Here is a 56,689-nt window from a genome sequence, read left to right as displayed (position 1 = left end):
GGCAGATGGTCCGCCTCGATGGGCGTTTTATAGCGACAAGTACAGCGTGTTTCGTAACGTCAACCCGGGCAAGAGTGGCAATCGGGTGACGCATTTCGGCCGTGCGATGTACGAGCTGAACATCGACACGTTCTGCGCGAACAGCAGTTCGGCCAAGGGGTGCGTCGAGCGTGCGCACCTGACGCTTCAGGATCGGCTGTACAAGGCGCTGAAGCACGGTGGCCGACGCGAACACGTATGCGCCCTCCTTCATGGCCGCGTATGACGCCCGCTTTGCGAAGCTTGCATCAGAAGCGGAAACGGAACGGCGGTCTGCCAAGTCCCGCTGATCGAGCGTCAGCGCCCTGCTGCTTCAAGCTCAATCCTTCGACGCTGTAAATGATGGGGAAACCGATGAAACACGCGACATCTGTATTTAGCTGCCGCTACGACAGTTGAATCTCGGCATGACATGGCCGCAGAGAACGAGCGTTCCGGACGACGACGCGCCGCGAGCGCCCTCGAAAAATGACGAACCCCGTTTGTCGAAAATCAAAAGACGAATAAGTTATTTGTCTCCAATCCTAACTTTCAAAATCCACCGCCTACAATACAACAGTCGATCCGGAAAATGACGGACACACAGGATCGACACCCCGTTTTCAATTCTCGATATTGTTTTAAAAAACATCAAAGGAGAAGCGATCATGGCTCAGGTTACCCTGTGGGGCAGCGTCCTAGGCAACGGCACGGTGGTGGATGGCTCGGGCGGATTCACCGTGAGACGCGAAAGCACCGGCACGTATCAGCTGTCGTTCAACTCCGCATTCGTCAACAATCCGGCGATCGTCGGCTCGCAATGGGGATACGGCGGCGGGCAAAACACGCTGGACAACGTGATCTTCCCGGCGCTTTCCGGCGGCGGGGCCACGATTCAAACCGGTGACGCGAACGGGAAATATACCGACCGGAATTTCAGCTTCGTCGTAATCGGTTCGATCAGCTGAACATCGATCAGCGAGATGCCACCGTGGCCGAGGGGGCATCGCCTCCCTCGGCCACGCCGGCGCTTGACTCACTAACCGCGGCCGTTCAGCGCTTCGCCGGCATCGGCGGCTCGCCCGCCGTCGTCGCGTTGCGCGCCCAGTCGGCGAACTCGCTGTCGTAGCGATTGCCGATGTACGCGACATAGTTCGCGTAGCCGTCGTAATCGCCCGCACGGAAGCGCGACACGATCGTGTCGACGTCCGCGCGATGGCGCTCGAACATGAAGCGCGTCGCCATGTAGCCCCACCGGTAGGCGCGCGCGACATAGTCGCTCGACGAATAGCGCGTGCCGAGCGTATCCGAGAACCGGTACGTGCCCGTGCGCGCCGCGTCGATCGACTCCTGGTTGTCGTTCTTTCTCGACAGATATTCGGCGACGCCTTCGATCCACCAGACAGTCGGCTTCGCGGTGCTCACCGTGAAGTCGCCTGCCATGTCGTAGCGGCCGTCGAGGTAGTGCGTGAACTCGTGCTCGAGGTTCCACACCTTGAACTCGGGCCGCAGCCACGATGCCTCGTGCGCGATGAAGCGCGCCTGGTTGCCGGGCGCGGACGGGTCGCCCTCGAGATACATGCCGCCGTTGTCGGTGCTGATGCCGTAGATCACCGACGCATACTTCCGATAGTTCGCGTAGTCGTCGAAGATGACGAGCTCGATCGTGTCGTTGCGATCGCCCGCGACCGGCTTGCGCGCGGTCTTCATCATCCGGTGGAAGTAATCGTCCTGCTGCGCGACCGCCGTGCAGACCGATTGCAGCTGCGGCATCGTCATGTCCTGCGCGAGAATGCGCACGCTCGCGCTGCACGTGTAGCGATGGGTGAGCACCGCATCGGTCAGCCGCTTCTTGTAGTCGCACGTGCCATAGTCCGCGCAGTTGCCGGGGTCGCCGTAGTCGACCGCTTCCGCCGCCGCGAGCCAGAGATCGCTGTCCGCGCCCGTCATGCTCGTCGATGCGAGCATGTCCTGGATCATCTTCTTCACCCGCGGCTTCTGCTTCGGATAGCGGATGAAGCGAAACGTTTCGCGCGCCGCGTCGGCAAGCTGATACGCGGCGCTCGTGTTCGACAGGCTCGCGCGGTTCGCGGTGACGAAGCGGTTGAGCGTCTCCGGCAGCGTCGCGTCGCTGTCGAGCATCGGCTGCGCGCCGCTGCGCTGATGCGCGTAGAAGAACACCGTGAGCAAGCCGGTGAAGCCGCCCGCTGCACTGCGCTGCAGCAGCGGCGCCGCCGCCTGCGGGTTCGTCGCGCTCACGGTGTACGACGCGACGCGGTTCTTCAGCGTCGGCAGATAGTACGCCTCGTCCTTCATGTTCGTGATGAGCTTCATCAGCTCGCTCGCGGTGCTCGGCGCACGCGAATTGTCACGATAGAGCGCCTCGCCCTCGAGGCTTTGCTTGATATACGGACGCAGCGACACCGCGAGGTTCGGGATCGGATCGGCAATGCCCGATACATCATATTGGTAATACGCGGAACGCAGATAAATCAGCAAATTGACCAGAATCAAATTGCTCGCATCGTAACGATAGATTTCCTGCACGAAACGACTCGCGACAGCGTGCACGTTTTCGGCATTGAAGATCTGCGCGGCCAGCGTCTTGTCGACCGAGAACAGGCCGTAATGGCATTCGTAATCGGGAAGATTCGCGATGTAATCGGCCAGCGCCGCGCCGTGATACTGGGTCATCGCCGACATGTCGCGGCAATCCGCGCCCGAGGCGCTGCGTTTGCTGCGCTTGGCCGGCTGCTTGAGCTGCGAGGGCCGGGTCAGCGCCGCGCGATCCTGCTCGCTGAGCGGCAGGTTGTACTCGGCCTGCTCGGGCGAAACCGGCAGGTTCTGCGGCACGCGCGGCATGCGCGCCTGCTTTTGCGGCGTCGCCTGCGTATTGGCCGATGCCGTGCCGATCAGCCCCGCGAATACCGACAGCGCCACCGCGACCGACCAGCGACGGGTTGTTCGAGCCACCTCGTTGATTGACATGTTAGTTGCCCTCAATTATTTTTTGAGCGCAAACGATATAACATGGAATATTGAAATGTCAATTTAACGACGGCTCAAAATTTATAAATCCGAATTGATTTGACGAATCGCACATTGACGATCATTTTTTCAACAATTCGATCAATCGGCCGGACTCCATAAAATAGCCGGGAAATGCCGTTCGAAATCCGGGCGGCACGCGACCCGGCGATGGCTGTATCCTGCCCGTGACGGGTCACACGGCGCGCCTCCTTCTTATGCGCGCGCCTCCCGGAAGCATGTCGTCCCACACCGGCAGGAAGCGATCCAATGGAGTCTTCACCATGAAAATGTCAGACATTCCCTTCGGCACCACCGATTGGTCGCAGGTCGATCGGGTCGAATATCCGGGCGAACGCGGCGCTGCCTACTGGCGCACGCAGACCTTCGGGACGATTCGCGTCCGCATGGTCGAGTACACGCCGGGCTACCTGGCCGACCATTGGTGTTCGAAAGGGCACATCCTCTTGTGTCTCGAGGGCGAGTTGCACACCGAGCTCAAGGATGGCCGCGCGTTCACGCTGTTGCCGGGCATGAGCTACCAGGTCGCGGACGACGCGGAACCGCACCGTTCGTCCACCGACGTCGGCGCCAGGCTGTTCATCGTCGATTGACGCGCACCTTCGGTGCCGCCTGCCGATCAGGCACGCGCCGTCGGCAACGCCGCGGCGGGCTTCGCCACGATCCGCACGGGCGCAGCCATCGGCCTGGGGCGAGCCGTCAGGGTACGCTTGACGGCGGGGCTGAAGAACAGCGCAAGCGTCTCGTCCTCGAACAGCCGGCCGAGCCGGGTCAGCCGCAATCCCGCATTGCCTTCGCTGTCCGCATAAGGCTCGAGCACGCCGAGCCCGACCAGCCTGCCGGCCAGCTCCCGATAATGCGCGCAGAGCTGCGGTTTGCCGGCGGCGATCGCGTGCAGCACGGCATCCTCGACGCGGCCGCTGCGCAACCCGGTGGCGTAGGACATCGCCAGCAACTCCTCGTCGTCGATCGCGCGGCCGGTGGCGATCGGAATCTCGCCGGCCAGCGCGCGGTCGGCATACGCGCGAATCTGCGTGTCGTTGCGGAACTCGTAGCCTCGGCAGCCGTACCCCGCCGGGCCCGCACCGACGTGCGAATACGATGCCGCCCCGACGCCGAGCAGATCGCGCGACACCGACGTGCGGACCTTCTTGAACGGATCGGTATAGTGCTGCGCGCGCACGAAGCGGTTGCCGTCGCACGAGTGATAGCCGAGCGCCTCCATGCCCTGCCAGATCAGCATGCGCCCGAACAGCGTCTCGTGCTCGTCCTCGAATTCGCCATGCCGGTCTTCCGACCGATACCAGTCGCCCTGCGGCCGGTCGGCGAAGCGGCCGTGATACCAGGTCAGATGCGCCGGCCGCAGTTCCGCGATCGTCTGGAGGTTCTGCCAGGCCTCCGCCGGCGAACCCTTGTAGAGCCCCTGGATGAGATCGAGATTCCAGTTGTCGAAGATCTCGCTCGCGATCTGCGCGGCGCGAATCGGCACGTCGCGCTTGTAGCCGCGCCCCGCGTATTTCAGCACGGCGTCGTCGAACGACTGCACGCCGAAGCTCAGGCGCGTGAAACCCTGCGCCTTCAGGAAACGCAGCTTGTCCGCGCCGCCGGGGGCCGTGATGGTGAGCGGGCTGCCCTCGATGCATACCTCGGCGCCGGGCAAGATGTCGTAGTTGTCGCCGATCACGCGAATGAGGTCGCGCAGCGCCTCCTCGTCGAGCACCAGCGGCGTGCCGCCGCCAATGTAGATCGACGACAGCGCCGTGCCCGATCGCGCGAGCCTGGCACTCCAGAGCGCCAGTTCACGCCGGAGCGCGTCGAGATAGCGCGCCACGTCGTTCTCGCCGGTCTGCGATGCCCTGCCCTTGCCCGCATAGTGCTGCACCGTGTAATGGCAGAAGGTGCAGCGCGTCTCGCAAAACGGGATATGCACGTAAAGACTGGTATCGCCGCCGAAGCAAATCGCATTCAGCACCGTGCTCGATTCGACCGGCATCAACGAGTCGATCGGCGGATAGACGGCCACCGAATGGGTGCCGCCCAGCACACTGCGCCGGATGCTCAACCCCGCGGCGTGCAGCGCCGGCAGCATGTCGGGGATGCCGAGCCGCGCCAGCGCGGCGCGCGCGTCGTCGAAGGCGGCGGCCTGCGAGCGCATCCCCACGCGTTGGGCCGGTGCATCGGTCCTCATCGAATGCGCTCCGCGATGATCGTGAGGCACACGTCGGCGTGCGGCCCCGGATCCCTGTCCTCGGTGTAGGTCACGTCGAACGGATTCACGAGTCGCGGCACATAGTGCTTGCGCCACGCGCTTGCGCGTTCGCCGGCCAGCGTCGACACGGTTTGTCCCCACACGCGCTCGACGACGATCGTCAGGTCCGGGCGATCGAAGGCCGCGCGCATCAACGCGTAGATGTCGTCGAACTGAACCCACGGCTGCCCGAGCCGATGAAGCGGGAGCCGCACGAGGCGGTGCGTGACGGCGATTCGACCGCCGACGCGGACGACGCGCGTCATCTCGGCCACCATCGCCGGGCCGAGCCCCAGTTGCCAGATCGCGCCGGTCCATTCGTTGACGGCCGCATCGGCCGAGCCGTCGCGCAACGAAATGCGCTGCGCCAGCCCGGAGCGAAACTGCACGTTCACGTAGCCTTGCTCGCACGCAAAGCGGCGCGCACGATCGGTCACGCAGCGCAGCATCTCGATCGAGACGACGAGGCCGTCGGGACCGACCAGGGGCGACAGACGGCGCGCCACCCGGCCGTTTCCGCCGCACACGTCGACGACGACGCTGCCCGGCCCCAGATCGAGCAGCTCGGGATGATTGGGCAGCAGGTCTTCGCGAAGGCGAACGAGCTTTTCCTCGGCCTCCGGCGTCTGGCTGAACGTGTTGTCGCCTTCGAAGGACTTCAGCAGCGGCAGACGCCAGCGCAGATAGGCAAGGCGGAAGCGCGCGGCAATGTCCGACAGCCCCTCGGGACGCGGCAACGAAGCGTTACCGAGCACGACCTCGTCACTCGTCAGGTTGGCGATGCTGACGTCGCCGAAGGTCTCGTCCAGCGCATGCACGGCTTCGAAGACGCCGACGAAATCGGTCTCGCTCGCCTTTCCCGCGGGCCAGAGCGCGTCGGCATCGAGCTCGACGCACAAGCCGCAGAGCCCTGCCCCTTCGGCCCAGGCCACGGCGCGCGCGCGCGTCGCGGCATCGAGGAACGAGCGGTCGGGCGCCATCCGCGCATGCACGGGCACGCCTGCCCGCGTCAACGCGTCGAGGCCGGCGATGGGCCGCGCTGCCGGCCACGGCACATCGTCGACGATCACGCCGGCATCGAGGCGGCGCAGCGACTGGACGACGTCGGCATCGCAACCCGGATCGACGGCCTGCACCACCGTGTGATGCAGGCGTAAAAGGCCCGCCTGGCGCAAGCGCGCAAGCTCGGCGAGGGTCGATGCGTGATCGCCGATTCGCGCGCAGCGCAGATGCAGTTGCGGTGCGGTCGATTCCGCCTCGACACGGGCCCGAATGGCGTCGGCCGATGCAGTGTCGAGATGCACGTCGATGGTGTGGCACAGCCTCGTTCGGCGGCTCTCCGCGGCCAAAAGGCGCAATTGCGCCAGTTCGTCCGCCGACGGCACGCGCGCCGACGTCACGTGCAGAAAGCCATGCTGCCGCAGCGCGGCGAGCATCGTGTCGATCAGGTGCTGATCGTCGAAGCGTTTGCGCAGCGCGCCCACGTTGACGGGCTTGCCCGCAAGCTCGGCGACGAAGTCGGACAGCCCCTCGCCGGGCGGCACGGCCATCCCGACTTCGAAGTAACCGTGGCACAGAAACCGGTGTTCGGCGATTTCGACGTCCAGCATCTCGACCGCCGGATCGAGCATGACGAACGCATCGCTGCCCAGCGCATCGTTCTGAAACGGGTTCGCCACGGCGCGCCCGCCGCCTTTCTCGCTGACGACGACACCGAGTGCGGCGAGCCGGTCGATCACCTCGAGCGCTTCCGCTTCGGACAGGCTGCCAAGCGCCCGCGCCACGTCCGCAGCCGAATGCGGCGTTGCCAGCAGCTCGAAGACGCGGGCCGATCGCTCGGACAACTCCGCATAGGCGGGCGCGCTGTCGGCGTCAGGGAAATAGACGAGCCAATGCCGCGGCGACGCGTCCAGCGCGGCGGCGGGATCGAAGCCGTACGGGTTTTCGATCCACGGCGTGAGGTCGTGGCGCGACCGGGCCACGACGGCGGCGCGCGACGCGGCGAAGCGCACGAATGCGCGATCCGAACCGGCAGCGCCGCCGATTCCGGCCGCAACCGCGTTGGGCCACGCATCGACCGTGACCTCGCCGAGACGGCGGGCGAGCTCGACCAGCGCCTGATCGACCGCCAGCGCGTCCTGGTGCGCCGGCGCCGCGAATTCGGGACGCGTCGCGAGATAGGCGACGAAGGCGCCGGCAAGCCGCCAGAAGTTCGGGCCGTCGTCGGCATAGCCGTTGACGCGGGCGAACTCCGCGGCCACCGCATCGACGTCGAGCCCGCTCATGAACAGCAGATGCTGACTCAGCGGCACGCGGCCGAGCGCGACGCGGACGATGCGCACCAGGCTGCGGCGATACATGCCGATATTGGTCTGCGTCGCCTGCGGGGTGCGGGCATAGTCGGCCACCACGGCGCGCTCGGCGGCGCCGAGGCTCGCGAGCGCGGCTGCGTCGGCGTGCCCCGCCCGCGTGACCATCTCGACAAGTTCATCGTCGCTGAGAATCCGCCGCCACGTATCCCATACCAGCCTGGCATCCATCACCCCTCCCGTGTTCGAAGAGTCCGGTCGCGCGCGGCGACGGAGATCGCTTGCTCGCAGCGGCCTACTTGATGGCCAGGAACCCCTCGAAACACAGATACTTCATGACGGTCGTGATATCGACGAACCCCGCGCGCTTGAGCAGCCCGAGGTTGCCTTCCGTGGAAAACGGCTCCAGCACGCTCTTGAGGCTCGCCGTCTTGTTCAGGATCTCATCGGCCGTGAACCCTTCGCGCCGCTTGTAGTCGTTGTAGAGCGACACGACCATGTCCTGGAAGCGCGCATCCGGCGCGCGAACCTTCTCGAACAGGATGAAGGCGCCGCCCCAGTTCAGGTGCTCGTAGATGCGGTTGAATACGTCCTGCCGGTCTTTCGGCGGGATGAACTGAATGCAGTAGAAGGAGACGATCAGATCCGACTTCTCGAAGCCATACAAGCGCGCGTCGCCGACTTCGAGTTCGATGTTGGGCACCTCGATGCAATGCTGCCGCGCCTTGGCGATCATCGACTCGACCGGATCGATGCCGACCCACGTGATGCCCGGCTTCGACGCATGATGCTCCGCCAGCTTCCGCAGCAACTGGCCGGTGGACACGCCGATTTCGTAGCAGGTGCTGTCGCCGTGGCAGAAGAAGTCGCTGAGCTGGCACACCAGGTCGTGCCCCGCATCGTAGTAAGGCACCGACCGGCGAACGTGGTCGACGAACGTGTCGGCGACGTTGCCGGTGAAGGTCCAGTTCGCCGGCGCAACGTCGATATCGTGGCCAACTTTCACGCTGCCTCCTGTTGTGTGGTTCGGCGGCTGGCGGGGCCATAGGCGCGGTCCCACGCGGCGCGTGCGCGCTCCAGGTCGGCAAGAACGACGTCGATGGAGCGCGCGACGTCGAGCGTCTCTTCGCGGCTGCGCAGCGCCTCGGCTTCGTATTCGAGGATCACCGCGCCGGGGCGCGCGCGCGACAGCACGTCGTCGAGCAAGTCCCACACCGGCTCGACCACCTGGGTGTCGTGCAGGTCGTGGTACTGGTTGTCGAACCAGCGGCCGCCGGCCATGTGGATGCAGATGACGCGGTCCATCGGGATCGTGTCGAGGAAACGCGCGGTCGAATAGCCGCTGGCGCCGTGGTTCTGCGCGTTCGCATAGAGGTTGTGCAGGTCGAGGTGCAAATAGGTGCCTGACAACTCGACGACGCGGGCGAGGAACGCCCCCTCCTCCATGTCGCTGCCGGGGCACGCCCGGTAATAGGCCGCGTTCTCGTGCGCGAGCGGGACGCCGTACAGGTCTTGCAGCGCGCGCGCCCGGTTGGCAATCCGAACGACCTCGGCGCGCGAGAACTGCAACGGGCTGCTCCACACGTCGCACCACGACGCATCGCTGTAGAAGCAATGGTTCGAAACCCACGGGACGTTGAATTTCCGGGCGAGCGGCACGTGGCGCCGCACCGCCGGCGTGCTCGACAGCGCGTCGAACCCGAAATCGCCGCCGTAATTGGAGTGACCGACGAGCGGAAAGCGCGCGGACACCTCGCGCATCGTGTCCACCATCCCCGGCAACATCAACCCCGGCCCGTCGAGCGGCGCCATCACGCCGTCAAACAGGATTTCGAGGGCATCCAGGGATTGATCGAAAAAAGGAAACCAGCCAATCAGCGCCGGGTTGAACTGGAGCCCGACTCCAAGCCTTGGGACGTTCATCGCGAACACCTCCGTTTGTTGGCCATGGAGCCGGTGCCCATGTGATGCATGTCAGCCTGCCGCGCACTTGGTCACGTTTGCCGCGCAGTGGGCGGCATGTGCAGCGCAGTGGGCTGCGTTCGCCGCGCACTTGGCGGCGGCGGCCGCACATTTCGCGGAAGCCGCGCGCGCGACCGCGGCATGATAGGCCGCTGCGCACTTCGCCAATTGCGCCGCGCACTGGGCGGCAAGTTCGGCCGCCTCGGCCGATCTCACTGACAGCTTCTTCACGTCGTCGTTAGCCATTTGAATCCCCTTCGCCTGTAGTTGAACGCTTTGATTCCACCCACCTCCGCCTGACAACTGAAATTCTTTATAGCAGGAATTCTAAGCAAATCCAGGAATTAACATTTTCATTTTGCAGGATTGCGAAATATGTAATTGCTGTATAAAACTTTCGAGCGCCTCGCAATGCAATCCACACGATCACTTCTGGTTACCATTTCAAAATGGATCACCAGAAAGAAAACAATCTCGAAATGCTTGGCGCGCACCTGCCCTGCAGCTTCCCGCTCGGCTCATGCGGTGCTGCGGAGCCTACATCCGATCGAGCGACAGCGCGCATGCACGACCGGCGGGCGGACAGTATTCGGCGAGCCGTTTCCGTGCGCCGTCGTAGTCCTGTCGTTGTCCGGGCGTCAAATTCTCGATCCCTTTTCTTTCGTAAGCCTGCGTCAAGCCGAAATACGCCCAACCGTTGCCTTTGAAACTCGTATACAGGTCGCGATTCGGGTCGTCGTTGCCGAGCGACGCGTGGAGCACCTTGATCGCGTTGTCGTATCGGCCGAGATCGATCAGAAGTGCGGCGAGGGTTTGCCTGACCGGAACCATCCAGTAAGGCGGCTCGTCATAGTTCATCGCGTCCTGCTGCCCGGCCGAGCGTTCGAGAACGCGTACGCCGCTTTGCGCGTCGCCGTTCATCTGGTCGATCCTTGCATGCGCGACCGATTGCATGATCTGCGCGGCCTGGTGCCCCATCACTTCGTCGCGCCGCTCGTTCCTGAACGCGATCACGTCCTTGTCGAGTTGCACATACGCACGTCGTGCGCCGCCTGCATCGCGTTTGCGGACGTGGGCTAGCACTTGCGCGTAGTCCCACGAAATGCGTGCATAGCGCCAGTCCTTTGCCGTCCCGTCAGGCGGTGGCTGCTGGATGATCTCGCCCGGCGACATGAAATACGGCAGCGACTGGTAATAGACGCCGCGATAGCGGTCGGTCCGGAACGTCACGCCCTCGCCTTCTGAATGGCGGAGCCGATCGGCGGCCCAGTTCATGTCCTCGACGTTGCCCGTCAAGATCGCCGAGGCCAACGCGAAATGGATGTTGTGCCGGTAGTAGCCCCAGCGATAGCGGTCGCCGTCCGGATGCGCGATGCCGCCCCCCGGCCCGGCGTCGACCTTCTTGAAATAGGTTTCGTCGCTCAGCGTGGCTTTCCGATTCGCTTCGAACGATTTCAGGTGATCGCCGGTGCGGTAATAAATGTGCGACGGCATATGAACCAGATGGCCCGCGCCGGGCGCGAGGTCGGGCAGCTTGTCCGCAAAAGGCGTCACGACGTTCGGCTCCGTCGATCCCTCGCGAATATGAATGTACCAATGCACGAGCCCCATGTGCTCGGCGTGCGCCTTCAGCCCGCCTTCGACGGCATCGACTGCCGGCGGAATGTCATGGTAGGCCGGGTTCCCCTGACGGTCCCAGTATTCCCAGGGCCTGAGGTTCATCACGGCATCCGCATACAGGGTCTGGATATCGGGGTCATCGGGGTAGCGGCGGGCCAGCGCGGTCATCGCGCCGGCATAGTCCTTGTTGCGCCGGTTCTGGCGCTCGCTCTCGTCGGGAACCTGCCGATGCGCTTCGTAGCGCGGCAACAGCGCCTCGACGAGCGCGCGCTCCTTCGGGTCCGCATCGCGGATGCGCAGTGCGTCCCTGAGCATCTGTTGCGCGATCCGGCGATCCTGTTCGGGCTGGTCGAGCTGATTGATGTTCACGCCCAGCGACATCGCGATTCCCCATCGGCACATCACGCAGTCGGGGTCTCGCTTGAGCGCGGCCTTGTACGCGCGGTACGACTCGCGAAAGTTGAACGCACAGTAGAAGCGCAGGCCCTGATCGAAGAATGCTTGCGTCTCCGGGTTTGCCGTCTTGATTTCTTTCGTCAGCGAGCCGAGCTGGAAATCCGTCGGAGGCTCGGGATCGTCGGCCGCGATGGCCGACAGCGCGAACGACGACTTGCTGCCGGGCAGCGCGCTCATCATGTGCTCGCTTTCCATGCCCTGCATGCTGTGAACCATCGCGCCATGCACGTCGCCGCCGGATGCGGACATTGCGCAAGGCGCGCTCAGCGCGGCTACCAGGCCGATCGCCCCGGCCAGGCACGCTTGCCTCGACGCGTTTCGAATATTGCCGTCGCCGCCGGAACGCGAGCGATTGTCGGTTGTTCCCATTGCACGCTCTCCCCGTATGCCGTGCCGGCGCGCCGCGTGTTCAAAGCACCGCTTTCACGCGTCGACGTGTTCGACGCAGATGCAGATCCGACCGATGTCGATCGCGACGCCGCCTGGCAGCGCCTGCCGAGGCCGTATCGACACGCGGAGAGGCGCCTCCGCCAGCGCGATCGCGCCTTGTAGCAACGCGGCGTGCGACGTGACGTCGAGGTAGTAGAGCAGCCCCTCGCTCGCATCGTCCGCGCTTGCCCGCCGGAGCCCGAACAGACCGACGCTGGCCAGATAGGTATCCTGGGAATGGCCGGCCTGGGTCGCGCCTTGGGTCCGCAGAAATGCCTGCAGCACGGTCGCATCGTGCGTGCCGCGGACGCGCTCCAGCATCAGGTAGAAACGGAACAGCGATCCGTCGCCGGCATGGGCAGCCTGTTCGGACGCCAGCGCGACGACGGCCGCGCGGTCGATGCGCAGCGGGACCGCCACGCCGTCGCGTTGCACGAGGATAGGCGCGTCGCTCGCTGCAATCACGCGCAGCGAGCGACCCGGGCCTGTCGCGTTGGTCGAGTCGGTCATACCAGTCCATGTTCCCGAGCAGGGTGCTCAGGATGTTGCCCCCTTCCACGCAGCACGCGCAACCTGGCATGCACGATTTCGCGGCGCAGCCAGAGGCCGGCCGTGCGAGGCCATCGGAACCGCCAGGCGGGAATCCCCGGCGGCTCCAGCCGTTCGCAAAACGCCAGTGCGGAAACGACGACCATCGCCGCCAGTTGCCATCCCGGCAGCAGGACCGTCACCAGCATCAGCGCCCAGCACGTGCCGACGCACCACATCCCGTGCCGTAGCCCGAGCCGCAGGGCATCGGCATCGGCCTTCAGCCCGAAAGGCGACAGCGGACGGTGCGCGTGACAGCGATTGACGCACCGCTGCTTGAACGGCGACACCTGCCAGACGCAAGCGACGAGCGCGGCCAGCGCGGCCGGGCCATACGCATTCGGCAGCGCGTCCCTCACGGCCCGTTCCAGCGCCGTCATCGCCAGGCCCGGTATCACCCAGACGGCCAGGAAGCCGAGCAGGAACAGCGCAACGGCACGCGCGCGCCGGCTGGCGAAGGTGCTGGCACGGATGTGCACGATGGCGGGCAGCGTCATCGGGCCCATCATCGCCACGATCATCAACAGCCAACCGCGGCTGGCCGACAGGACCCATCCCGCGGTCAGCCACGTGGCTTGTTGCGTCGAACTGCACAGCGCGTCCAGCAGCCCCCCTTGCCCGAACCCGAACGACGACGCGGCAATCGCGATCCACGCAGCCGCGCTGGCGCCCAGCACACCGAACTGCACGCGGGCAAGCTCACGCCGATTGAGGATCATGAAGCGGCTCGCTCAATCGGGCTGCCGATAGACGCTCACCCGGCCGACCTCGATCTTTTCCTCCTCGGGCAGCGCGCGACGTGCCAGCAGGGTGACGGTGATGTTTGCGCTCGGCAGCTGGTCTTCACGATACAGCTGGTCCAGCAAGTGCGTGATGTCCAGCACGTAGGTCAAGCCGTCCCCGCCATGCGCGCCATCCGCCGTGCTGGCGCGCCGCAGGCCGAACAGCGCGATGACACCCGCCTGGTGCGCGCGCAGGATCGCCGGCGTGCGGGCACCGGCCGGCAGGTTCACATAAACGCCCAGCACGGTCGCGTCCAGCCCGCCGCGCACGTTCTCCAGCTTGAGGTACACATGATCGGGCGGCGCCGCGAGCGACGCTTGCACGAGACTCGTGACCACGCGCTTCTGGACATCGGCGTCCAGCCGCACGCTGACGGGCCCGCTGCCGGCCCCCGAGATGTCGACGGCGCCGGTGCTGGCGCCCAGCAGCTCGGCAGGCGCCTGCGTCGCCCGCGGGCTGGGCGCACGGTGCGCGGCCGCGGCCGGGAGGCCGGCGACGCCCAGCCTCTGCAGCCGCAGCAGCAGCGGCGCTGCCGCGGGATGGCTGGCCACGGCAAGATCCTCGTACGTGTAGTTCAACGTGGCAAGGCTGGTCACGTCCTTGGGGGCGTACTGCCAGCTTTCGCCGCCCGGCATCGGCATCACGAACACCTTCGCGGGGCCCTTGAGCCAGTCCGCGTCCTCGGGGTTCAGGTTGCCCGCCGCATTCCACGACGCCCACATGCGGTCGATGTTGCAGTGATGCAGGTAGAAGATCGGGTCCAGCCCCGCCGTGCCGGGGTCCGCCATCAAGCCGTAATCGGTGTTGCTGATCTCGCCGCCCGTGTACACGTGAACCAGATCGTGCGGGTTGTGCTCCATGTTGCCGTGCGGGCTGCCTTTATGGGAAAACCACGGGTGACCGGGGCCACCGAATCCCGGCAGCGGAGTGGCCTGATCCGACCCGGTGAAGAGGTCGTTGGTCATGCACGCTTGCGTCACGTCGCCATCGGACGGGTCGGGATCCTGATCGTTCGTCTCCCGCGTGTCCGTCGGAATGTAGATGTCGCCGTCTCCATTCGGGCCATACCGCATCGCCACATACAACGGATTGGCCGTGACGCCGTCGGGCAGGGTCGGCTGGGCGAAAGCCGGCGGCATCTGGGCGTCGGCGCCCTGCGCGCCGCCGAAGTAGTTCCAGTAAGGCAGCGCCCAGGTTGCCGGGCCGCCGAGACTCACGATGTCGGCGCGCAACTGCGCCTCGAGCGCCATCAGATACCCGCGGTGCCACGGCAGGAAGTACCAGGTGCCATGCTGGCATTGATTCCAGTACCGCTCCTGCGTCGCGTGGTTCGGGAGCGGCGTGGTCGGCACGCTCGGCGGGGCCTGGATCTCGCTCCACCTCGGAAAGGTGTGCGGCGGAATCTTCTTGGTCGTCGCGGCCGTGAGGTATTCGCCGTGAATGGCTGCGAAGAACCACCAGCTCGCCGGATCGTCCAGCGATCGCGCCATCATCTTGCCGACGCCCCGCGCGTACCAGAGGAGATCCTGATTGCTGAAATCGCCGCCCGCATTCCAGGCGTCGTTGCGAATATAGTTGGCCATTTAATGGTCTCCTTAATAACTTGTATTCAAGCCGAGTCCGCTTGCTTTCTCTTTATCGACGGAATTTCCGTCTGTCGCGCATGAACGGCCCCGATGCGCGGAGAACGCCTTATAGGTGAAATCCCTTGCGGACGGACTTCGAAGTCTAGGACAGGCGCCGCCGGTTTTTATTCATACAAGTGCGCATTGAAATTCGCATTGCATTTGCTATGAAATTTCCATTGGCGTCATCTCTCATGAAACTCGCCCGGCCTGCGATCGCACGAATGACGCGTTCGCTTAATCGCATGACGCCCGAAATCACACCGGATGTCGCTCCTTGACTTCGCCCACCCCATTACCTAGAAAGATTAGGGCATGACTTTCTTCATAATTTTTACAAGGAGATCAGCATGGCTTACGTCATCATTGCCGCTCAGGATATTCGTGATATTCGCGAGCGTCTCGGCGCGAATAAATTGACCGACGACGACGTCAAATTCGTCGATCTGCTGTTGCAGCGCGCGCATCGCACGGCCGAGATCCATGCGGCGGCGGACCGGCTGACCGTCGACCGTCTGCCGATCGGCTTCGATCTCGTCAAATGACCGTCACGCGCAACGCGTACGAAGCGGATCCGCCGGCCGCGACGCCGTCGCCGGCGGCATTTCGCGAAGCGATCGAGGCAGTGCTGCTCGAGGAGGCGCAACGATATCGCGCCGAAGTGCCGCGCGCCGGGCAACTGGCGGACGCCACGCTGCCGTTCGACACCGATTACTACATCGCGCACCGGATCGAGACCGTGCATCGCATCCGCCTGACGGCGCGCACCGATGCGCTCGCGTTGCAGAAAATGCTCGACGAGGATTACGACACCGCGTGCCGCTGGGGCGACTACATCGTCGAGGAAATGAAGCACGATCGGATGTTCCTGGCCGATCTCGCCACGCACGGCTACCGCAAGTCCATCATCGACGAGCGGCCGCCGTTGAAATCGACGCGCGCGCTGCTCGACCATCTCGAGGCGCAAATCCACCGCGTCGGCTCGGTGGCCGCCGTCAGCTATTCGATTTTCGTCGAGTGGAATTCGGCGCGCTTCTCCCGCGCGGCGATCGAACGGGCCGCCGCGGTGTTCGGCGAGCGGCACGTGCGCGGCGCGAACGCGCACCTGCGCATCGACGAACAGGACGACCACTATGCGGAGATGGTGGAAATCGCCTATCGGCTGACCGCCGAGCGCGGCGGCGCGCCCGTCGTCATCGCGTTGCTGCGCGAGATCGCCAGCCTGCTTCGCGCCACCTTCGTCGAGCTGCACGCGCTCACGGCCCCGTCGCCCGCCGCCGCGACGTCATGAAGGTCGCCGTCTGCGGCGGGGGCAGCATCGCGCTCACCGCGGCGGCGGTGCTCGCGGCCCGGCCGGGTTTCGAGGTTTCGGTGCTCACGCGCGCGCCGGCGAACTGGTCGGGCATCGCCACGATTCATTTCGGCGATCGCCTTCGCCTGGCCGGCCCCGTCGATGCGACGGACGACCCGGCCCGCGCAATCGGCTCGCGCGACTGGGTGTTGCTCGCGGTGCCCGCGTTCGCTCACGCCGCGCTGCTCGAACGCATCCGGCCGTTTCTCGCGCCGCATGCCTGGGTCGGGTGCATCGGCTGCGCAGCCGGTTTCGACTGGCGCGTTTCGCGGATACTCGGCAACGGCGTGCGGCATTTCGGCCTGCAACGCACCCCGTGGGTCGCACGCACCGTCGTGCGCGGCCAGGTGGTTCGCGTCACCGCCGTCCGCGGCCGCGTCGGCATCGCGGGCCATCCGGCGCGCGAATTGGCCGCGCTCGCGCCGCGTCTATCCGACGCATTCGGGCTCGAGCTTCACCCGCTGAACGGCTACCTGTCCGTCACGCTCGGGTTCGACAACCCCACGCTGCATCCGCCGCGCCTCTTCGCGCTCTACGGAAGCGGCAAGCCCGTCCCGCCCGCCGTGCGTTTTTACGGCGACTGGGACGACGCGGCCAGCACGCACCTGCTGCGCGTCGACGACGAGCTGGCGCGGATTCGACGCGCGCTGAACGTGCCCGACGAAGTCGGTGCGCGCGCCCATTTCGGCGTGGATTCGCCGGACGCGCTGACGGCGCTCATCCGCGCGATGACGCCGTTGCGCGACATCACCGTGCCGTCCCGCGCCGACGGTTCGCCCGATACGGATGCGCGCTTCTTTCAGGAAGACTTCGCGCACGGGCTGGCGATCCATCGGGAAATCGGCCGACTCGCCGGCGTGGAAACGCCGGCGCTTTGTTCGATGCTCGAATGGGCCGAAACGCTGACCGGAAAGCCACGCGACGATCGCGCGATGCCCCCTTCGCCGTGGCACGACGCGCAATCCCTGGGGCTACGCGACGCGGCATCCGTCGAATCCTTCTCGCACCATGCCGGCGCCGGCGCCGCAATCCTGGATGGCTCGCCATGCTGACCTTTCCGGCCGCAGCAGCACTCCCGCCCGACCAGGCCGCTTGCCTGCCGACCGAGGCCGACTGCGCGGCCTACGCGCAACGGGGCTGGCACGTGAGCGACGCGATCGTTCCGGCCGGCTTGCTCGACGCGGCCGCCGAGGATATCGCGCGCTACCGGCGCGGCGAGCGCGACGCGTCGATTCCCGCGCAGGCGACGCAGCGCGACTGGGTCGAGGGGGCCGCGCAAGTCATCCGGATCAACGGCTACCTGTCGCTGCAGATGCGTGCGGTGCGCGACCTGGTCGCCTATCCGGCCATCGCCGCGATCGCGGGGCGACTCGCGCGCACGCGCGAGATCCGCCTGTTCCATGACCGCCTGATCGTGAAGCCCGGCGGGCTCCCGGCCGCCTCGACCGAAACCGGCTGGCATACGGACGTGGCCTACTGGGGCAACTCGAGTTCGACGGAATTGCTCACCGCATGGATTCCGCTCGCGGATTGCAGCGTGAACGACGGAACGCTCGCCGTCGTCGAGGGCAGCCACCATTGGCCGACCATCTCGCTGGAGCGGCGTTTTCTGACGCCCGACTTCGACGGCCAGGTGCCGCGCACGATGGTGCCGGATGCGGTCGAGCCGGTCGTGCGCGTGTTGCCCGTTACGCGCGGCCAGGTCGTGTTTCACCACAGCCGGGTGCTGCACCGGAGCGTGCCGAATCTCGGCACGGCCCCGCGGATCGCGCTCGCCGTCCATCTGCAGGACGAAGCGAATCGCCATCAGCCGTGGATTCAGCCGAACGGCCGCCGGGCAATGCATTCGAACGAATTGCTGTGCAGGCCGACACCGGGCGGCGCGCCGGATTTTGCGGACCCCCGCGTCTTTCCCGTGTTGTGGCGCGAGTAGGCGGCCGCGTCACCTGAGCGCGTCGACGAGATCCGCCGCGCTCGCCACGCCGAAACGCTGCGGCACCGGCAAGCCGAGCGTGTCCGGGCCCAGCGCGTGGTGGTCGTCGAGCCACGTTTTGCCCATCCAGCGCTGCGCCCAGCGAATGACCTCGTCCAGCGCCGGCGTCGCGGCGCCCGCGATGTCGGCGAGTGCGCGTTGCACGACGATGCCGTACGGCACGTCCTCGGCGAAGTAGTAGCTGTGCAGGTCGGGCGTCCAGCCGTCGTCGACGGCCCGCATCGGCACGGGCCGGTCGCGCAGTGCCGCGATGCGCCGGATGATCCGCGTCATCTCCTGCGCATCGCGCGCGCCGTAGTGTTCGAGCAAGCTCCGTCGGCCCGACAGATCGGCCGGACACGCGTGGCCGATCGATTGAAGATCGCCCTCGCACGCGAGATAGCGCGCCGATGCCGGGTCGTCCCAGTCTTCGTAAAACTGCGGGCGCGTCGCCCACACGCCTTGCGGAGAGGCGTCGCGCCAGAGCGCGTAAAGGCGCGCGGGATGGAAGATCGGATTGGAGTTGCTCAGGCAGACCGCAAGGTAATGCGCGAGCGGCGTCGTCGGGATGTTGAGCAGCGCTTGCAGCCATCGCGCGGCGGACGGTGCGTAGCGGCCCGGCACGGTCGCGACGAACAGCGCGGGACGGATGCCCGACACCCACACGACCTCGCCGTACGAGACGACTTTCCGGACATACGGCACGCGCTGCAGGCCGAGAAAGCGCTGCTCGGGGCCGAGCGCAGCGCGCACGGCCCACGGCAGCCCGCCATAGCCCGGAAAGCCCGCGAGCCAGGCGTGCGGGCCCAGATACGGCGCGATCCGGCGCAGCACGGCTTCACGCGCGGCGTGCGGGATCGCCAGGATCACGAGGTCGGCGCCCGCGACCACCTCGCGCGGGTCGTCCGACACCGCGTGCACGGTGCCGTGCAGCTCGGCCTTGTCGAGATAGATCAACCGGATGCGCCGCGACCAGCGCGCCGGCTGGCGCGTGAGCAATCGCACCTCGTTCGACGCGCGCGCCCCCAGCACCGCGACCAGCGCATGCGCGAGGCTGCCGCCGCCGCACACGCAGATCCGGAGCGGCGCACCCGGCGCCCGGTCGGGATAAAGCTCCGCGCTCATGGCCGCTCGGCCCGGCGGGCCAGCCACAGCGGCTGGCCAAAGCCGGCGACGTCGACGCGCCGGCAGGAAAAGCCGCCCGCCGAAAGCGCCGTCTCGATCTCGCGATCCTCGAAAAGATGCAGCACGTGACGATCGACGTGATGGCTGACACCGGCTGCGGCCGCTGCGACCAGCCAGTGGAAATCGAGTATCGCGTCGCGGTTGTCGCGCTTGAGCACGGCCTGCCGGCAGAGCTTGAGCGCGCTGCCGTCGTGCACGTCCATCCAGAGTGCGCCTTCGCGTGCCTGGGCCGGCGTCAGCCAGGGGCGCAGCACGAGCACCCCGTGCGGCCGCAACGCGCGCGCGAACGCCGCGATGGCTTGGGCGAGCTCGTCGCACGAACGCAGATAGGCAATGGCCGAACAGAGGCAGAGGATCGCGTCGACGCGCTCCGGCCAGTCGAAGTCCCGGAGATCGGCCAGCCGCAGCGGCGCGCCGGGAAGCTTGTCGCGCGCGACGCGCAGCATCGCGTCGCTGCGGTCGAACCCGCTCACCGCGTAATGCCGGCGCAGCGCAACCAGGTAATTGGCCGTGCCGCAGGCCGCTTCGAGCACGTTCGCGCCGTCACGCACGCCTTGCGCGCGCAGCAGCGCACGCAAGGCGTCGGCATGGCCGGCGTAATCGAAGCCCGCATGCACCAGGTCGTAGTAGCGCGCGAAATCGCCGTAAAGGAGAGCTTCCGTCATTGCGCCTCGATATCGATCGAATTCGAATGTGCCGCACGGTAATCGACAAGTATAGGCAGCGCCGTTCCAAAATGACTGGCAAAAATAACAGGTGGAATATTAAATACCCGACCACTAATATCAGATTGGAAATCCACCGAAACACGGATTCGACATCCTCGAATCGGCAAATATGACGAGTGGACGACGGCGTCAATCGCGCCGGGCTTCCGAGCGGCAAAAAAGACAATATTTCAAAAGCAGGGTTGTGCGGCTTCGGCCGACGATCGCATAGCCGGCTGTCGCGTTTTATCGGTTTTAAATTCAATATTTATTTAAAAAAGGCTCGCCCGCCACCGGGTCGAACAGCCCTTCAAGGAGACCTTTCAAATGGACAGCCTTGTCCGATGTCGATTCAGCGCCTGATGCACCCCGCCCATTGACGTAGCCGTCCCCGCTGTCACACCACCCATCAAGAGGATCGTCATGAGCTTCCTTCATTTCAATGCCACGACCGTCACGCCGGTGCGCCACGCCCGCCAGCGGCGCCCGCTCGGCGCCGCGTTCTCGAACTGGATCCTGGCCAACCACGGGGCCACCTACCGCGCCAGGATCGACCTGCAGCGCGCGAAGGCCGCCGAAGTCCGCGCGACGCGCGGCGCCACCGCGTACAAGCTGTCCGCGAAGGCCGACGCCCCGCAGGTCGGGATCGTCGGCGGCGGTTTCGCGGGCATGTTCGCGGGGCTGATCCTGCAGTCGCTCGGCATCGAGTTCGAGCTGTTCGAATCGTCGGGCCGCGTGGGCGGACGCATACATACGTGGTACTCGAGCGACTACGATCCGAACGACGTGCAGCGCGCCGGCCTGTACGGCGAAGTGGGCGGGATGCGCCTGCCGCAGTTTTCCGCGGACATGCTGCCGGTGCAGCAGCTCGCGCTGGCGGTGAACGCGGTGCTGGCCCGCAACGGCCTGGACGACCAGGCCGTGTACTGGCGCAAGTTCTATTACGATTCGCCGCAGCAGCGGCTGCGCTACAACAACATGGCGACGTTCACGACGCTCGCGCAGGCGTCGCTGGAGAGCTTCAACTTCGGCGTGGCGAACGGCGGCGACGTGCCGCTGGTGTGGGTCACGCCGAAGCCCGCCGGCAACGGCCAGTCGTACCTGCCGATCAACATGGTGCTGGACAAGGTGAACGCGCCGTTCCTGACGGCCATCAACCGGTCGTTCGCCGAGGGCTTCGACCTGCTGATGCAGTACGACCAGTATTCGATGTGGGACTACCTGACGACGCAGTTCCGCCTCGGCGATCTCGGCGAATACTACGATCCGGCGATGGGCGCGAAGAGCGACCTGCTGCCGTGGTCCGTGGCCAATTTCCTCGAGACCACCAACGTGGGCAGCGGGATGTACTCGGTGTCGTTCGTGGAGATGGTGATCGCCGTCTACGACTGGGGCGGCAGCAAGGACCCGTACCGGCCGGACGACGACGCGATCTACATGCTGACCGTGGACCAGGGGATGCAGCGCTTCCCCGACGCGTGCCGGACGGTGCTCGATCTGCAGGACGCCGTCACGGAGCAGGATGGCGTCACCGCGCAGATCCAGGTCGGCATGCTGCCGCAACCGGGCGGCCCGTACAGCTACGATCCGCCCAACCTCACGCCGGACGCCAGGCCGCCGCACGCCACTGCCGCCTATCCGGATGCCGCGTCGCGCGGCGAAACGCAGCGGGCCGCCTACAAGCAGCGCGTGCACCTTCTGCACGAAGTGACGGCGCTGCGCCACGACCCGAGCCTGAACGACGGCCAGGGCGGCATGCGGGTCACGGTGCGCCGCACGCACGACGGCCGCGAGCATGAGCGGACCTATCCGTACGTCGTCACCACGCTGCCCACGGGCGCCTACCTGAACGGCCGGAAGCACCTGAACCTGCTGGAAGGGATTTCCTTCGACAAGGCGCAGGCCATCCGCGAATGCAACTACATGGCGTCGTTCAAGGCCTTCCTGACCTTCAAGCGCCAGTTCTGGACCGAAACGGGCGAGCGCCAGGAGCAGACCGGCGGCTACGGCGCGGCGGCGACCGACCGCCCCAACCGGCAGATCATCTATCCGTCGTACGGCTATGCGGCGGACAAGGGCGTGCTGCAGGTGTATTGCTGGGCGCTGGACGCGCGCAAGCTGGGCGCGCTCGACGACCGCGAACGCATCGCGGAATGCCTGAAGGGCATTCAGTACCTGTATCCCGAGGTCGACGTCTACGAATGCTTCGCGGGCTACGAGGACGGCGTGACGACCAAGACCTGGTTCTGGGACGAGCATGCGGGCGGCGGCGCGTTCGCGCTGTTCAAGCCGGGGCAGTTCAAGAAGCTGTACCCGACGCTGCTGACGCCCGAGTTCGACGGCTGCCTGAACTTTGCCGGCGAGTGCTGCTCGGTGCATCACGGCTGGATCGTCGGCGCGCTGGATTCGGCCTACAACGCGGTGCTGAACATCCTCGAGCATGCCGGAGAGGTCGACAAGATCGAGACGATGCAGAACACCTGGGGCAAGTTCCTGGCGCCGGACATCGAAGGCGACCCGGCAACGGCCAGCCAGATGTCGTATGCCTATGACTACAACCTCGCGGACCGCGATGCGGCATCGAAGCCGCCGGGCGGCGGCGACAGCATCTACGGCGACCGGCAGTACGTATTCAATGGCCAGGTGCCCGCGTTCGTGGCCGACTACGACACGGTGCCGCAATCGATGAAGGCCACCAACCGCGACAAGCAGGTGCTGGCGATGCTGAACGCGGCGTGGGACGACAACGTCGCGTGGCGCGCCAAGCTGCCGCCCAGGCAGGTGGACATGGAAAACGCGGTGAAGATGCTGGAGGACATCTACTACGGCAACAACTTCCAGACGATCCCCGCGCCGAAATTCTGGCTGAAGAGCGACGACGAGTTCGCGCGGCAGCAGCTCGCGGGCTTCATGCCGACCTTGCTCGAGAAGATGTCGACGGCCGACTTCGACCGGCTGGTCTCGGACGCCGGCATCGTCGACGCGGCGCGTCTCGGCCGGCCGGGCGCGGTGCAGTACGTGGCCAACTACCGGCGCTATCTGGAGGCCTGCACGGTGACGCCGGTCGGCTACTACCTCGCCAAGCCGCTCGTGTTCTTCACCGTGAACCACCATCACGAGCTGATGCCGGTCGGCATCCAGCTCGAACCGGGCGGCGAGCTGTTCACGCCGGACATGGCCAATGCCGAGAATGCGTGGCTGCTGGCCAAGATGCAGACCAACTGCGCGGGCCAGACGCTGCACGACGTGGGCTTCCACCAGCTGCTGACGCACCAGATCTGCGCGATGGTCTCGATCGCGCTGTTCTCGGAGGAAGTCTTCAACCCGAACACCCTGCCCCATTCCACGGAGCCGTTCCAGCAGCACCCCGTGTTCAAGCTGCTGCGGCCGCACGTGGTGAAGACCGTGGAATTCCAGCAGACCATCTACAACCGGGACTACCACCCGCATGCCGAATCCTTCCCGGCGACCCGCAACGCCAACGGCACGCCCGGCGTGTACAACATCGGCTTCGTCTACGACCTGATCTTCTCGTGCGGGCGGATCGGCAACTATCAGCTGCAGGACAAGATGTACTACGACAACGATCGCTTCCGCTTCCTGGCGCAGGCGATTCCGGCCGATGCGAAGCGCCGCGGCGTCGAGCAGACGCCGTTCTCCTACGCGTACGTCCACGACGCCAGCCTCTGGTATGACGCCATCTTCCGGTTCGTCGGCAAGTTCATCGCGGTGCAGTATCCGGGCGGCGACCAGGCGATCGCGGACGATATCCAGCTTCAGCGCTTCTTCGACAAGCTGATTCCGGCGTTCAACCACGTCGACAATGCAACGTTCGCGCATCGCTTCCCGGCCGAGGTCAGGACGGTCGCGGCGCTGCGCGACGTGCTCGCGATGTTCATCTGGCAGTTCTCGGTGCAGCACACGGTGGTGAACGACGGCGCGTACAACCAGGCGGCGTTCGTGCCCAACGCGTCGACGCTGATGTATCCGCTGCCGGCAGGCAAGCCGTCGTCGCAATGGAAGCCGGCCGACGTGCTCGCCTGCCTGCCGTCGCAAACGGCCACCTATCCGACGCTCGGCAACATGAACTTCATGGACGTGCAGATCAACGCGTCGGTGACGGGCCAGGGCCCCTACCCTGAAACGGTGACGGGCCGCGGCGTGCTGGAGCCCTCGATCGACTTCCTGCAGGACACCTACGGCTTCGTCAACCCGAAGCTGCGGGATGTCGTGTTCGAGTACTACCGGGATGTTGTGAAGATCGGCGAGGCGATCGGCGCGCGGCAGGCCAGGGATACGGCGAACTACCTGAACGCGCATCCCGGCGCCACCGCGATTCCCGAAACGGTGCTGTTCGACCTCATCACGCCGGTCAACGTGATGAATACGATCCAGACCTGATCGGCGCGGGTTTTTGATCCGGCACCGGGCGCCTCGATGGCGCCCGGTGCCGTTTCCGGGCGTGCCTTCGTCGACGGCATTCGGGCGCGCATACCGCATCGGCCGCGCGCCGCACAGCGTGCCGTTGCATAAATGCATCGCTCACCGAACGACGCACGCTGCGGATATCGAACGATTCCATCGATCGATATGACGGCCATCGCGCCGTTTCGTCGATCGACGTTCGCCGTCCCTATCAATGCGTTCGCCAAAGCAGGCAGCCCGGCCGCGATGACGGCGCGCGCGTCGAGCATGCATCGCCGCGCATTGCAAATCGATCGCGCAGCGAATTGCAAACCACGGATCGACCGTTCATCGGCCCGGCCGGAATCAATAGCATCGTGATCCTCGCAGACGTACCCATAAAAACGAGGATAGTGATGATCAAAAAATCGGTAGTCCTGGGTTTGGTTTCGATCGGATCGGTCGCCGCGCACGCGCAGAGTTCGGTCACGCTGTACGGCATCGTCGATGCCGGCATCGCCTATACGAACAACCAGGGCGGCGCCAGCAACATCCAGCAGACCAGCGGCAAGCTGAGCGGCAGCCGCTGGGGCCTGAAAGGCAGCGAGGATCTCGGCAACGGCGTGAAAGCCGTCTTCACGCTCGAAAGCGGGTTCCGGCCGAGCGACGGCGGGCTCGGCCAGGGCGGCCGCCTGTTCGGCCGGTCCGCCTACGTCGGCCTCGGCAAGACGGGCATCGGCACGCTGACGTTCGGCCGCCAGTACGACCCGCTCGCCGATCTCGTCGCGCAATACTCGGGCTCGGGCTTTTGGTCGCCGGCCACCCACGTGGGCGACAACGACAACCTGAACCAGAGCTTCCGGCTGAACAACGCGGTGAAGTTCCGCAGCGACACGATCGCCGGCTTCACGGCCGACCTGATCTACGCGTTCAGCAACCAGGGCAACGGCGGCGCGGGCACGGGCTTCTCGAACAACAACGCGTGGGGCGTGTCGGCAAACTACGTGAACGGCCCGCTGTCGGTGGGCGGCGGCTACCTGCGGCTCAATCGCCCGAATGCGACGTCGAACACGAGCGGCGCGGTGGGCGGCGCGACCACGACGACCGGCAACGACTACAGCGGCGCGTTCTTCTACGGGCTGAACGGCGGGGTGCGCAAGCAGCAGATCGCCGTCGCGGGCGCGAACTACGCGCTCGGCCTCGCCACGCTGGGCTTCGCGTGGAGCCACACGCAGCTCGACTACGTCGACGGCTCGTCGCGCAAGTTCAACAACTACGACGTGAACGCGCGCTACCAGCTCACGCCGGCGGCGACGCTGCTGGGCGTCTACACGTTCACCGACGGCCGCGCGAGCGGCTTGCCGGGCACCGGCGGCCAGACGCTGAAGCCGCGCTGGCACCAGTTCACGCTCGGGTTCGACTATGCGCTGTCGAAGCGCACCGATCTCTATCTGTCCGCCATCTACCAGCTCGCCGCCGGCGACGCGAGCACGGCGACGCCGGGCGGCTATCGCAGGATCGCGGCGATCTCGAACATCGGCAGCGCGTCGTCGACGAACCGGCAGGTCGCGCTCGTCAGCGGGCTGCGCGTGAAGTTCTGACCGCGCGCGCGGCGGGTGCGGTGGGCGCGGTGGGCGCGGTGGGCGCGGTGGGCGTGGTGGGCGTGGTGGGCGTGGTGGGCGTGGCGGGCGTGGCGGGCGCAGCAGGCGCAGCAGGCGCAGCGGGCGCAGCGGGCGCAGCAAGCGCAGCGGGCGCAGCGGGCGCAGCAGGCGCAGCAGGCCAACGGGCACGGCGGGCACGGCACGGCACGGCACGGCACGGCACGGCACGATAAGCATTGCAGGAATCGTTGCTTGTCGCCGTGCGGCCGGTTGCCGAGAATGGGCGTCCTGCCGCGCGTGACGATGCCGAATCGCGAAGGCTTCGTGCTCGCCCATCCCGTATGGAGCCCCACCATGAGCGACACCTCCGTCGCAGCATCCGTCGCGGCGCCGGCCGCGCCCTCGCCGTTCGTCGAGGTCCGCTCGCCGGCCGAGTTCCCCGACAGCCCCGTGTCGCGCGTGCTCGCGCAGCCGCTGATGCTCGGGCTGTTCCTGCCGATCCAGGCCGGCGGATGGAGCGCGTCGACGCTGCCACGCTCGACCGACTGGACGTTCGACTACAACGCCGACCTGGTCGCGCGCGCCGAAGCGCTCGGCTTCGATCTCGTGTTCGCGCTGTCGCAGTGGCTGCCGAAAGGCGGCTACGGCGGCGTGTTCGACGGCCAGGCGCTCGACTCGTTCATGACGCTGGCCGCGCTGACCGCGCGCACCGAGCGGATCATCCTCGTCGCGACGAGCCACGTGCTCTACGGGCCCTGGCATCCGCTGCATTTCGCGAAGTTCACCGCGACGCTCGACCACATCTCGCGCGGGCGCTGGGGCATCAACGTCGTGACCGGCCATCGCGCGATCGAGCACGAGATGTTCGGCTGGAACCGGATCGAGCACGACCGGCGCTACGAGATGGCCGCCGAGTTCCTCGACGCGGTCCAGCAGCTGTGGGCGCAGCCGGACAATTTCAGCTACGCGCCCGCGCTGTCGAGCTGGCGGCTGGGCGGCGCATTCGTCACGCCGAAGCCGCGCTACGGCCGCCCGCTGCTGATCAACGCGACGGGGTCCGACGCGGGCATCGCGTTCGCGGCCCGCTATTCGGATATCGTGTTCGTCACGAGCCCGGCCGGCCCCGACGCCGAACGCGCGATCGACGCGCTGCCCGCGCACACCGCACGCGTGAAGGCGGCCGCCGCGGCGCGCGGCCGCACCGTCCGCACGCTGCTCAATCCGCTCGTGATCTGCCGCGAAACAGCGGCCGAAGCGCGTGCGTACCGCGATGCGATCGTCGCGCACGCGGACGAAGGCAGCTTCCATCGCTTCGACAGCGATGCGCATGCGTGGCGCGGCGGCTTCGAGCAGCGTGCCCAGGCGGCGGCGCGCGCGATCGGCGGCAATATCTCGATCACGGGCTCGCCGGACGAAGTCGCCGACACCATCGTGCGACTGCACCGCGCGGGCATCGACGGCATTCAGTTGAGCTTCTACGACTTCAAGCCCGATCTCGACTTCTTCGGCGAACGCGTGCTGCCGCTGCTGCGCGACGCGGGCCTGCGGCGCTGACGTCGCGCCGCGGATGCATACGGCATGTCGCCGGGCGGCACTACGCTTCCTGGACGGTGTGCAGACGCATCCGCCAGCCGACCACCACCGCGATCGCCGAGAATCCCGCGAGCGCCCACATCGGTAGCGAAAGGCCCAGGATCGGCGGATAGCTTGTCTCGCACAACCCGCCGACCTTGAAGACCAGCGGCAGCCAGTGCGCGGGCGGCAGGCCGTCGACGACAGGTTGCAAGGCGTCGGCGCCGCAGCTGAACCCCGGATGGGCCTGCACGTATATGTGCCGGACCGCGACGCCTGCGCCCGCCAGCGCGCTCGACAGGGCCAGCGCCTGCCACAGCCCCGCGCGGCGCCCACCGACCGAACCGGCGAACGAGAACGCGGCGATCAGCAGGAACAAGTAGCGCTGGATGATGCAAAGCGGGCACGGATCCTCGTGCAGCACCAGCTGGATCATGAGCGCGCCCGCGACGAGCGCGATGCAGCTCGCGCCGATCGCGCGAAGCGTCCATCGTTGTGCAGCCGACGAACGGGCCGGCGTATTCATCGCCCCCCTCCAAGCGCCCGAACCAGCGACTCGAAGATGCGGTCGACGTCCCGTTCGTCGGTACGCCAGTTGCAAAACGCGGCTCGCAACCCCCAGGTGCCGTCATGGACGGTCGTGGTGATGAACACATCCCCGAGATCGCGCACCGCGCGCATGTACGCGTTGACGCGCGCCTCGTCGGGCCGGTCGGCGAGCGTAAAGCACACCACGTTCATCCGGGTCGGCGCGAGCAGCGCGAGGCCCGGCTGCCCGGCGATCCGCTGGCCGAGCCGATGCGCCAGCGCGATGTTGCGGCGGACGATCTCCGCATGCCCTTCCCGGCCATAAGCGGCGAGCGCGAACCAGGTCGACAGCGCGCGCAGACGCCGCGAATTCTCGGGGGTCAGGTGCACGAAATCCGGGTTGTCGGTCGGTACGCCAAGGTAGGCAGAACTGTTCATGAACACGCGCACCTGCAGGTCGCGCCGGCGGCTGAATTGCACCGCCGCGTCGTACGGTACGTTGAGCCACTTGTGCAGGTCGATGCAGATCGAGTCCGCCTCGTCGAGGTAGCGGACCAGCGCCGCATGGTTCGGCGAAAGCGCCGCGAACGCGCCGAACGCCGCGTCGACGTGCAGCCAGAACGGATAGCGCGAACGCAACGCGGCGATCGCCTCCAACGCGTCGAAGTCGACCGTGTTGACGGTACCTGCGTTCGCGACGACGATCACCGGCTCCCCTTCGAAGTGCTGCAGCCTGGCTTCGAGCGCATCGACATCCACTGCTTCCCGCTCCTTCAGCGTCGGGATCTTCTGCACCGCGCGCCGCCCGATGCCGAGCACGGACAGCGCCTTGTAGATGCTCGAGTGCGGCGCACCGGACAGCACCCGGATCGGCGGCAGCATGCTCACGCCGTCTTCGGCGATGTTGACGCGATTCGGGCACTGCTCGCCCAGCCATTCGCGGGCGATCGCCAGGCCAACGAGGTTCGACATCGTCGCGCCGCTGACGAGCACGCCCTGCTGCGCATCGGACAACCCGAACAGCTCGCGCAGCCGCGCGACGGTTTCACGCTCGAGATCCGGCGCGGCACTGTCGATGCCGGCGGTCGGATTCTGGTCGTACACGCTCGTCAGCCAGTCACCGGCAAGCGACGCCGGCGTCGCGCCGCCCGTCACGAAGCCCAGATAGCGCGCACCGGCGCTGCCGGAAAACCCGGGCGCCCAGCGCGTCAGGAAATCGTCGAGCGCCGCGTCGAAGCCGGGGCCGCTCGCCGGCAGCGGCCGCGGCTCGACGGGCTTCGGCGCCAGTGCGGCCGGGCGCTCGTCGATACGGTCCAGCACGTCGAGCGCATGCTCGAGCGTACGCTGCAGCACCGCTTCGATGCCGACGAGGTCGTGTGAAAGTTTGGCGTCCATGCAGTCCGTGGAGGTCGAGTGGAGAAAGCGGGATCAAATGGGAGCGTCACGCACGAGGGCGCAGCGTCGCATACCAGAACACCAGCGCAGTCGCGCTGATCGTAGCGCCGAGCGTGCAGACACCGTTCCAGCCGAAGCGCGCATACACGCAGGTGGACGCGATCGAGCCGAACGCGCAGCCGACGGCATAGAACAACATGTAGCCGGCCGTCAGGCGGCTGCGCGCTTCCGGGCGCACGCCGTAGATCAGGCTCTGGTTGGTGACGTGCACCGCTTGCAGCCCCAGATCGAACGCGATGACCCCTACGACGAGCGCAGCGAGCGAATGCATGAAGAGCGCCGTAGGCAGCCACGACACGAGCATCAGCGCGAGACCGATGCCGGAGGTCCACTGCGCGAAACCGCGGTCCGCGAGCCGGCCGGCGCGCGCGGCACCGAGCGCGCCCGCCGCGCCGGCCAGCCCGAACAGGCCGATTTCGGTGTGCGACAACGAGAGCGGCGGCGCACTGAGCGGCAGGACCATCGGCGTCCAGAGCGTCATCGCCGCAGCGAAATGCAGAAATGCGATGCTGGCGCGCACGCGCAACACGCGCTCCTGCCCGAACAGCGCGAACACCGACGCGATCAGCCGTGGATAGGACTCGGCGGCACCGGGCAAACGATGGCGCGGCAGAACGCGCGACAACACGACGGCCAGCACCAGCGTGACGCCGGCCGAGGTGAAATACACCGCGCGCCAGCCCGCGAGATCGGCAATCGCGCCGGAGAAAGTGCGTGCAAGCAGGATGCCGAGCACGATCCCGCTCGTCACGGTACCGACGATGTTCCCGCGTTCGGCCGGCTCGGCAAGCCCCGCTGCAAACGCCACCAGCACCTGGGTGACGACGCTGAGGAAACCGATCAGCGCCATGCCCACGAGCAGCACCGGCGCTTGCGTCGCGGTGCCGATCGTCAGCAGCGCAAGCGCGCTGATCACCGACTGGATCAGGATCATCCGGCGCCGGTCCCACACATCGCCGAGCGGAACGAGAAGCAGCAGCCCCAGCCCATAGCAGACGCTCGTGATCGTCATGATGCCGCCGATCGCGGCGCGCGAGATGTCGAACTGGTACGCGAGCGTATCGAGCAACGGCTGCGCGTAATAGACGTTGGCGACGGCGAACCCTGCCGTCGCCGCAAACAACAGCGTGACGGGGCGCGTCAGCACGGCTCGGGCGGGCTCCGGGCGAATCTGCGGAGGGGGCTGCAACTGCGACAGTTGTTCGAGGCTCATGATGGCGACTCGTGGCGAACCGGCATGAAGGAAGCAGGCGTGGCGGTGCGTGCGGATCGTGTGAATCCTGCAGACCGCCACCGGGACGGCAGGCCGCGCGGGGTGACGCGCGCTGTCGTCATTGCAGCGACTGGCGCATGTTCTCCATCACCTGGCCCGCACCTTCGTAGTAATCCTTCTCGACGTTGAACCGGATCAGGCATCCGATGCAGATGTCGCGGATCGCGGATGGATTCTGCGTCGCGAGCGGCAGCAGTACCCGCTTCACGAGGCTGTTGCCGTGTACCACGTCGATCTTCGTATGCAGCACGTGGTATTCGATGACCTGCTCGGGCACCTGATGGCGACGCATGCCCTTCACCATCTTCGAGAAGCGGTACGGCACGGTGTCCTCGAGCAGCGTCAGCGTGCCGAGCAGGCGCAGCACATACCAGCGCCGCAGCGCGTACATCGACAGCAGGTTGCCGTTCTTGAGCGCGAGCGCGGACGACAGGATCGATGCGTCGAAGCGCTGCAGATACTGCCGGAAGTACGGCTCCGCCTTGCCGAACAGCAGCGTATGCATGCCGTCGAGATTGCCGAGGCCCATTTCGTCCCAGAAGTTCTCGGCAACCGCGAGCTTCATGTCGCCGAGCATGCCGATCTGCGACAACGCGATCGTATCGTCGAAGCGTCCGTCGACCTGCGCTTCGAGGCAGATATAGAACGCCAGTTGCTCCAGTGACGCCTCCTCCGCCAGAAAGCGGAAAAACGGCGCGACTGCATGGCGATTCGTGCGGCGCAGTTCGTAGTACCACTCCTCGAGTTGCGCGGCGTTCTCCGGTAGCCCGGACAGATCGAGACGCGATTCCTCGTGGAGGTTCCACTCGCTCTCGAGTGTCAGGATCTGATCGTATTCCGCTGCTTTCGGGATCGTGTCGTACGCGCTCGGCGGCGCGAGTTCCCGCAGGTAGAACTGGTTCAACAGCTTCTGTGCTTCGAGCGTATTGCAACGGGGAGTGTCCGCCGTCTCGATGCCGCTCGCGGTGCGGGCCGGCTGCTGCGCAACGTCCGAAATCGCTTGTGATGACATGTCTTTCGCTCCAGGCTGGGGATATCGGTGGGAGGGGTTCCATACGACTCCGGTGAAGGCGGGCATCGCTGCGATGCCACGACCACGAAGCCGACGATGAGAGCAAATGTACCGAACGGGATGCGCGAGGGTTAGCCAGCGCGTCTCAATGGATTGACCCTGCGTCCCATCCGCGCGACGGACGGTGCAAACGAACGCGCAGAAACGGATCGTCGGTTTGTTGGGACAAAAACGCTAACGATGGATGCCACTTTTTCGTACAGTACGTGCACCGGGCTCGCCGCCGCATCGATCGGCGACGGCGACGGCCCGGCTGGACACGGAGGATGAAGCGATGCACAGGCTGACGCTGTTACCGCAGGGTATCGAAGTATGGCTTCCGAATCACGCTTCGTTGACGGAGCTCGACTTCGAACTGCATGGGCGCGAATCGATCCCGTTCGGCTGCCGCGCCGGCGCATGCGGCTCCTGTGTCATCGAAGTGCTGGAGGGCTTGCCGAATCTCGGCAATCGGGAGCCGGAAGAAACCGCTTTCCTGTGCACCCTCGGCTACCCCGACGAGCGCTTCAGGCTCGCGTGTCAATGTCGCCTGACCGGCGCGGCGACCGTGCAGGTCGCCACCACGCCCAACGGTTGACCCTCGCAACGACGCGTTTCCTGTCAGTTCCCACACTATTTATATAGGATCTCTTATGAGCAACCGTGTGAAAAACGTCGGCCTGGAGCACCGCATTCCGTTTCTGAATGCGGCTGCATCGGCTCAGCTGCGCGGCGAAATCGACGCGCTGATCGATCGCCAGATCGACACGTGGTACGAAACCGTGCCGTATGCGGCGCATCTCGAAGGCAAGACCATCGACAGCGAGTACTACCGCCGCCACTTGATCGAAACCGCATGGCGCATCCGCCTGCTGCGGGTGTCCGAATCGAAGGCGCTCGCCGAGATCGCAAAGCGCAGCCCCGAGGCCGCGCAGATCTGGGCGAACTACGAACGCGAGGAAATGTTGCACGACGACCTGTTCGTGCAGGATCTCGAACGTGCGGGCGTGTCGCGCGAGACCTTCCTTGCGACCGAGCCGTACCTGTCGACCAAGCTGCTGACCGGCTATTTTTCGTATCTGCTCGATCACGAAGGGCCGCTCGGCGTCGTCGCGTATTCGTACCTGGTCGAGTATGTGAACGTGAAGCTCGAGCCGCGCAAGATCGAGGCGCTGAAGGGCTCGCTCGGCGAGCAGAACATCGGCGGCCAGATCGCCCATTCGCATACCGACATCAACGACGATCACCCTGGCGAAGTGTGGGCGGCAATTCGTTACCTGTTGCGCACCGACGAAGACATCCATGCGCTGAAACGCTATCTGACCGAACACCAGACCGTGCTCGCGCTGTACTTCAAGGAACTGTACGACGACAAGATCGCCTCGACGTTGAAGGCAGCGGCCTAACAGGGAAGGGAGAGCCGACATGCTGGCTGATGGCATTCTGATTCTGAGTCACTGCGGTTACTCGTTCGTCGAGGATCTCGTCGCGGCGATCAGCCAGCGGCAACTGCAGGCGTACGTATTGACGTCCCGGCCGCTGCCGGAGCAGGCCGGGCGGCTCGACGCGCTGCGGGCGCTCGCGGCGGACGTCGATGCGGGCGACACGCACGCGCTGTCGACGGCGGATGTCGATCGCACGCTCGACGCGCTGCAGGCGCGCGGCGTGCGGGTACGTGCCTGCATTTCGGTGTGGGAAGGCTACCGCGCACTGATGGCGCATGCGAACGCGCGCCTCGGTGTCGCGGATCTCGACCCCGCGCATGTCGAATCGTTGCGCGACAAACTGCACGTTCGCAATACGCTCCATGCGGCCGGCCTCTCCAGCCGCACCGCATACGCGCTCACCCCGCACGTGCTGCGCGACCTGCAGGCGGCCGGCGGCGACTATTTCGTGAAACCGCTGCGCGGCATTGCGTCATATGGCGCGTTCCGCCTCACGCGCGACACGACGTGGGCGACGCTCGAGGCGATCGCGGACGAAACGCAGGCGGACACGGTCTACGCATCGGTGTTCGGCGACCGGGCCCGGTTCATCGCGGAAGAGTACGTGAGCGGCACCGAGTTCAGCTTCGAGTTGCTGGCCGTGGACGGCCGGCCCTATGTCGTCGCGATTCACGAGAAGTGCGAGCTGACCGAGGCGAACGGCACCGTGCTGGAGGATAGCTGCACGAGCCCGCCCGTATCGATCGCCGCGCACCAGTGCGCAGCCGGCATTGCATGGCTCGGTTCGGTGTTCGCGCATCTGGCGCTCGGCTGGGGCTGCTTCCACGTCGAGGCCCGCTTCGACGGCGCGCGGTGGGATCTGATCGAGATCAATCCGCGCGTGGGCGGCAGCCTGATTTCGCCGAGCGTGAAGGCGCTCACCGGCGACGCGAACCTGCTCGACCTGTGGCTCGGCATCCTGCTCGATCCGGACGGCGCGCACGAGCGGCTCGCCCGCCTCGCCTATGCCGCCGACGGTCGTGCGCCGGGCTCGAACGCGACGTTCTTCCGCGTCTACTTTGCATCGCCGGGGCGGATCGAGGAGATCCGGCTCAATCCGCTGCCGCGTGAACCGATCGTCACCCAGGTGCTGCTGAAACCCGGCGACGAGATCGATCCGGCGTCGCGCGAGGTGTTCCTCGGCCAGCTGCTGTGGTCGATGAGCCGCGCCGAACGCGACGCCGAACTCGACACGCTGCTCGCGACCTCGGCGGACGCGATCGCCGTGCACTACGGGGTCGCCGAACCCGCGCTGGGAGCTTGACCATGACCACCCAATCCGCTTCGACGCTGCTGATCGTCGACTACAACCTCAGCCGGGTGGACGACGTCGCCCACCTCGCCCGCTACGCGCGTGAGCGCTACGGCGCACGCACGGTGCTGATCCGTTCGGGGCCCGGCGAGCGCGACCGGCGCATCTGCGACGACGTGATCGATCTCGATCCGCTCGCCGACGGCTTTGTCGATGCCGCGCTCGCGCGGCTCGCGGATATCGCGAGCGATCTGCGCGCCGGCATCGTGTTTTCCGACAACGCGGTCCAGCAAGGCGCCGCATTGCTGGAGCGGCTCGGCCTGGCCGTCGACTCCGCACCGCTCGCGCAAGGCGCGTTCAGCAAGCATGCCTACCGGGTTGCCGAACACCGCGTGCGCGCGCTGCTCGAAGCCCAGCGCGTGATGGTGCCGGACTATGCCGAGGCCGCGTCGGTCGACGATCTGCGGCGCTTCGCGGCCGATCATCCGGGCGGCTTCGTCGTCAAGCCCTCCTGTGAGGGCAACAACCGGGGCGTGGTGGTCGTGCGCGACGGCGACAGCCTCGACGCAGCGTTCAGCGAAGTCGCGCCGTATCTGTCGCGCGGCGTGATCTGCGAGGCCTTCATTCCGTTCGCGCGCGAGTTTTCGTTCGACGGCCTGGGCGCCCTGTCGTTTACAACCGAGAAGGTCAGCGCCACCGGACGCTATCCGGTCGAGGTCGCGCAGATTCTGCCGTCGCGGCTCGCCGCGCACGAAGCGGACACACTGACGCGCGCCGGCCGGCTGGCGAACCTGCTGGTCGGCCAGCGGGACGGCCCGTTCCACAACGAAATCAAGCTCAGCGACGACGGGCTGCGCGCGGCCGTCGTCGAGCCGAACCGGCGCCCGGCGGGCATGAAGATCTGGTGGCTCGCCCGCTGGGCCTACGGCGTCGACCTGTTCCATGCTTGGATCGATGCGGCCTGGGGGGTTGCGCCGCCCCCCACGCTGCCGCCGCCCGGGCGTTTCGCCGCCGCCGTGATGCTCGGCGTGGCCGAGGACCAGTCGTTTTCGTCGCAGGACGTGCGCATCGACGCGTCGCCGCTCGACGATGCGATCGCCGATACGGCCCGCATGCTCGGCTTGAGCGACGGCGCACTGCAAGCGCGCAGCTTCGAGTGGCTGTCGACGGAGCGGCGCTTCGTGCATGCGATCGCGCGCGATAACGCCGACTTCGTCGCGCTCGCCTGCATCACGCTGGAAGCCGGCGACGCCGACATCCGCGACGTGGTGGCCACCCTGCGCGCGAACTGGCCGGCGGCACTCGACGCCGCCTGCGAAGCACGCGCGGCGGCATGACGCCGCCGCCCTTCGTTTTGTCTGGAGACCTGGGATGAAGATTCTCGTACTGCACCGCGTGCCGTATCCGCGCATCGACTACGCGCGCGGCATCGATCACGATCGGCACGACGTGACGTACTTCGGCAAGCGCGACATTCTGGACACGATTCCGGCGCAGCTGCGCTGCACCCGTGTCGAACGGGCCGGCCTCGCTTCCGCATTCGACGAAGCCAGCGCATGGCTCGATGCGCATCCGCACCGCTTCGACGTCGTGATTTCCCTGTCGGAGTATGAATTGCTCGACGCGGCGAAGCTGCGCGCCCGGCTCGGCATCGGCGGCAAATCGGTCGAACAGGTGATGCTGGTGCGCGACAAGGTCAGGATGAAGCAGGCCGTGCGCGACGCCGGTTTGCGTGTGCCGCGCTTCATGCCGCTGCGCGACTGGATCGACGCGCACGGACACACGCCGTGGCACGGCGCAACCGTGCTGAAACCGCACAGCGGCGCATCGAGTGCGGATGTCGTCGTGTTCGACACGCCCGCCGCGCTATCCGACGCGCTGGCGGCCGGCCGCACCGGCGTCGCCGCGCTCGATTCAGGCGCGCCGCGTATCGACGACTTCGAACTCGAGGAATTCGTCGATGGCCCGATCCTGCATTTCGACGGCATCGTTGCCGACGGCGAGATCCGTGCGATCACGGCGAGCCGCTATGTCGGCACCTGCCTGGCCTATGCCGCCGGCCGCCCGCTCGGCTCGTTCCATTTCGCGCTGAGCGACGCCGCCCGCCGATGGGTCGAGCGCACGCTGGCCGCCGTGTGCATCGACGGCGGCGCCTTCCATCTCGAAGCGATCGAGCACGCGGGCGAACTGGTGTTCCTCGAGGTCGGCAATCGGGTCGGCGGCGCCGACGTGGTCGCAACCTTCGAGCTCGCCACCGGCATTCACCTGCCGTCGACCGAGCTGAGCCTCCTGCTCGGCGAACCGATCCGGATTCCGGCACGCGCCGCGTTCACGCAGCAGCTCTGGCACGGCTGGTTCGTGTTTCCGGGGCATCACCTGCGAGGCGGGCGGTATCACGGGTTCAGCGGCACCGAGCCGTTCCGCGGCAGTGCCGCGGTGCTCGCATGGAACGAACTCGAAATCGGTCGCGCGTTCGCGTCGAACGTCACGTATTCGGCGCACGAAGCGCCGCTCGCCGGCATCATCGGCACGCCAAGCCCCGACGAGACGCGCCAATGGATCGAGCGGCTATTCGCGCTGGCGTCGCTGAGCGTTCATGTTCCGACGGCGTCTTGACCCTCACTTTTTCAACGGGAGCCGAGCATGGCACATGTCGTCACCGAAAGCTGCATCCAGTGCCGCTACACCGATTGCGTCGAGGTGTGCCCTGTCGATTGCTTTCACGAAGGCTCGAACTTTCTCGTCATCGACCCGGATGAGTGCATCGACTGCGGGGTATGCCGCGGCGAGTGCCCCGTCGACGCGATCTTCCCCGCCGACGAGGTGCCGGCCGGCCAGCAAGCGTTCGTCGCACTCAACGCCACGCTGTCGAAAACCTGGCCAAGCATCACGCGCAGCCAGCTGCCGACGGCGGACGCGGCGCGCTGGGCGAACGTCAATGACAAGCTCGCGCTGTTGAAGGCATAGCGGCGGGAGCGGCAACACACCGGCATCGCGGCGGGAGCCGGTCTCGATAATCCCGCTTCGCCATCCATCATTCACGGAGGTTTGTATGGCGCTCAATCCGCTGCAGCAGTTCTTCTCGAAGGTCGGTGCCCGCGACGTGCAGGGCGCGCTCGCCGTTATCGACGACGCGACGGTATTCGAGCCGCAGGGTCCGGCGTATCTGCCGATCTACGGACGATTCGTCGGCAAGGCCGGCGTGGAACGACTGCTCGGCACGCTCGCCGAGCAGTTCGAGACCGAGACGTTCGAGATCAGGAAATGGGCCGAAGCCGACGATTACGTGTTCGCGTACGGCTTCATGCAGCACCGCGTGCGCAAGACGGGCCGGATCTTCAAGAGCGAGTTCGCGGTCGTCGCGCAGATCGAGGGCAACGTGATCCGTCATTACCGGATCTTCGAGGACACGGCCGCCGCCGTGGAAGCGTTCGCCTGATCGCGCGACACGATGCGCGGGCGGCCCGGTGCGGACGACGCACCGGGCCGCCTGCGCGTTTCAGCGCATCTGCGTGAGCCAGCCGCCGTAGTCGGCGTCGCTGCGCCGCTGTTTGACGTGCTGCCCGCGCTCGGCCACGTCGCGGGTTTCGCTCGGCGCATGGCCGAACGCCTGCTTGAATGCGCGGCTCAGCTGCGTATTGCTGTTGAAACCGTAGCGATAGGCCAGGTCGCCGATCCGGTGGCGCGTGCTGCCGGGCGACATGAGCGCGCGATGGACCGCGAGCAGGCGGCGCTTGCGGATGTAGTTCGCGACGCCGCCATCCTGTTCGAACAACCGGTAGAGGCTCGAGCGCGAAATGCCGATATCCTTGCAGATCCGCTCCGGAGACAGATCCGGCGACTCCAGGTTCTGCCGGATGTACTCCTTGATCTTCACGTACAGGGTCGCCAGGAGTTCGTTTCGCGCATTCGCGGCGTCCGCCCCGAACGGGTTCAGCATCGCTTTCACCAGGCTCAGCGTCGCCTCTTCGGCGTGCAGCGCTTCGGACTGCGACAGCGTGCCGATCCGCTCGATCAGGATTCTCAGATAATCCTCGAGCAGCTGGCTCATGTTCCCGCTGAAGATCGTGCCGTGAATGTTCGACGGCAGGTTGGGCAGCGCATCGCGCGCAACCAGCAAGGTGATTGCGTCGCCGGCCTGGATTTCACGGTGATAGGGGCGAGCCTGGTCGACGACGAGGACTTCGCCCGGCCGTACCGACACCGCGCGCCCGTCGATTTCACCGTGCACCGCGCCCGCATGCCGGAAGTTGAATGAATAGTTGTCCAGCCCGTCCCGCCGGATGAAGGGCGTCGAACGGTTCAGCGCATACATGAGCGGCATGCTCGCGCCGTCCGGCTGGCGATAAACCCATTTGCCCATCGAGATGTTGCCGAGCGTATATCCAGTGAACTGGTAGTCGATGGCCGGATCGATCGGCGCGATCGGCGTGAATTCCGACACCGAATACTGCGCCCGCCATGCTTCGAGACGTTCGGCAGCCGGATAATCCTGCAGGGAAAACCAATAGGGCGAACGTATCTCGGTACTCATGCGCGATCCTCGGCTCTTTATTTGAATGCCTCAGATCATAATGTTTATTTCTTTCAGAAAGTTTGACAATGCAGAAAATAAACATGATTTCTGAAGATGTAATTCTTATATCCATATAATTCATCTTCATCACCTGCCCATATAGGGACAGCATTTTCTGCAAAATCCCGCCCAGGAGCCCGGATTATTCACGAGAATCGCCAAATAAACACAAAGTTAATCGAACGGATATGTCCCAATTAATAATATGCCTGTCTGATGTGGCGGTTTTTTCAAGAATCCCGGTCATACCCCTGCACGGCGCACCGCGGCGTCGCGGCGCCCGGGCCGCCGCAGCCCGAGATGATCGCGCAGCGTGCGGCCGGCATAGTCGCTGCGAAACCGCCCGCGACGGCGCAGCTCGGGCAGCACGAGCGCGATGAAATCGTCGAGCCCGCCGGGCAGCGTCGGCGCCATCACGTTGTAGCCGTCCGCGCCGTAGTGCACGAAGCGCGCCTCGAGCTGGTCGACGATCTGCTCCGGCGTGCCGACCAGCTGCCAATGGCCGCGCGCGCCCGCGATGCGCAGGTAGAGCTCGCGAATCGTCAGGTTCTCGCGGCGCGCAAGCTCGAGCGTCAGCATCTGCCGGCTCTTGCTGGCATTGGTTTCCGGCAGCGGCGGAATCGGGCCGTCGAGCGGATATGCGGACAGGTCGAACCCGCCCGTGAGGCCCGACACGAGCGCGAGCCCGACCGTCGGGTCGATCAGCGACTGCAGCGCGTCGAATTTCTCTTTCGCTTCGCTTTCGGTGCGGCCCACGACCGGGAACACGCCCGGCATGATCTTCAGCGTGTCGGGGTCGCGGCCGAATGCGGCGAGCTGGCCCTTCACGTCCGCATAGAACGCGACGGCGTCGTCGAGCGTCTGCTGCGCGGTGAAGATGACCTCGGCCGTGCGCGCGGCCAGCCGCGTGCCGGCCGGCGACGCACCGGCCTGCACGACGACCGGATGCCCCTGCGGCGGCCGTGCGACGTTCAGCGGCCCGCGCACCTGGAAGAAGCGGCCGCGATGGTCGAGCACATGGCGTTTCGCCGGATCGAAGAAGCGGCCCGCTGCGCGATCGCGCACGAATGCGTCGTCGTCCCAGCTGTCCCACAGGCCGCGCACGACGTCGGCGAATTCCTCCGCGCGCGCATAGCGCTCGGCGTGCTCGAAATGCGCGTCGCGATTGAAGTTGCGCGCTTCGTGCTCGCTCGACGACGTGACGAGGTTCCAGCCCGCGCGGCCGCCGCTGATATGGTCCAGCGACGCGAACTTGCGCGCGATGTGGAACGGCTCGTTGAAACTCGTCGACGCGGTGCCGACGAGGCCGATCCGCTCGGTCACGGCCGCGAGGGCCGACAGCAGCGTCAGCGGCTCGAACTGCGCGACGTAGCTGTGCGCGGTGCGGCTCAGGAATTCGACGTCGTCGCCGCGCGTGCCGACGCCGTCCGCGAGGAACACGAGGTCGAACTTCGCCGCCTCGGCCGCCTGCGCGAGCAGCGCGTAGTGGCGAAAATCGACGCCCGCGTCTGCCTGCGAGCCGGGATGGCGCCACGCGGCGATGTGATGGCCGGTGGGGTACAGGAATGCGCCGAGGTGCAGGTGGCCGGTGCGGTGGGTCATCAGGATGATTCCGGAAAGGAGGCCGCGCGCGCGGCCGGATCAGAACACGCGCCCTTCGGTCAGGTGCGTCGTCACGCCGTTCAGCGCGTAGTCGCCGATCACGCGCGCCTTGTGCAGCAGCGGGTTGTGGCTGAAGATCGTGCGCAGGTTGCGCCAGTGCCGGTCGAGGTTGTGGGTGCGCGCCGTCGCCGACGCGCCGCCGACTTCGAACAGCCGCTCGGCCGCATGCAGCGCGAGCTTGCCGACGACGAGCTGCGTGCGCGCGGTCGCGAGCGCGCTGTCGAGCACCAGCGCATGGGCCTCGGCATCGCCGGCTTCGATCGCATCCGCGGAACGGTCGAGCGCCCGCGCGTTGTCGCGCACGAGCGCGTCGATCGCGTGACCGTGCGCGGACAGCTCGCCGACGATCTGCTGGATGAAATGATCGTCGCGCGCGGTCGGCGCCGGGCTGTGCAGCACCGGGCGCCCGTGCTCGAGCACATAGCGGCGCGCGTCGGCGATCACGTTGCGCACGATTCCCGCCGCCGTCGCGACGAGATGAAGCTGCCGCAGCGCGCCGCAATGGCGGCCGACGAGCGACGAGCCGTCGCGCGCGGCGACTTCGTCCGCGAACACCTGCACGTCGTCGAGCAGCAGGCTGCCGCTCGCGGTCATGCGCTGCCCCATCCCGTCCCAGTCGTCGAGCACCTGCACGCCATCGCGCGCGACCGGAATGATCACGGCCAGTGCGTCGCCCTGCTCGTTCTCCACGTTGATGCGCGCGAAATCGGCAAACGCGGTGCCCGTCGAATAGTATTTGCGGCCCGTCACGCGATGGTGGTCGCCGTCCCGGCGCAGCACGGTCGTGTTCTCGCCCGGCCGCGACGTGCCGCGCTCGGTCGACGCGCCGCCGAAGATCGCGCCGGCCAGCGCGCGTTCGAGCTGCACGTCGTTGAACGGCGTGCGCGGCGACAGGCGCAGCGTCTCGGTCATGTCGTAGTGGATGCGCAGCGCATGCGCGAGATTCGAGTCGGCGGCGGCCAGCGTCGCGACCGTGTCGAACAGATCGACCAGCGTGCCGCCAAGGCCGCCCCGCGCCGCCGGAATGCGCAGCACGCCCAGCGCCGAGCGCCGGAAGAGCGCGAAACCCTCGAACGGCAGTTCGCGGCGCGCCTCGCGTTGCGCGGCATCCTGCCCGATCGCATTCGCGAGATCGGGTAGCGCGGCAAGCGCGTCGCGCAATGCATCGCGCGTACCGAGCACATCACGGGTATTCATTCAGCGGTTCCTTGTGCTCGAACGCGCGCCGCAACGCCGGCAGTTCGAGGTTCGCGCGAAAATCCCCGCCCGGATAATCGGTATCGACCAGGCCGCGACGGCGCAGCTCGGGCAGCAGGCCGTTGAGCAGCAGATCCTCCTGGTCGGGCTGGCCGAGCCCATGCAGCGTCAGCACGTCGACGAGCCCCGCCCGATAGCGCGCTTCGATCGCATCGGCGAGCTGCTCCGGCGTGCCGGCGACGGACCAGTGGCCCGTTTCCTGCGCGCGGATGATCAATTCGCGCAGCGTCAGGCGCTGCCGCGCGTAGCCGACGAAGATCGCGACGCGTCCGCGCCGGCGATGCACGCTGTCGATGGCCGGCAGCAGCGATTCCGGCAGCGGCTGGTCGAGCGGCAGGTCGCGCAGGTCGACGCCGCCGCCGAGCATGTCGGCGAGCTTCAACCGGCCTTGTTCGTAATCGATGCGCTCGTGCTTGTCGCGCAGCCGCCGCGCGACGTCGGCGTCGGATTCGCCGATCACCGAATGAAACGAATTCATCACGAGCGGCAACCGGTCGCCGCGGCCGAATGCGGCCGCCTGCCGATGCAGCTCGGCGACGAACGCGCGCGCATCGTCGAGGGTCGGCTGCGACGTGTAGACGACTTCCGCGTACCGCGCGCCGAGCGTCACGCCGCTCGCCGACTGCCCGGCCTGGAACAGCACGGGCCGCCGCTGCGGCGACGGCGGCACGTTCAGCGGCCCCTGCACCTGAAAGTGCGCGCCGCGATAGTCGATCGCGCCGAGCTTGCGCGGGTCGATCGACACGCCGCCGCCCGGCCCGCGCCGCGCCGCGGCCGGATCGTTCGCGTCGAACAGCGCGTTGACGACTTCGACGAATTCGGCCGCCCGCGCGTAGCGCCGTTCCGGATCGGGCAACGCCGCCTCGCCGAAGTTTTCCTCGCCGACCGACGACGTCACCGCGTTCCAGGCGGCCCGGCCGCCGCTCACGTGATCGAGCGTGCCGATCAGCCGCGCGAGGTTGTAAGGGTGGTGATAGGTCGTCGATACCGTCGCGACGAGCCCGATGGCCGAGGTCGCCTGGCTCAGCGCGGCCAGCGCGACGATCGGCTCCTGGCTGCCCGTGGTGCCGGCAAGGCCGGCCGGATCGGCCTGCAGCAGGTCGGCGGTGAACAGGCCGGTGATCTTCTCCGCTTCCGCCTTGCGCGCAAGCGCGGCCGCGCGCCGCACGCCCTGTGCGGCGTCCGGGTCGCCGGGCGCGTAAATCACGCTCGCCGCGCCGACGAGCGTCTTCAGCCGCCTGCGTGCGCGGCTCATGACGCGGCTCCCGTCATCTCGCCAACGCGTGCCGCGCCTCGTCCGCTTCTTTCATTCATCTGTATTCCTCTTGATTCGGTTCGATCGGGAGACGCATGCGCTACGCCGCCACCGCCTCGCCCGTCCGCCAACCCAGACGCGGCGCGATATGCAGCACGAAGTCGGTCAGGATCTGCTCGTACTCGTCGGGCGCGAAATCGTACGGCAGTTCGAGCCGCAGCTCGCCCACCTGCCGGACGACCGGATCCTCGAGCAGACGCTCGGCGATTTCCGCCGCGCTGCCGACCAGGTCTTCCGCATACAAGGTGCGCCGCGCGCCTTGCGGGCCGCGCGTGCGCGCGACGCGTTCGGCGGCAAACGCGCGATACCGCCGGCGGCTGGCCGAATCCGCGCTGTCGGTCGGCACGACCACGCGGCCGAGCGCGATGCGCGGCGCATCCGCGCGTTGCCAGTTCGAACGGAATGCGTCGATGTGGCTGCGCTGGGTGTCGAAGAAGTCGTCCGAGCGCTCGCCCGAGTTCAGATTGCCGAGCAACAGGTTGAAGCCGTTGCGGCCGGCCCATTCGGCCGACCGGAGCGAGCCCCCGCCATACCAGAGCCGCTGCGTCAGCCCCGGCGCGTACGGCATCACGCGCGGCCGCTCGCGCCCGGCCGGCGATTCGACGAAGCTCTGTGCGTCGCCGAGCAGTTCGCCCGTCAGGTTCGCGCGCAACCGTGCGACACGCGCGTGCGAAAAGTCGATCTGCTCCGGCGCGGCGTCGAACAGCCTGTCGCCGAGCAATGCGCCGTGCGGCGGCGCGCCCGCGCTGAGCCCGACGTTCAGGCGGCCGCGCGACAGGATGTCGACAGTCGCCAGATCCTCGGCCAGACGGAACGGATTCTCGTAACCCATCTGGATCACGGCCGCCCCGAGCCCGATCCGGGTCGTGTGCTGGCTCGCCGCCGCGAGAAACGTGGCCGCCGACGACACGGCCCGCTCGAGATGGCGCTGGCGCACCCACGCGCAGTCGTAGCCGAGCGCCTCGCCGATCCGGAACAGGTCGAGCGTCTGCTCGAGGCCCGGCAACGGATCGTCGGCCGCATAGTTGCCCGACGTCAGAAAGCCGATCTGCGTGATGCGCACGCGTTCGTTCGCCTGCGTCATCGCTGCTTCGGCGGCTCGGACACGAGCGCCACCTTGCCGTAGCCCGCATCGCTGATCTCGCCCATCGTCGCGATCACGGTGCCGTACGGCAGCGCCTGATCGCCGCGCAGGAAGATCCGGCGCTCGCGATCGCCGCCCGTCGCGCTCGCGAGCGCGGCGCGCAACTGGCCGGCCGCCACCGCGGACTTGTCGACGAACACCTGGCCCTGACGATCGATGCTCACGGCCAGCGGCGGCTTGTCCTCGTTCAGCGGGCGCGCGTGGCTGGTCGGCAGGTCGACCTTGACGCCCGACGCCATCAGCGGCGCGGCGATCATGAACACGATCAGCAGCACCAGCATCACGTCGACGAGCGGCGTGACGTTGATTTCGCTGACCGGCGCGCCGAACGACGCGCCCGGGCCGCGCGGCCCCGACAGTTTCGCGCCCATGATTACGCTCCGCTCGCGGCGACCTGCGCGCCCGCCACCGGCGCGCGCGCGTCGTGCCGGCGCGCGTCGTCGGCGCGCTCGGCCCCGGCTGCATCGCCGCCCGCATCGGGCCGCGCCTCGCCCGCGTCGAGCAGCCGCGACAGCTCGACTTCGACGCGCCCGGTCAGCGCGCCGAGCTGATTCGCATAGCCGCCGAGATCGCCGGACGCGCGGTTGTACGCGACCACCGCCGGAATCGCGGCGACGAGCCCGAGCGCGGTCGCGAACAACGCCTCCGAGATGCCCGGCGCGACGACGGCCAGGCTCGTGTTGTTGGTCGCGGCGATGCCCTGGAACGAATTGATGATCCCCCACACGGTGCCGAACAGGCCGACGAACGGCGCGACCGAACCGACCGTCGCGAGCAGTTGCAGCCCGCGCTGCAGCTTGTCGAGCTCCGCGCCGATCGCGATCTGGCCGATGCGCGCGAGCCGCTCCTTCAGGCTGTCGAACGTCGCGGACGAACGCGCCAGCCCGCGACGCTCGCTGTCGTCCCATTCGCTGCCGAGCGCCGCGTAGATTCGTGCGAACGGGTCCGACGGCTGCGCGCGCAGCGCGTCGGCGAGCGCTCGCAGGCGCTCGGGTTGGTCGAGCGCCGCGCTCCAGCGCTGCGCGCGGGCACGCAGTTCGCGAAAGCGGATCAGCTTGTCCGCGATCACGGCCCACGTCAGCAGCGACGCGAGCGCGAGCACGATCATGATCGCCTTGACGATCGCGTCGGCCTGCAGGAAAAGATCCCACGGTGAAAGATGCTGGGCGAGTTGTGCTGTCGTCATGGTGCTGGATTCCTTTCTGGTCTGGTCAGTCGGCGGCCGTCACTCTGACTGGTAGAGGATCGCGCCTTTCAATACGTAGGACGAGCCGCCGAGATCCGGCAGTTTCGGGAACGGCGCGGCCGCGCGGATCGCGTCGAGCGCCGCGGCGTCGAGCGTGTCTTCGCCCGACGTCTGGATATCGCAGCGCACCAGCGTGCCGTCCGGCGCGAGCACCAGCCGGTAGCCGACGCGCCCGTCGAGATGCTTCAGGCGCGCGAGGCGCGGATAGCGGTCGATCGCGCTGCGGTTGATGCGCTCGAACACCTGCCGCACGTAATCGCTCGGGATGCCCTCCTGGCCGATCACGCGAGCGGGCGCGGGCGTGCTCGGCGCGGCAGGCCGGGCGGGTGCGTCGGCCTGCGCCGCTGGCGCCGCGGACGGTGCGGGCTCGGCCGAAGGCGCCGCCGGCGCGGGTTGAACCGGCCGGGGCGCAGCCTCGGACGGCGCAGCCGCGCGTGGTGCCGGTGCGCGCGGCGCGTGCGTCTGGGGTGGCGCGGCCACGGTCCGTCGCGGCGGCGGCGGCGCCGGTTGCGCTTTCGGCTGCGGCGGCTGGGGCTGTGCCGGCGCCGCCTGCGTCAGCACGAGCTCGATCGTCCGCTCGGGCGGCGGCTTGTCCGGCGCGTGCGTCGACCACGCGAACAGCGCCGCCAGCGCAAGCGCATGGAGCGCAACCGACGCCGCCGGCCCGCGCGCGTCGCGCCAGTGCGCCGCCATACCGCCCGGGCGCGCCGGTGCGGCCGGCAACGCGAACTCGAACAACGCGGACTCAACTGTACTCATCAGCTACTCCTTGCCGTCGCGGCACGGCCATGCCGACGCATGCCATTCATCGATCATAATTTCGCCCTCCATCGAACCGAACCACCAAATTCTGCTAAGCAAATCGCCGCCGTCCGGCGGCACGCTTTACAACAGGTAGCGCGCACGGAGGTAGTAGAACCCGCCGCTCACGCCGATCTGCGACGAATAGGTGTCGTACTGGTTGCCGAGCAACTGGTTCTCCGCCGGCAGCTTGCTCGGATACACGTTGAACAGGTTGTTCGCCCCGATCGCCAGCTCGAACTTGCGCGTGACCGCATAGCGCACCTCCACGTCGGTAATGAATTTCGGCGTGTTCGAGAAGTGCGCGAACCGCGTGGTCGAGAACGCGTTCGGGCCGCTCCAGTAGCTCTCTTCGCCGGAGGTCGACCCGAAACGCGTCTCGTGCAGCGTCACGGCCCATTTGTCGAGACGCCAGGTGCCGCCGACGATGATCTTGTTCTTCGGCGTCGAGGCGACCAGATAGCCGATCTGCTGCGCGTCGAGCAGCGTGTTGCCGTTCGCGTCGCTGCCGACGCGCGTCGCGCTCGTCGTATTGAAGTTCACGCCGAGATCCCAGTCGACCTTGCCCCACGACGCGAAATCGCTGTGATAGGTCGCGACGATATCCAGCCCGCGCGTGCGCGTGTTCGCGCCGTTCGTGAAGTAGTTCGCGGTGACGGCCGACAGGCCGGACGGCAGCGTGACGCCGGCCCGCGTCAGCGCGTCGATCGCCGTCTGGCCGCTGTAGGTGCCGCCCTGCACGATGCGGTCGCGGATGTCGATCTGGTACGCGTCGATCGTCACGTTCAGCTTCGGCAGCGGATTGAGCACGAGGCCGACGTCGAAATTGGTCGATTTTTCCGGCTTCAGCGGCACCGCGCCGAGGCTGCGCGCGGCGGCCGAGTTCGCGGCCAGCAGCCCGTTCGCGGAGAACGGCGAGATGTTCAGGTTCGTGAAGTTCTGCTCGGCGAGCGACGGCGCGCGGAACCCGGTGCCGACGCTGCCGCGCACGGCGATCGCCGGCGTGATGTCGTAGCGCGTCGACAGCTTGCCGTTCGCGGTGCTGCCCACGTCGTTGTAGTGCTCGAAGCGCCCCGCGAGGTCGACCTGCCAGTTCGGCGCGAGCTTCGTCGCGAGATCGGCGTAGGCGCCGAGCACCTCGCGCGAGGCCGACAGCGCGCTGATCGACGACAGGCCGGGCAGCGCCTGCGTGCCGCCGCCGTACGTCGACGCCGCGTCGCCCGCGCCGACCGAATAGCTTTCGTGACGATGCTCGACGCCGACCGACACGTTCAGCGGCGCGGGCAGCAACGGCAGCCCGAACGCGCGCGACAGGTCGAGGTTGTTGGTCCACTGCGTATTCTGGAAATTCGACAGGTGAAAGCGCGTGGGCGTCGCGCCCGTATCGGCGAACAGGCTCGTGTTCGCCGAGTTGACCATGCCGATGTTGACGTTGTCGCTGCCGTACGTCGTGCTGAGATCCCACGCCCAGCCGAACAGGCGGTCGCCCTTCACGCCCGCGGTGATCGAATAGTCGTTCTCGCTGATGGTCTCCTGCGGCGTGAAGCCGTTCGGATAGATCTTCGGCAGCACGGACGGCAGGCGGAAGTTCTGGTAGCTGCTGCCGTCGCGATGCGCATACGTGCCGAACCCGTAGAGCTGCACGCCGCCGTCGAGCAGGTAGCCCGCGTTGAATGCGACCGCCTCGTGCGTGCTCGCCGGCGAACCGAGGATCAGGTTGTCGTCGCGGCCCGTGCGCGGATCGGCGCCGGTGCGCACCGTATGGTTCTGCCGGTTGTATTCGGCGCTCAGGTCGAGAAAGCCCGCATCGCCGAGACGCAGCCCGATATTCGCCGCGTTGTTCTGCGCGAGGCCGTCGCCGCGATAGGTCTGCCCGGTCGTGTTCGACAGCTCGCCGCCCTTGTAGTCGGACTTGAGGATGATGTTGATCACGCCCGCGATCGCATCTGAACCGTATTGCGCCGACGCGCCGTCGCGCAGGATCTCGATGCGCTCGACCGCGCCCACCGGGATCAGGTCGACGTCGACGCCCGTCGAGCCCTGCTGCGGCCCCTTGTCGAGCGAGATGTTCGCGGTCGAGTGCCGGCGCTTGCCGTTCACGAGCACGAGCACGTGATCGGGGCTCAGCCCGCGCAGCGTCAGCGCGCTCGTCAGGTTGGCGGCGTCGCCGCCCAGCGCCTGGCGCGCGACCGACGGCGACAGCTGCACGAGCGCATCGCGCAGGTTGGTCTGCCCCGTGCCGCGCAGCGCTTCGCCGCCGATCACGTCCACCGGGTTCGCGCTGTCGCCGGCCTTCTTCGCGGTCTCGCGCGTGCCCGTCGTCACGACGACGTCCTGCACGCTGCCGGCGACCCACGCACCGTTCGCGGCGCCTGCGTCGGCACCGCGGCCGTTCGCCGCCGGCACGCTCTGTGCCCACGCCGCACCGCCCGACGCGAGCCATCCCGCGGCGAGCGCCAGCGCATGGGCACGGCTGCCGCGCCACCCCTTCGCGCTTGTCCTGTCATTCCCGATCGATCGCAATTGCATCCCCTTTCGAGCGCGTCGCGCCCACCCCTGCCGTTTGTCGTGTTTTCCCGCGTGCTCGATTCCCCGCACGCCGATACGATGATCGCGTGCCGCATCGTCATTGCTGAAATAAGGAATACACATTTGTTTTTGCCTGCCGGGCGTGAAAGGAAATCGCGCAGGTGATGCGAACCCGGTCATTCTTCGGCGCTCAAGCGGACTGAGCCGGATGCACGGCGCGATCGAGCAGCGCAAGCAACGCGGCGTTCACGGCGTCGGGCCGTTCGAGCATCAGCTGATGGCCGCACGCGGGCAGCACGTCGAACGTCGCATCCGGCAGCGCATCGGCCAGCGTGCGCCCGCCGGCCGGCGGCGTGAGGCCATCCGAGTCGCCCGCCAGCACGGCGATCGGCAGCGCCAGCGCGGCCAGCCGTGCAGCGTCGGGCCATGGCGCATCGCGCACCACGGCCTGGAACGTCGCCATCCGGTTGCGGCGCGCGATGCGCGATTCGTAAGCGACGAGCGCCGGATCGGCCTGCGGATGCCACGCGAGCCGCCGGAAGCGCCGCGCGAACACGGGCTTGATCCATTCGAGCAGCCAGCCCGGCAGCGTCGGCGGACGTGTCACGGGGCGCGCGAGCTGCGTGCCGAGCAGCAGCGCCCCGCTCGCCTCGCGCAGCCGCCCGAGCGCCGCGAGCCGATCCAGCAGCGCGAGCGTGCTGCCCGTGCCGAGCGAATGGGCGACCAGCACGTTGTGCGTGCCCTTGTAGCGGTCGAACAGCGCGAGGTAGTCGCGCAGCGTTTCGTCGCCGTGATAGGCGCCGCTCTGCGCATGCGGGCGCGGACTGTCGCCGTGGCCCAGGAAATCCCATGCGACGAGCCCGTAGCCTGCATCGGCGAGCGTCCGCCACTGCGCGCGCCACTGGTTCTTGTTGCCGCCGCCGCCGTGCGCGAAGAACACGACGGTGCCTGCGTGCGGCGAGCCCGGCGGCGCCGCGCGCTGCGCGACGCTCAGCGTGCGCCCCGCGCGCACCTCGACCGGCACGCCGGCCACGACGTTCGGAACGGATGTCATGGTTGTTCCCCGTTGATTGGACAGGCTTGCCGGGTCGCTTCGGTCGCGTCGAGCCCGGCCGCGCGCGCCGGCAACACCGGCATCGCGTCGAGCAGCGCACGCGTATACGGATGGCGCGCAGCCCCGAAGACTTGCGCGGTATCGCCCAGTTCGACGATCCGCCCCGCCCGCATCACCGCGATCCGGTCGCAGATCTGCGCGGCCACGCGCAGGTCGTGCGTGACGAACACGATCGCCATCGCGCGGCGCCGCTGCACGGCCGCGAGCAGCGCGAGCACCTGCGCCTGCACCGACACGTCGAGGCCCGACACCATCTCGTCGGCCACGAGGATCGACGGATCGAGCGCCAGCGCACGCGCGAGGCTGATGCGCTGCCGCTGCCCGCCGGAGAATTCGTGCGGATGGCGCGCGAGCGCGTCCGGCGGCAGGCCGACCTGCGCGAGCAGCTCGGCCGCGCGCCGATGCGCGGCGGCCCGGCCCACGCCATGCGCGCGCGGGCCGGTCGCGACGATCTGCGCGATCGTCTGCCGTGCGTTCAGCGACGCATGCGGATCCTGGAACACCATCTGGATCTCGCGCCGCAGCGGCCGCAGCGCGCGTTCGGCGACATATGCGAGATCGTGCTCGCCGCGCAGCACGATGCGGCCGCTGTCGACGCGCGCCAGGCGCACCAGCGCACGCGCGAGCGTCGACTTGCCGGAGCCCGATTCGCCGACGATGCCGAGCGTTTCGCCCGCATGCAGCGTGAAACCGACGTCCGCCAGCGCGTCCACGCCGCGCCGGCCGCGCGCGGGCAGGAATGGCAGCGGGCGGCGCGCCGCGTAGTGCTTGTGCAGGCCCTGCACGTCGAGCAGCGGCACGCCGCTGCGCACGACCCTGCGCGGCTCGGCGCCGGCGCTTCCGCGCGGCACGGCATCGAGCAGCGCGCGTGTATACGGATGGCGCGGCGCACGCAGCACGTCGGCCGCGCGGCCGCTCTCCACGAGTTCGCCGTCGCGCAGCACCGCGACGCGATCGGCGACCTGCGCGACCACCCCGAAATCGTGCGTGATCAGCAGCACGCCGGTTCGCGTCACACGGGTCGCCTGCGAAATCAGCGCGAGGATCCGCGACTGCGTGGTGACGTCGAGCGCGGTCGTCGGTTCGTCGGCGATCAGCAGCGCGGGTTCGAGCGCGAGCGCCATCGCGATCAGCACGCGTTGCCGCTGGCCGCCGGACAATGCATCGGGATACGCGTGCCTCAGCCGTTCGGGCTCCGGCAGGCCAACGTCGCGCAGCAGCGCCGTCACGCGCGCGGTGCGCGTCGCGCCCTCGCCACGGCCGCTCAGCACGTGATGCACGCGCAGCACCTCGTCGACCTGCGCGCCCACCGTCATCAGCGGGTTCAGCGCGGCGAGCGGCTCCTGGAAGATCATCGACACATGCCGCCCGCGCACGTCGCGCCATTCGGCGTCGCTGCATTGCGCGAGATCCCGGCCGCACAGCGCGATGCGCCCGGCCGCATGCCGCACGCCGTGCGGCAGCAAGCCCGCGATCGACGCCGCGAGCAGCGACTTGCCCGACCCGGACGCGCCGACCACGCACAGCACCTCGCCGGGCGCGATCGTCAGCGACACGTCGCGCACCGCGTCGCGGCGCTCCGCGCCGGGCGGCAGCGCGAGCGTCAGGCGTTCGATCGACAGCAGCGGCGCATCGCTCATCGCGCGCGCTCCGTACTCGTTCGCGCGATGGCCGACGCATGACGCAGGCCTTCGCCGACGCGATTGACCGCGAGCGCGGTCGCGACGATCGCGAGCCCCGGCCAGATGCTCAGCCACCACGCGTCGCGCATCACGTTGCGCGCCGCGCCGATCATGAAACCCCAGCTCATCTGCGACGGATCGCCGAGCCCGAGGAACGACAGCGCCGACTCGGTCAGGATCGCGGTCGCGACCATCAGCGCGGCCAGCACCGCAAGCGGCGGCCACACGTGCGGCAGGATCTGGCGCCACACGAGCGCGGCCGGCGATTCTCCGGCGAGCCGCGCGGCCAGCACGAACTCGCGGCGCGCCAGCCCGATGAATTCGCCGCGCACGAGCCGCGCGATCGCGGGCCACGACGCGGCGGCGATGGCCGCGACCGTCGATTCGAGCGACGCGCCGAGCACGGCCGCGATCGTGACCGCGACCGCGAACTGCGGAATCGTCTGGAACAGCGCGGTCACGCCCATCAGCGCCCGGTCGATCCAGCCGCCGCACCAGCCGGCCAGCGCGCCGATCGACGCGCCGAGCAAGAAGGTCGCGAGCGTCGCCGCCAGCCCGACGAACAGCGACACGCGCGCGCCCCACAGGAGCCCCACCAGCACGTCGCGTCCGAGCATGTCGGTGCCGAGCGGATGGCCGGCGTGCAGCAGCGGCCGCAGCATCGGCTCGCCGGCCATGCGCCACGGCGACGGCAGCCACAGCGGCGCACTCAGCGCGACGAGCGCGGCGACGCCGAGAAACAGCGTGCCGGCCAGCGCGCCCGGCGCGCGGGTGAAACGGCGCAGGAAGCGGCCCGTCATCGCCCCTCCCGCACGCCGACGCGCGGATCGACGAGCCCGTACAGCGCGTCCGTCAGCGCGTTGAACACGACCACCAGCGCCGCGACGACGGCCAGCAGCCCGAGCAGCACCGGATAGTCGCGCTGCAGCAGCGCGTCGTACATCAGCCCGCCGAGCCCCGGCCATGCGAACACGATCTCGGTGACGAGCGCGCCGCCCGCGAGCTGCCCGAGCTGGAGCCCGCCGAGCGTGACGACCGGCAGCAGCGCATTGCGCAGCACGTGGCGAATCATCACGCGCGGCTCGGCCGCGCCCTTCGCGCGCGCGGTTCGCACGAAGTCGCGTTCGATCACCTCCAGCATCGCCGCGCGCGTGAGCTGCACGTAGATCGCGCCGTAGACGAGCCCGAGCGTGGTGGCCGGCAGGATCAGGTGCGCGGCCACGTCGAGTGCGTGCCGCCACCCCGCATAGCCGGCGCCGACGCTCTCCATGCCGAACGACGGCAGCCAGCCGAGCACGACCGAGAACGCGATCACGCTCACCAGCGACAGCCAGAACAGCGGCGTCGCGTAGACGATCACCGCCAGCGCGCCGATCGTGCGCGCCACGCCGCGCGCCCACGCGCCGCCGCGCGACTCGCCCCAGGCGGCCACGGCGCCCGCCGTCACGCCGGTGACGACCGACACCGCGAACGCGGCCGCCATCAGCAGCAGCGTCGCGGGCAGGCGCTCGGCGACGAGCTGCAGCACGGGCAGCTGGTTGCGGTACGAGAAACCGAAATCGGCGTGCGCGAGATCGCGCAGATACCGCGCGAACTGCTCGACGAGCGGCCGGCCGAGCCCGAGCTGCGCGCGCAGCCGCTCGACATAGGCGGCGTCGCCCGTGCCCGCGTCGCCGGCGAGCATGAGCGCGGGATCGCCGGGCGCGAGCCGGACCAGGAAGAAGTTCACGACCAGCACGCCGAGCACGACCGCAAGGCCCCGGAGTACCGTCGACGTCAAGCGCAGCGCGGCGTTCATCGCGTCATCCGATCCATGTGTCCTCGAGGCTGTCGTTCACGCTGGTGGCCGTGCGCAGCAGGTTGTGGACATTGCGCCGATAGATCGTCGGGTTGACCATCTCGAAGATGTTCGCGATCGCCGCGTCGTTCGCGAGCGTGGCCTGGATCTGCGCATAGTGCGCGCGGCGCGCGGCCGGGTCGGTCGCCTGCGCGGCCGCGTCCCACAGCGCATCGGCCTTCGGGTTGCGATAGCCCTCGACGTTGCCGAACGGCGAGCCCTTCGAGATGCCGTCGATCCGGTACAGCGGCGCGACGCCGAAATCGGGGTCCGCGTTCTGGAACAGGAAGTTGTAGCTCAGGTCGAAATCCCAGTTCGCGACGCGCGCATACCAGCCGGCCGCGTCGGTCGTCTGCACGCGCAGCCGGAAGCCGGCCTGGCCGAGCGCCTGCTGCGTGTATTCCGCGACGCGTTCCCACGCGCCGCCCTTCTCGCCGTTGAGCAGCACGAGCGGAAACCGGCCGACGTCGACGCCCGACTGGCGGATCAGCGTGCGTGCCCGTTGCGGGTCGTACGCAAAGCGCGGCACGTTCGGATCGTAGAACGGCGACGACGACACGAACGGCCCGTTCGCGACTTTCCCGTAGCCGAAGAAAATCCGGTCGACGATGAACTGGCGATCGAGCGCATGCAGCACCGCCTGCCGCACGAGCACGTTGTCGAACGGCGGCTTGCGCTGGTTCAGCTCGAGAAAGGCCATCCCCGTGAACAGCTCCCAGCCCTGCGTCGTGAGCGCGACGTCCGGCAGCTTCGCGAGCCGCGCTAGGTCCGCATAGTCGGCGTCGCCCGCGCGCAGCGCGTGGATCTGCCCGCGTTCGAACGCGATCGCGCGCGCCGCCGCGTCGGGCACGACGTTGAACACGATCCCGTCGAGATACGGCAGCCCCTTCTTCCAGTAATCCGGATTGCGCGCGAGGCGGATCGCCGCGCCGCGTTTCCATTCGCGGAACACGAATGGCCCGGTGCCGACCGGATGCTGGTTCGCCGGGTTGCTGCGCGGGTCCTTGCCCTGGTACAGATGAGCCGGCAGGATCGGCAGCAAGCCGCTGCCGAGCAGGCTGACGAGCCCCGCGTACGGCTTCTTCAGGCGGATCGTCACCTGCAGCGGGCCGCTCGCGTCGATCGACGCGACGTACTTGTCGAACGTCACCTTCGTGCGCGGCAGCGCCTGCGGCGCGATCTCCTTCAGCGTGACGACCACGTCCTGCGCGCCGAACGGCTGCCCGTCGTGCCAGCGCACGCCCGGCTGCAGGTCGAACGTGTAGGTCAGCCCGTCGGCCGACGCGCGCCAGCTGCGCGCGAGCACCGGCACCGGCTTGAGTTGCGGGTCGAACACGAGCAAGCCCTGGAAGATCTTGCCGCCGACGTATTGCGACGCGACGTGCGGCGTCAGCGCGTTGACCAGCGACGGCGGTTCGGGCTGCGCGAACAGCGACAGCGTGCCGCCGCGCACCGGCGCCGCGGCAGGATCCGCCGCGAACGCGCGGGCGGCGCCGCCGAGCCCGGCCGCGGCCCATGCGGACGCGAGCAGATAACGGCGCCGCGCGGGATCCCGCGGCGCGAACGGCGACGGATTCGAGAGCGTGTCGTTCATCACAGGTAGCCGTGGCGCGGCGGGTTGACCTGGTTGAGCAGGTAGTTGCCGATCGCGTGGTATTTCCAGCGCACCGGGTCGTGCAGCGTGTGGGTGCGCGCGTTGCGCCAGTGGCGGTCGAGGTTGTACTCGCTCAGCACCGAGCGCGTGCCCGACAGCTCGAACAGCTTGTTGGTCGCGAGGATCGCGAGCTCGGTGCTCAGCACTTTCGCGGCCGCGACCTGCACCGACGCCTGCGCGACCTGCGCGTCGTCGAGTTCGGCCGGCAGCGCGCCGAGCGCCGCGGCCGCGCGGTCGAGCAGCGCTTCCGTCGCGAGCAGGCGGATCTGCACGTCCGCAACGTCGCGGATCACGTACGGATCGTCGGACGCGCGCGCGATGCCGCTGTCGGCCCACGGCCGGCTGCGCGTGCGCACGAAGTCGATCGTGTCGGCCAGCGCCGCGCGCGCGATGCCGACGTCGATGTTCGCGTGCAGGTACTGCGACACGGGGCCCGCGAGCGTCGGCCGCTCGAACGCGGCCTGGATCGATACCACGTCCTGCGCGTCGACCTCGACGCCCGACAGCGTCAGCGTGCCGCTCGCCGTCGTGCGCTGCCCGAAGCCGCTCCAGTCGTCGGTGATCTCGAGCCCCTGCCGGTCGCGCTCGACGAGCGCCTGCACGTAGCGGCCGTCGTCGTCGAGCGCGAGCACCGCGATCCAGTCGGCGAACAGCGCGCCCGTCGAATAGAACTTCTGGCCGTCGAGCACGAGCCGCCCGCCACGGCGCGTGAGCCGCGTCGCGATCTCCAGCGCATTCTTCGTGCCGCGCTCGGACGCCGCATGGCCGATCCGCGCGCCGTCGAGCGCGAGGCCGAAGAACTTGCGGCGCTGCGCGTCGTCGCCCGTCAGCCGGATCACGTCGAGCGCGTGAAAATGGTTCTTCGGCAACTGGCCGATCGACGGGTCCGCCTGCGCGATGGTGCGCACGACCTCGCCGAGCGTCGCCAGCGACACGTCCGCGCCGCCGAAC

General features: G+C 67.5%; 49 protein-coding genes and 1 pseudogene (1 of these 50 only partly in view). 18 read left to right on the top strand and 32 right to left on the bottom strand.

Features of this window, described 5'->3' with window-relative positions:
• Positions 1 to 22: 22 nt before the first annotated feature.
• Positions 23 to 281, top strand: a pseudogene (locus tag HWY45_RS12525) (ISNCY family transposase); the annotation flags it as partial.
• Between the two features lie 405 nt (positions 282 to 686).
• Positions 687 to 986: a hypothetical protein gene (locus tag HWY45_RS12520; RefSeq protein WP_230942642.1), complete on the top strand. Its 300-nt coding sequence runs from the start codon at positions 687 to 689 to the stop codon at positions 984 to 986.
• A gap of 85 nt (positions 987 to 1,071) precedes the next feature.
• Here HWY45_RS12520 and HWY45_RS12515 read toward each other — a convergent pair whose 3' ends face one another.
• Positions 1,072 to 3,006, bottom strand: coding sequence for a collagenase (locus HWY45_RS12515; protein WP_059881577.1), 1,935 nt, complete (start codon positions 3,004 to 3,006; stop codon positions 1,072 to 1,074).
• Positions 3,007 to 3,329: 323 nt separating this feature from the next.
• Here HWY45_RS12515 and HWY45_RS12510 point away from each other — a divergent pair, with 323 nt between their 5' ends.
• A complete protein-coding gene (locus tag HWY45_RS12510; RefSeq protein WP_059810140.1) occupies positions 3,330 to 3,659 on the top strand; it encodes a DHCW motif cupin fold protein in 330 nt (109 codons plus the stop codon).
• A gap of 26 nt (positions 3,660 to 3,685) precedes the next feature.
• On the opposite strand, the gene HWY45_RS12505 is transcribed toward HWY45_RS12510, so the two are convergent.
• The 9 genes from HWY45_RS12505 to HWY45_RS12465 all read right to left on the bottom strand — a co-directional run bounded on the left by HWY45_RS12505 (position 3,686) and on the right by HWY45_RS12465 (position 15,044).
• Positions 3,686 to 5,254, bottom strand: coding sequence for a coproporphyrinogen-III oxidase family protein (locus HWY45_RS12505; protein WP_150998939.1), 1,569 nt, complete (start codon positions 5,252 to 5,254; stop codon positions 3,686 to 3,688).
• On the bottom strand, positions 5,251 to 7,854 hold the full coding sequence (locus tag HWY45_RS12500) for a methyltransferase domain-containing protein (RefSeq protein ID WP_059881573.1): 2,604 nt from the start codon (positions 7,852 to 7,854) through the stop codon (positions 5,251 to 5,253). The genes HWY45_RS12505 and HWY45_RS12500 overlap by 4 nt, the downstream gene beginning before the upstream one ends.
• A 64-nt stretch (positions 7,855 to 7,918) precedes the next feature.
• Complete coding sequence (locus tag HWY45_RS12495; RefSeq protein WP_059881572.1) at positions 7,919 to 8,629, bottom strand: methyltransferase domain-containing protein; 711 nt, start codon at positions 8,627 to 8,629, stop codon at positions 7,919 to 7,921.
• Entirely contained in the window at positions 8,626 to 9,546 is a 921-nt protein-coding gene (locus HWY45_RS12490) for an MbnB/TglH/ChrH family RiPP precursor modification enzyme (protein WP_059881633.1), read from the bottom strand. Before HWY45_RS12490 ends, HWY45_RS12495 begins: the two co-directional genes overlap by 4 nt.
• Positions 9,547 to 9,597: 51 nt before the next feature.
• On the bottom strand, positions 9,598 to 9,831 hold the full coding sequence (locus HWY45_RS12485) for a hypothetical protein (RefSeq protein WP_059881569.1): 234 nt from the start codon (positions 9,829 to 9,831) through the stop codon (positions 9,598 to 9,600).
• A gap of 291 nt (positions 9,832 to 10,122) precedes the next feature.
• A complete protein-coding gene (locus HWY45_RS12480; protein ID WP_230946943.1) occupies positions 10,123 to 11,910 on the bottom strand; it encodes a tetratricopeptide repeat protein in 1,788 nt (595 codons plus the stop codon).
• Between the two features lie 174 nt (positions 11,911 to 12,084).
• On the bottom strand, positions 12,085 to 12,600 hold the full coding sequence (locus HWY45_RS12475; RefSeq protein WP_059810132.1) for a DUF7868 domain-containing protein: 516 nt from the start codon (positions 12,598 to 12,600) through the stop codon (positions 12,085 to 12,087).
• A complete protein-coding gene (locus HWY45_RS12470) occupies positions 12,597 to 13,397 on the bottom strand; it encodes a DUF2182 domain-containing protein (protein ID WP_059881567.1) in 801 nt (266 codons plus the stop codon). Before HWY45_RS12470 ends, HWY45_RS12475 begins: the two co-directional genes overlap by 4 nt.
• 12 nt (positions 13,398 to 13,409) lie before the next feature.
• Positions 13,410 to 15,044 (bottom strand): tyrosinase family protein, encoded by a 1,635-nt coding sequence (locus HWY45_RS12465; RefSeq protein WP_059881565.1) that lies wholly within the window; start codon positions 15,042 to 15,044, stop codon positions 13,410 to 13,412.
• Positions 15,045 to 15,436: 392 nt separating this feature from the next.
• Between HWY45_RS12465 and HWY45_RS12460 the strand changes: the two genes are divergently transcribed.
• From HWY45_RS12460 to HWY45_RS12445, 4 genes are read left to right on the top strand one after another with little or no spacing between them, the layout of a single operon-like run.
• Positions 15,437 to 15,631: a hypothetical protein gene (locus HWY45_RS12460; protein ID WP_038740699.1), complete on the top strand. Its 195-nt coding sequence runs from the start codon at positions 15,437 to 15,439 to the stop codon at positions 15,629 to 15,631.
• A complete protein-coding gene (locus tag HWY45_RS12455; RefSeq protein WP_230946942.1) occupies positions 15,628 to 16,377 on the top strand; it encodes a hypothetical protein in 750 nt (249 codons plus the stop codon). Before HWY45_RS12460 ends, HWY45_RS12455 begins: the two co-directional genes overlap by 4 nt.
• The gene (locus tag HWY45_RS12450; RefSeq protein ID WP_059881563.1) at positions 16,374 to 17,489 is read left to right on the top strand and encodes an NAD/NADP octopine/nopaline dehydrogenase family protein; all 1,116 of its coding nucleotides are present in this window, start codon (positions 16,374 to 16,376) and stop codon (positions 17,487 to 17,489) included. Before HWY45_RS12455 ends, HWY45_RS12450 begins: the two co-directional genes overlap by 4 nt.
• Positions 17,483 to 18,370: a phytanoyl-CoA dioxygenase family protein gene (locus HWY45_RS12445; RefSeq protein ID WP_059881561.1), complete on the top strand. Its 888-nt coding sequence runs from the start codon at positions 17,483 to 17,485 to the stop codon at positions 18,368 to 18,370. Before HWY45_RS12450 ends, HWY45_RS12445 begins: the two co-directional genes overlap by 7 nt.
• A 9-nt stretch (positions 18,371 to 18,379) precedes the next feature.
• On the opposite strand, the gene HWY45_RS12440 is transcribed toward HWY45_RS12445, so the two are convergent.
• Both HWY45_RS12440 and HWY45_RS12435 read right to left on the bottom strand, forming a co-directional pair.
• Positions 18,380 to 19,534 carry an NAD/NADP-dependent octopine/nopaline dehydrogenase family protein gene (locus HWY45_RS12440; protein ID WP_059881558.1) on the bottom strand — a complete coding sequence of 385 codons (1,155 nt, stop codon included), beginning with the start codon at positions 19,532 to 19,534 and terminating at the stop codon, positions 18,380 to 18,382.
• A complete protein-coding gene (locus HWY45_RS12435; protein ID WP_059881556.1) occupies positions 19,531 to 20,259 on the bottom strand; it encodes a class I SAM-dependent DNA methyltransferase in 729 nt (242 codons plus the stop codon). The genes HWY45_RS12440 and HWY45_RS12435 overlap by 4 nt, the downstream gene beginning before the upstream one ends.
• A 179-nt stretch (positions 20,260 to 20,438) precedes the next feature.
• On the opposite strand from HWY45_RS12435, the gene HWY45_RS12430 reads away from it, so the two are divergent.
• Both HWY45_RS12430 and HWY45_RS12425 read left to right on the top strand, forming a co-directional pair.
• The gene (locus HWY45_RS12430) at positions 20,439 to 20,681 is read left to right on the top strand and encodes a hypothetical protein (RefSeq protein WP_150998936.1); all 243 of its coding nucleotides are present in this window, start codon (positions 20,439 to 20,441) and stop codon (positions 20,679 to 20,681) included.
• A 43-nt stretch (positions 20,682 to 20,724) separates the two neighbouring features.
• A complete protein-coding gene (locus tag HWY45_RS12425) occupies positions 20,725 to 24,702 on the top strand; it encodes an FAD-dependent oxidoreductase (RefSeq protein ID WP_063895635.1) in 3,978 nt (1,325 codons plus the stop codon).
• Here the strand turns inward: HWY45_RS12425 and HWY45_RS12420 are convergent.
• A complete protein-coding gene (locus HWY45_RS12420; protein ID WP_170304041.1) occupies positions 24,606 to 25,178 on the bottom strand; it encodes a hypothetical protein in 573 nt (190 codons plus the stop codon). The two genes, HWY45_RS12425 and HWY45_RS12420, sit on opposite strands and share 97 nt — an antisense overlap.
• Between HWY45_RS12420 and HWY45_RS12415 the strand changes: the two genes are divergently transcribed.
• On the top strand, positions 25,122 to 26,306 hold the full coding sequence (locus HWY45_RS12415) for a porin (RefSeq protein ID WP_059557708.1): 1,185 nt from the start codon (positions 25,122 to 25,124) through the stop codon (positions 26,304 to 26,306). The two genes, HWY45_RS12420 and HWY45_RS12415, sit on opposite strands and share 57 nt — an antisense overlap.
• Before the next feature lie 354 nt (positions 26,307 to 26,660).
• Positions 26,661 to 27,860, top strand: a complete 1,200-nt coding sequence (locus tag HWY45_RS12405; RefSeq protein WP_059881628.1) for an LLM class flavin-dependent oxidoreductase — start codon at positions 26,661 to 26,663, stop codon at positions 27,858 to 27,860.
• A gap of 40 nt (positions 27,861 to 27,900) precedes the next feature.
• Here HWY45_RS12405 and HWY45_RS12400 read toward each other — a convergent pair whose 3' ends face one another.
• From HWY45_RS12400 to HWY45_RS12385, 4 genes are all read right to left on the bottom strand, one after another.
• Positions 27,901 to 28,404, bottom strand: a complete 504-nt coding sequence (locus HWY45_RS12400) for a disulfide bond formation protein B (RefSeq protein ID WP_059881554.1) — start codon at positions 28,402 to 28,404, stop codon at positions 27,901 to 27,903.
• Positions 28,401 to 29,801, bottom strand: coding sequence for a pyridoxal phosphate-dependent decarboxylase family protein (locus HWY45_RS12395; RefSeq protein ID WP_059810116.1), 1,401 nt, complete (start codon positions 29,799 to 29,801; stop codon positions 28,401 to 28,403). The genes HWY45_RS12400 and HWY45_RS12395 overlap by 4 nt, the downstream gene beginning before the upstream one ends.
• A gap of 46 nt (positions 29,802 to 29,847) precedes the next feature.
• Positions 29,848 to 31,074: an MFS transporter gene (locus HWY45_RS12390; RefSeq protein WP_059881552.1), complete on the bottom strand. Its 1,227-nt coding sequence runs from the start codon at positions 31,072 to 31,074 to the stop codon at positions 29,848 to 29,850.
• Between the two features lie 118 nt (positions 31,075 to 31,192).
• Complete coding sequence (locus HWY45_RS12385; RefSeq protein WP_081064503.1) at positions 31,193 to 32,146, bottom strand: iron-containing redox enzyme family protein; 954 nt, start codon at positions 32,144 to 32,146, stop codon at positions 31,193 to 31,195.
• 334 nt (positions 32,147 to 32,480) lie between these two features.
• Here HWY45_RS12385 and HWY45_RS12380 point away from each other — a divergent pair, with 334 nt between their 5' ends.
• The 7 genes from HWY45_RS12380 to HWY45_RS12350 all read left to right on the top strand — a co-directional run bounded on the left by HWY45_RS12380 (position 32,481) and on the right by HWY45_RS12350 (position 38,360).
• Positions 32,481 to 32,783, top strand: coding sequence for a 2Fe-2S iron-sulfur cluster-binding protein (locus HWY45_RS12380; RefSeq protein WP_059810111.1), 303 nt, complete (start codon positions 32,481 to 32,483; stop codon positions 32,781 to 32,783).
• Between the two features lie 55 nt (positions 32,784 to 32,838).
• Positions 32,839 to 33,591, top strand: a complete 753-nt coding sequence (locus HWY45_RS12375; RefSeq protein ID WP_059557719.1) for a hypothetical protein — start codon at positions 32,839 to 32,841, stop codon at positions 33,589 to 33,591.
• 19 nt (positions 33,592 to 33,610) lie between these two features.
• Positions 33,611 to 34,933, top strand: a complete 1,323-nt coding sequence (locus tag HWY45_RS12370; protein ID WP_150998928.1) for an ATP-grasp domain-containing protein — start codon at positions 33,611 to 33,613, stop codon at positions 34,931 to 34,933.
• A gap of 2 nt (positions 34,934 to 34,935) precedes the next feature.
• The gene (locus HWY45_RS12365; protein ID WP_059881550.1) at positions 34,936 to 36,258 is read left to right on the top strand and encodes an ATP-grasp domain-containing protein; all 1,323 of its coding nucleotides are present in this window, start codon (positions 34,936 to 34,938) and stop codon (positions 36,256 to 36,258) included.
• Positions 36,259 to 36,292: 34 nt separating this feature from the next.
• On the top strand, positions 36,293 to 37,537 hold the full coding sequence (locus HWY45_RS12360) for an ATP-grasp domain-containing protein (protein WP_059881549.1): 1,245 nt from the start codon (positions 36,293 to 36,295) through the stop codon (positions 37,535 to 37,537).
• A gap of 27 nt (positions 37,538 to 37,564) precedes the next feature.
• Positions 37,565 to 37,888: a ferredoxin FdxA gene (gene fdxA / locus HWY45_RS12355; RefSeq protein WP_059557726.1), complete on the top strand. Its 324-nt coding sequence runs from the start codon at positions 37,565 to 37,567 to the stop codon at positions 37,886 to 37,888.
• A gap of 85 nt (positions 37,889 to 37,973) precedes the next feature.
• Positions 37,974 to 38,360 (top strand): nuclear transport factor 2 family protein, encoded by a 387-nt coding sequence (locus HWY45_RS12350; RefSeq protein WP_059557729.1) that lies wholly within the window; start codon positions 37,974 to 37,976, stop codon positions 38,358 to 38,360.
• A gap of 60 nt (positions 38,361 to 38,420) precedes the next feature.
• Here HWY45_RS12350 and HWY45_RS12345 read toward each other — a convergent pair whose 3' ends face one another.
• From HWY45_RS12345 to HWY45_RS12275, 15 genes are all read right to left on the bottom strand, one after another.
• The gene (locus HWY45_RS12345) at positions 38,421 to 39,455 is read right to left on the bottom strand and encodes a helix-turn-helix domain-containing protein (RefSeq protein WP_059810104.1); all 1,035 of its coding nucleotides are present in this window, start codon (positions 39,453 to 39,455) and stop codon (positions 38,421 to 38,423) included.
• A gap of 285 nt (positions 39,456 to 39,740) precedes the next feature.
• A complete protein-coding gene (locus HWY45_RS12340) occupies positions 39,741 to 41,099 on the bottom strand; it encodes an LLM class flavin-dependent oxidoreductase (protein WP_059881547.1) in 1,359 nt (452 codons plus the stop codon).
• Between the two features lie 39 nt (positions 41,100 to 41,138).
• Positions 41,139 to 42,356 carry an acyl-CoA dehydrogenase family protein gene (locus HWY45_RS12335; protein ID WP_059881545.1) on the bottom strand — a complete coding sequence of 406 codons (1,218 nt, stop codon included), beginning with the start codon at positions 42,354 to 42,356 and terminating at the stop codon, positions 41,139 to 41,141.
• On the bottom strand, positions 42,343 to 43,671 hold the full coding sequence (locus HWY45_RS12330; RefSeq protein WP_059810101.1) for an NtaA/DmoA family FMN-dependent monooxygenase: 1,329 nt from the start codon (positions 43,669 to 43,671) through the stop codon (positions 42,343 to 42,345). The genes HWY45_RS12335 and HWY45_RS12330 overlap by 14 nt, the downstream gene beginning before the upstream one ends.
• 100 nt (positions 43,672 to 43,771) lie before the next feature.
• On the bottom strand, positions 43,772 to 44,815 hold the full coding sequence (locus HWY45_RS12325; RefSeq protein ID WP_059881542.1) for an LLM class flavin-dependent oxidoreductase: 1,044 nt from the start codon (positions 44,813 to 44,815) through the stop codon (positions 43,772 to 43,774).
• Entirely contained in the window at positions 44,812 to 45,246 is a 435-nt protein-coding gene (locus tag HWY45_RS12320) for an ExbD/TolR family protein (protein WP_059557741.1), read from the bottom strand. Before HWY45_RS12320 ends, HWY45_RS12325 begins: the two co-directional genes overlap by 4 nt.
• A gap of 2 nt (positions 45,247 to 45,248) precedes the next feature.
• A complete protein-coding gene (locus tag HWY45_RS12315) occupies positions 45,249 to 46,061 on the bottom strand; it encodes a MotA/TolQ/ExbB proton channel family protein (RefSeq protein WP_081063298.1) in 813 nt (270 codons plus the stop codon).
• A gap of 39 nt (positions 46,062 to 46,100) precedes the next feature.
• Positions 46,101 to 46,880: a TonB family protein gene (locus HWY45_RS12310; RefSeq protein WP_150998924.1), complete on the bottom strand. Its 780-nt coding sequence runs from the start codon at positions 46,878 to 46,880 to the stop codon at positions 46,101 to 46,103.
• 126 nt (positions 46,881 to 47,006) lie between these two features.
• Positions 47,007 to 49,451, bottom strand: a complete 2,445-nt coding sequence (locus HWY45_RS12305; protein WP_081069744.1) for a TonB-dependent receptor plug domain-containing protein — start codon at positions 49,449 to 49,451, stop codon at positions 47,007 to 47,009.
• Between the two features lie 190 nt (positions 49,452 to 49,641).
• Entirely contained in the window at positions 49,642 to 50,505 is an 864-nt protein-coding gene (locus HWY45_RS12300) for an alpha/beta fold hydrolase (protein WP_059881539.1), read from the bottom strand.
• Positions 50,502 to 52,205 (bottom strand): dipeptide ABC transporter ATP-binding protein, encoded by a 1,704-nt coding sequence (locus HWY45_RS12295; protein ID WP_059881537.1) that lies wholly within the window; start codon positions 52,203 to 52,205, stop codon positions 50,502 to 50,504. Before HWY45_RS12295 ends, HWY45_RS12300 begins: the two co-directional genes overlap by 4 nt.
• Complete coding sequence (locus HWY45_RS12290) at positions 52,202 to 53,047, bottom strand: ABC transporter permease (protein WP_059881534.1); 846 nt, start codon at positions 53,045 to 53,047, stop codon at positions 52,202 to 52,204. The genes HWY45_RS12295 and HWY45_RS12290 overlap by 4 nt, the downstream gene beginning before the upstream one ends.
• Positions 53,044 to 54,045, bottom strand: a complete 1,002-nt coding sequence (locus HWY45_RS12285) for an ABC transporter permease (protein WP_059881533.1) — start codon at positions 54,043 to 54,045, stop codon at positions 53,044 to 53,046. Before HWY45_RS12285 ends, HWY45_RS12290 begins: the two co-directional genes overlap by 4 nt.
• 4 nt (positions 54,046 to 54,049) lie before the next feature.
• The gene (locus HWY45_RS12280) at positions 54,050 to 55,678 is read right to left on the bottom strand and encodes an ABC transporter substrate-binding protein (protein ID WP_230946941.1); all 1,629 of its coding nucleotides are present in this window, start codon (positions 55,676 to 55,678) and stop codon (positions 54,050 to 54,052) included.
• Positions 55,678 to 56,689, bottom strand: the 3' portion of a protein-coding gene (locus HWY45_RS12275; protein WP_081069743.1) for an SfnB family sulfur acquisition oxidoreductase. It continues 230 nt past the right edge of the window; the window shows 1,012 of its 1,242 coding nt (coding positions 231–1,242); its start codon lies beyond the right edge, outside the window — the gene reads right to left on this strand; it ends in the stop codon at positions 55,678 to 55,680. Before HWY45_RS12275 ends, HWY45_RS12280 begins: the two co-directional genes overlap by 1 nt.

Origin of the sequence: Burkholderia stagnalis, from assembly GCF_902830275.1 — a bacterium.
Lineage (GTDB): Bacteria > Pseudomonadota > Gammaproteobacteria > Burkholderiales > Burkholderiaceae > Burkholderia > Burkholderia stagnalis.
Note: the sequence above shows the minus strand (reverse complement) of the source record. Positions and strands in the feature narration are given on the sequence as shown.

What these genes read in the sequence shown, in the direction of transcription:
- HWY45_RS12435 (WP_059881556.1), bottom strand. Translation starts at nt 20,259, where the DNA reads ATGACGGAAGCTCTCCTTTACGGCGATTTCGCGCGCTACTACGACCTG.
- HWY45_RS12310 (WP_150998924.1), bottom strand. Translation starts at nt 46,880, where the DNA reads ATGAGTACAGTTGAGTCCGCGTTGTTCGAGTTCGCGTTGCCGGCCGCA.
- HWY45_RS12360 (WP_059881549.1), top strand. Translation starts at nt 36,293, where the DNA reads ATGAAGATTCTCGTACTGCACCGCGTGCCGTATCCGCGCATCGACTAC.
- HWY45_RS12490 (WP_059881633.1), bottom strand. Translation starts at nt 9,546, where the DNA reads ATGAACGTCCCAAGGCTTGGAGTCGGGCTCCAGTTCAACCCGGCGCTG.
- HWY45_RS12280 (WP_230946941.1), bottom strand. Translation starts at nt 55,678, where the DNA reads ATGAACGACACGCTCTCGAATCCGTCGCCGTTCGCGCCGCGGGATCCC.
- HWY45_RS12370 (WP_150998928.1), top strand. Translation starts at nt 33,611, where the DNA reads ATGCTGGCTGATGGCATTCTGATTCTGAGTCACTGCGGTTACTCGTTC.
- HWY45_RS12465 (WP_059881565.1), bottom strand. Translation starts at nt 15,044, where the DNA reads ATGGCCAACTATATTCGCAACGACGCCTGGAATGCGGGCGGCGATTTC.
- HWY45_RS12520 (WP_230942642.1), top strand. Translation starts at nt 687, where the DNA reads ATGGCTCAGGTTACCCTGTGGGGCAGCGTCCTAGGCAACGGCACGGTG.
- HWY45_RS12380 (WP_059810111.1), top strand. Translation starts at nt 32,481, where the DNA reads ATGCACAGGCTGACGCTGTTACCGCAGGGTATCGAAGTATGGCTTCCG.
- HWY45_RS12400 (WP_059881554.1), bottom strand. Translation starts at nt 28,404, where the DNA reads ATGAATACGCCGGCCCGTTCGTCGGCTGCACAACGATGGACGCTTCGC.
- HWY45_RS12315 (WP_081063298.1), bottom strand. Translation starts at nt 46,061, where the DNA reads ATGACGACAGCACAACTCGCCCAGCATCTTTCACCGTGGGATCTTTTC.
- HWY45_RS12395 (WP_059810116.1), bottom strand. Translation starts at nt 29,801, where the DNA reads ATGGACGCCAAACTTTCACACGACCTCGTCGGCATCGAAGCGGTGCTG.
- HWY45_RS12295 (WP_059881537.1), bottom strand. Translation starts at nt 52,205, where the DNA reads ATGAGCGATGCGCCGCTGCTGTCGATCGAACGCCTGACGCTCGCGCTG.
- HWY45_RS12290 (WP_059881534.1), bottom strand. Translation starts at nt 53,047, where the DNA reads ATGACGGGCCGCTTCCTGCGCCGTTTCACCCGCGCGCCGGGCGCGCTG.
- HWY45_RS12480 (WP_230946943.1), bottom strand. Translation starts at nt 11,910, where the DNA reads ATGTCCGCATCCGGCGGCGACGTGCATGGCGCGATGGTTCACAGCATG.
- HWY45_RS12405 (WP_059881628.1), top strand. Translation starts at nt 26,661, where the DNA reads ATGAGCGACACCTCCGTCGCAGCATCCGTCGCGGCGCCGGCCGCGCCC.
- HWY45_RS12385 (WP_081064503.1), bottom strand. Translation starts at nt 32,146, where the DNA reads ATGTCATCACAAGCGATTTCGGACGTTGCGCAGCAGCCGGCCCGCACC.
- HWY45_RS12330 (WP_059810101.1), bottom strand. Translation starts at nt 43,671, where the DNA reads ATGAGCCGCGCACGCAGGCGGCTGAAGACGCTCGTCGGCGCGGCGAGC.
- HWY45_RS12500 (WP_059881573.1), bottom strand. Translation starts at nt 7,854, where the DNA reads ATGGATGCCAGGCTGGTATGGGATACGTGGCGGCGGATTCTCAGCGAC.
- HWY45_RS12365 (WP_059881550.1), top strand. Translation starts at nt 34,936, where the DNA reads ATGACCACCCAATCCGCTTCGACGCTGCTGATCGTCGACTACAACCTC.
- HWY45_RS12485 (WP_059881569.1), bottom strand. Translation starts at nt 9,831, where the DNA reads ATGGCTAACGACGACGTGAAGAAGCTGTCAGTGAGATCGGCCGAGGCG.
- HWY45_RS12455 (WP_230946942.1), top strand. Translation starts at nt 15,628, where the DNA reads ATGACCGTCACGCGCAACGCGTACGAAGCGGATCCGCCGGCCGCGACG.
- HWY45_RS12425 (WP_063895635.1), top strand. Translation starts at nt 20,725, where the DNA reads ATGAGCTTCCTTCATTTCAATGCCACGACCGTCACGCCGGTGCGCCAC.
- HWY45_RS12415 (WP_059557708.1), top strand. Translation starts at nt 25,122, where the DNA reads ATGATCAAAAAATCGGTAGTCCTGGGTTTGGTTTCGATCGGATCGGTC.
- HWY45_RS12440 (WP_059881558.1), bottom strand. Translation starts at nt 19,534, where the DNA reads ATGAGCGCGGAGCTTTATCCCGACCGGGCGCCGGGTGCGCCGCTCCGG.
- fdxA (WP_059557726.1), top strand. Translation starts at nt 37,565, where the DNA reads ATGGCACATGTCGTCACCGAAAGCTGCATCCAGTGCCGCTACACCGAT.
- HWY45_RS12320 (WP_059557741.1), bottom strand. Translation starts at nt 45,246, where the DNA reads ATGGGCGCGAAACTGTCGGGGCCGCGCGGCCCGGGCGCGTCGTTCGGC.
- HWY45_RS12285 (WP_059881533.1), bottom strand. Translation starts at nt 54,045, where the DNA reads ATGAACGCCGCGCTGCGCTTGACGTCGACGGTACTCCGGGGCCTTGCG.
- HWY45_RS12460 (WP_038740699.1), top strand. Translation starts at nt 15,437, where the DNA reads ATGGCTTACGTCATCATTGCCGCTCAGGATATTCGTGATATTCGCGAG.
- HWY45_RS12390 (WP_059881552.1), bottom strand. Translation starts at nt 31,074, where the DNA reads ATGAGCCTCGAACAACTGTCGCAGTTGCAGCCCCCTCCGCAGATTCGC.
- HWY45_RS12340 (WP_059881547.1), bottom strand. Translation starts at nt 41,099, where the DNA reads ATGACCCACCGCACCGGCCACCTGCACCTCGGCGCATTCCTGTACCCC.
- HWY45_RS12375 (WP_059557719.1), top strand. Translation starts at nt 32,839, where the DNA reads ATGAGCAACCGTGTGAAAAACGTCGGCCTGGAGCACCGCATTCCGTTT.
- HWY45_RS12445 (WP_059881561.1), top strand. Translation starts at nt 17,483, where the DNA reads ATGCTGACCTTTCCGGCCGCAGCAGCACTCCCGCCCGACCAGGCCGCT.
- HWY45_RS12475 (WP_059810132.1), bottom strand. Translation starts at nt 12,600, where the DNA reads ATGACCGACTCGACCAACGCGACAGGCCCGGGTCGCTCGCTGCGCGTG.
- HWY45_RS12470 (WP_059881567.1), bottom strand. Translation starts at nt 13,397, where the DNA reads ATGATCCTCAATCGGCGTGAGCTTGCCCGCGTGCAGTTCGGTGTGCTG.
- HWY45_RS12335 (WP_059881545.1), bottom strand. Translation starts at nt 42,356, where the DNA reads ATGAATACCCGTGATGTGCTCGGTACGCGCGATGCATTGCGCGACGCG.
- HWY45_RS12350 (WP_059557729.1), top strand. Translation starts at nt 37,974, where the DNA reads ATGGCGCTCAATCCGCTGCAGCAGTTCTTCTCGAAGGTCGGTGCCCGC.
- HWY45_RS12300 (WP_059881539.1), bottom strand. Translation starts at nt 50,505, where the DNA reads ATGACATCCGTTCCGAACGTCGTGGCCGGCGTGCCGGTCGAGGTGCGC.
- HWY45_RS12510 (WP_059810140.1), top strand. Translation starts at nt 3,330, where the DNA reads ATGAAAATGTCAGACATTCCCTTCGGCACCACCGATTGGTCGCAGGTC.
- HWY45_RS12325 (WP_059881542.1), bottom strand. Translation starts at nt 44,815, where the DNA reads ATGACGCAGGCGAACGAACGCGTGCGCATCACGCAGATCGGCTTTCTG.
- HWY45_RS12305 (WP_081069744.1), bottom strand. Translation starts at nt 49,451, where the DNA reads ATGCAATTGCGATCGATCGGGAATGACAGGACAAGCGCGAAGGGGTGG.
- HWY45_RS12505 (WP_150998939.1), bottom strand. Translation starts at nt 5,254, where the DNA reads ATGAGGACCGATGCACCGGCCCAACGCGTGGGGATGCGCTCGCAGGCC.
- HWY45_RS12515 (WP_059881577.1), bottom strand. Translation starts at nt 3,006, where the DNA reads ATGTCAATCAACGAGGTGGCTCGAACAACCCGTCGCTGGTCGGTCGCG.
- HWY45_RS12450 (WP_059881563.1), top strand. Translation starts at nt 16,374, where the DNA reads ATGAAGGTCGCCGTCTGCGGCGGGGGCAGCATCGCGCTCACCGCGGCG.
- HWY45_RS12345 (WP_059810104.1), bottom strand. Translation starts at nt 39,455, where the DNA reads ATGAGTACCGAGATACGTTCGCCCTATTGGTTTTCCCTGCAGGATTAT.